The following is a 49,332-nucleotide window of genomic DNA, read 5'->3' as shown; positions in this document are numbered from 1 at the left end:
CAGGACGAGCGCGCAACCACCGTGAACATGTCGAAGCGGGCCTTAGTGCGCGAGCCGAGGAGACGTCCCGGAGGGACCCCGCGACCCCGACCGGCGGTCAAGCCCCCGCCCGGAGGGCACCACCCCAGCCCCGCCGGCGTTTGAGGCGAACCGCACCGGCTCGGGGATCGGGGCCCCGCCCCGGAGGGCACCACCCAGCCCCGCCGGCGTTTGAGGCGCGGGGTCTGGGGCGGAGCCCCGGGAGCGGGACCGGACCGGCGGTCAACCCCGCCCCGGGGAGCGGGGCCCCGCCGGGAGGCCGGGGGCTAGTCGTCCGAGGGGAGTACGTCGGCCGGGTCGAGTGCCGCGTCCAGCGATTTCATCAGGCGGTCCCGCTCGACCTCGTCCAGCGGGACCGGTGTGACGTCCGTGGCGTCGGCCAAGCGCCGGAAGCCACCGCGTCGCTGCAGGCGGCCGCTGACACGGATCGGCAGTCCCGCCAGGTGCGCGTGGACCGCCACCCGGTACGACTCCTCGTCGAGCGCGGCCCGGACGTACGGGACCTCCGCCCCGGCCAGGACGCGGACCCGGACCGTGCCCCCGCCGCCCGCCGCCGAGCGGCGCATCCGGACCACCGCCCCCGCGATGCGGACCGGGACGGCCGGCTCGTCGCGGGTGTAGCGGGCCGCGGCTTCCCGCAGCACCGGGAGGTCGCCCGGCGAGAACTCCACCGGCTCCGGCCGGGCCGCGCACCCCGCCGGGACCCCCGCCGCCGGCGCCCAGGCCAGGGCGATGCTGGCCCCCTCCGAGCCCCGCACCAGCGCGATCAGGGCATCGGCGAGCTCCCGGCTGACGCCGGCCTGCACGGCGGCGTCGAAGGCCTCCATGCCGCCGGTGGCCCGCCGGTAGTCCACGGCCTCGCGGGCGGCGTGCAGCGCCTGGTGCAGCCGCGTCACGATCCCGCGCCCGCCGTTCACCGGCACGAACGCCGTCAGCCGCCGCCCGCCCGGAGCCGGCCCCACCAGCACGCCCTCCAGGGCCCGTTCGGCCTGGGCCCGGTGCCTGGCCCCGTAGTACCCGGCCCTGGCCCGGTCGGCGAGGGCACCGGCCAGCAGCAGCTGCCGGGCGGCCGAGCGCAGCTGTTCCTGCACCGACCAGGCCGCGTCGCCGCGGAGCCCGTGCGGTCCCGGGGGGATCTCCCGTTCCCAGCGGATCTCGTCGCTCGGCACGCTCAGCCCGTAGAGCACCTCCCGCGCGGACGGCAGCGCGCTGCGCGAGAGCGCTGTGAGCGCCTCCTCCAGCAGGTCGGCGCAGTCGGGGAAGCCGCGGCTCTCGGGGACGAGCAGGCTGGTCCCGGCGTGGCTCGGCGGGGTCCAGCGCCCGTACCGCCCGGCGGCGCCGCCGCGCCGGAGCCATCCGTGCCGGCGCAGCAGCGCCCCCAGCACCTGCGGATCGACCTGCGCGGGATCGGGCGTGCCCGGCGCGAACTCCGGGGACGCGAGCGGTTCGAGGTACGGCGGGTGCCAGTTCATCAGGGTGTCCCTCCCGACCCGACCCGGGTCATGATCTCGCACAGCGCGCGGTCGTCGAAGATCCGCGCGGTCGGGATCCGCACGGTGGTCCGGCGCCGGCCGGTCACAGGGGTTCCGGCGAGATTGGTCCAGTAGCAGCAGTGCCGCAGGTCGAGCCGGTCGTGCCCGGCGGCGAGCCACTCGTCGCGCTCCCGCGGGACGAGCATCACGACGAGGATCTTGTGTACGGCGACCGGGGTGCGGGCCAGTTTCACCAGGTGCTCGTTGTCGAGGGTGAAGGCGAAGGTGGGCCCGGCCGGTCTGGGCGGTATCTGGTAGGTCGCCTTCAGCTGCACCTTGATGGTCACCTCGTCGTCGACGACGTGCTCGGGGGCGCCGTGGCTGACGTGCCAGTCGATGCCGTTGTCCGGAAAGGGCTGGGAGAGCGAGCAGCCGGCCGCGGCGGCGACGGCGTGCAGGTATCCCACCTGGAGGGTCTCCATACAGGCGGTGGTGGCGAGTGTGCCGCGCAGCGGTCCGGTCCCCGGATCGGTCCGCCCCTGCAACACCCCGCCCGGTTCGGGCTGCGCGAGCGCCATGGCCGGCTCCCCATGCCTTGCGGGCTCTGCCGTGCGGGTGGTGGGTGGGGTGACGACCGGTCATGCGCACGGCCCCCCAAGGGTGTTGTCTCCGCACCCGGCTCACCGCAAACGGCGTACGGGGCAAACAGCACGGGTATCACCGATGCGGGCAAGGGTGGCACGTTCTGCGGCAGCACTGCCGGGTGCACCCCCAACTGCCGATCGGGGACGAGGAGTTCGCCATGTCACGCTGGTACGAGGGCCCGCTGGCCGCATTCGACACGGAGACCACCGGGGTGGACGTCGAGCAGGACCGGATCGTGTCCGCCGCGCTCATCGTGCAGGAGTGTGCGGGCGGCCGGGTCCGCGCCACCCGCTGGCTGGTCAATCCCGGCATCCCGGTGCCCCCGGGTGCCACGGAGGTGCACGGCCTCACCGACGAGCACCTGCAGCGCAACGGCCGCTGGCCGGCGCCGGTGGTGGAGGAGATAGCCCGGGCGCTCGGCGAGCAGCAGGTGGCGGGCCGGCCGGTGGTGGTGATGAACGCGCCGTTCGATCTGACGCTGCTGGACCGGGAGTTGCGCCGGCACCGGGCGTCGTCGCTGTCGCGGTACCTGGACAACCGGCCGCTGACGGTGCTGGATCCGCGGGTGCTGGACAAGCACCTGGACCGGTACCGCAAGGGCCGCCGCACACTGACCGACTTGTGCGCGCACTACGGGATCGAGCTGGAGGGCGCGCACGACGCGGCGGCGGACGCGCTGGCCTCGCTGGAACTCGTACGGGCGGTGGGGCGCCGGTTCGCGGCGCGGCTGGAGCGGCTGACGCCGGCCGAACTGCACACGCTCCAGCAGGTGTGGCACGCGGCACAGGCGCGCGGGCTCCAGGCGTGGTTCGCCCGCCAGGGGACGCCGGAGCCGGTGGATCCGCACTGGCCGCTGCGCCCGGACCTGTCGGCGGCGGCGTGACACGGACGCCGGGCACACATGCGGAAGGCCGGTCCGTCAGCAGACGGACCGGCCTGTCCCGGTGGGCGATACTGGGATCGAACCAGTGACCCCTTCGGTGTGAACGAAGTGCTCTCCCGCTGAGCTAATCGCCCGGGAACGGACTGAACAATACAGAAGGCTCGGGGCTGGTTCAAACCGCTTCCGGGCCGGCGGCCAGCCGGGCCGCGAGACCGCGCTGCCCGGCCCGCATCATCAGGGTGTGGTTGAGCTTGAACACCGGCCGCCCGAGCAGCGCGAGCCGCCGCAGCAGGGGCCGGCGCACCTCGACCTCCTGCTCGTACAGCGCGCGGGTCCCCATGGCTCCGGTGCCGGGCCGGGGCCGTACGGTCCACCGCGCCCAGCCGTCGACATCGCCGCCGAGGGAGACTTCCAGGATTCCGCGGGCGGGGTCGCGCAGGAGCTCGGCGACGGTGATGTGGAGCGCGTACGGGAGGACCGAGCGGACGGTGGCGGTGCCGCTGCAGTCGCCGGCCGGTGCGACGTGGCGGATCTGGGGCCACCAGTTCGGGTACTCGCCCGGCTGCTCCAGTTCGGCGAAGACGCGGGCGGGCGGGGCGTCGAGGTGCCACAGGCTGCGGAAGCGGTAGCGGCTCCACCGGTCCCATCGGCCGGAGCTGTCCGAGCGGTCCAAGCGGATGCCGTGCATGCCGTCCATGCTTCCAGTCTGGCCCGACTGCGGCCTCCGTACGCCCACTTCCCCCGGACCGGGCGTACTCAGGCCGCATCTGAGTACGCGCGCCCATGTCGCGACTGCGTGACCGCCGCCACACTCCGCAGTATGAACACGCCCCTGCCGCCGGCCGAGGAGCTGGCGCTCATCGACCGCGAGCTGGCCCAACTCGATGCCCGGCGTCTGTACTTGCTGGGCCGCCGCGACTGGTTGCTGCGCCTGCCGACGGCTCCCGTATGGGCGCCTCCCGGGCCCGCCGCTTCCGCCCCGTCCGCGCAGGAGACCTCGCCGCCGGGCGCGCAGAACGTGTTGCTCGCCCTGGGCGCGGTGCTTCTGGCGGTGGCCGCGCTGGCGTTCACCCTGCTGAGCTGGGGTTCCCTGGGGATCGCCGGGCGCTCGGCGGTGCTCGCGGCGGTGACGGCGGCGGCGCTGGCCGTTCCGGCGGTGCTGCTGCGCCGCGGTCTGCGGTCGACGGCGGAGTCGGTGGCGGCGGTCGGGATGCTGCTGACGGTGCTGGACGCGTACGCGCTCCACGCGGTCGGGTTGCCGGGCATCGACGGCCCCTCGTACGCCTCGGGGGCGGCGGCGGTGCTGGCCGCGGTGTGGGCCGCGTACGGCGCCGGACTGCGGAAGCTGCGGATCCCCCTGCCGGCCGCGGTGCTGGCGGCGCAGTTCCCGCTGCCGCTGGCCGCGCTGGCGGCGCAGGCGGGGCCCCTGGAGATCGGCTGGTCGCTGCTGGCCACGGCGGCGCTGGACGCCGCCCTCGCGCTGCGGGTCCGGGCGGCGGCCGTCCCGGCGGCGGTGCTGGGCGCGGGGGCGCTGCTGACCGGCGCGGCCGAGTCCTGGTCGGCGGGTTCCGCGGGCGAAGCGCTCGCCCCGGCCGGGCTGCTGCTGGCGGCCGCGGCCCTCGGTGTCGTGGCGGCCCGGCGGGAGCCGCGCGTCTGGGCGGCCGCGACGGCGGGCGGTCTGGCCGCGGTGGTGGCCCTGGGCGGGGTGGCACGACAGGGCCTGGACCCCGCGTGGACGGTGGTGGTGCACCTGCTGGTGGCGCTGCCGCTGCTCGCGGTCGTACGGGTCCGCGCGCTCTCGGCGCCGGTGCGGCGCGGGCTGGCCGGGGCCGGTGCCGCGGTGGCCGCCCTGGCGGCACTGGCGGGCTGCTCGGCGGCGGCGCCGGCCCTGCTCTCCCGGGTCCGGGTGCTGGGCGAGGTGTGGGCCTCGACGACCCCGGCGGCGGATCCGTACTGGCCGGGAGCGGCCGTCCCGCTGACCTTGCTGATCACGGCCGGAGCCGGCTGGTGGCTGTCGAGGGCGCTGTCGCGGCCGGAGCCGGCGGTGGCGGCGGTGGTCCTGGCCTGGGCGGGGCTGTTCACGGCGCCGGAGCTGCTGGGGTTCCCGGTGGCGGCGGTGTTCGCCGTGCAGTCGGCGGTGACGGCGGCGGTGGGGGTCCTCGCCCTGCGCGCCACGGCGCGCGGGGCCGGTTTCGCGGCGGCCGGGTGCGCGCTGGCGGGGGCCGCGAACGTGTCCCTGGGCGCGCTGGACGGCCGTGCGGCCACCTTCGCGGTGTGGGGGGCGCTGGGCGCGTGCTGTGCGGCTGGGGCGGCGTACGGGCCCGCTGTCCGCGCCGTCCGGGCCGGGGCTGCCGTGTGCGCCGTCGGGTACGCCTCGGTGCTGTCGGCGGCGGGGGCCGCGGCGGAGCTGCCGGTGGCCTGGTGGGCGCTCCCGGTGCTGGTGGTGCCGGCCGCGGTGGCCGCGCTCGGTCCCCGGCTGGGCGAGGTGCGGGTGCCCGCCGAGCTCGCGGCGGTGGCGTCCGGGGTGGCGGCGCTGGCCCTGTCGGCGGGCCGGACGGGGACCCTGGCGTCGGCTCTGGGCCTGGCCGGGGTGATCTGTGCGGGGGCGGCGGTGCGCGAGGACCGGCGCGTGCCGGGAGGCTGGGCGGCGGGCGCCCTGTTCGTGGCGGCGACCTGGGTCCGGCTGGCCGACTCCGGGGTCACGGTCCCGGAGGCGTACACGCTGCCGGTGACGGTGCCCGCCCTCGCGGTGGGCTTCCTGCGGCGGCGCCGGGAGCTCGGTGGGACGCCCGCTGCGACCTCGTCGTGGACGGCGTACGGCCCGGGTCTGTCCGCGACCCTGCTGCCGAGCCTGCTGGCGGTCCTGGGCGGCTCCGCGGCCGGGACCGGGCACTGGCTGCGTCCGCTGCTGCTGGGGCTGGCCGCGCTGCTGGTGACCCTGGCGGGGGCCCGGCATCGGCTGCAGGCGCCGCTCGTGCTGGGCGGGGCGGTGCTGGCCGCGGTGGCACTGCACGAGCTGGCGCCGTACGTGGTCCAGGTCGCGGGGGCGCTGCCGCGCTGGGTGCCGCCGGCGCTGGCGGGCCTGCTGCTGCTGGCGGTGGGGGCGACGTACGAGAAGCGGCTGCGGGACGCCCGGCGCCTGCGGGACGCGCTCGGCCGGCTGCGGTGACCGGCACGAGGCCGTGACGGCCCGGGCGCACGGGGGCGTGAGGGCGCGTGGGTGCGGAAACGCCAGAGGCCCGGAGACGGTGAATGTCTCCGGGCCTCTGGTCCGGGTGGGCGATACTGGGTTCGAACCAGTGACCCCTTCGGTGTGAACGAAGTGCTCTCCCACTGAGCTAATCGCCCGGACGCACCGCAAACATTACCGCATGTCAGCGGTGCTCCGTGACCATCACTGGTCCTTGATGTTCCAGGGCAGGACGAGCCCGTACTTCCAGAGGTAGAAGCCGATCAGCGCGGCCGCCACGGCGAGACCGACGCTGGTCAGGATGATGTTGCGGCGGCGGACCTTCGGGTCGAGCGCCTTCTGCGCGGCCTCGGTGACCTTGCGCTTGGTCCAGCGCAGCGCGAGGTGCGCCCACGCGAACTCGGTCGCCCAGATCGCCAGGCCCGCGAAGATCGCGACCCAGCCGGGACCGGGCAGCACGAGCATGGCGACGCCGGCGCCGATCACGGCCAGGCCGACGATGAAGACGCCGACCTGCCAGCTGAGGTGCAGGCTCCGGCGCGCCTTGATGAAGGCGGGCGCCTTCGACACGTGCAGCGTGTCCTCCGCGGCTTCCTTCGTGGAATCGCCGGTTGCCGGCTCATTGCTCTCGCGGTCACTCCCCGTATTCATGGGCCCGAATCTACCGGAGCCGGAAGCACACGTGAATGGTGGTTTGGATCCGCCGTCCGAGGGACCCAGAGGTCCGCAAAACGGTCAGAGGGGTTTACAACGGCACCGTAGGTGGCATGTCGATTTCGCCGACGTGCGAATCCCCGAGCGCACACTGAGCGAAAGGCCCTGGCGCTTATGAACACCACGGTCAGCTGCGAGCTGCACCTGCGCCTCGTTGTGTCGAGCGAGTCCTCACTGCCTGTTCCCGCGGGCCTGCGGTATGACACGGCCGACCCCTACGCCGTGCACGCCACCTTCCACACCGGCGCCGAGGAGACGGTCGAATGGGTATTCGCCCGCGACCTCCTCGCGGAGGGTCTCCACCGGCCCACCGGTACCGGCGACGTCCGCGTGTGGCCGTCCCGCAGCCACGGTCAGGGCGTCGTCTGCATCGCCCTGAGCTCACCGGAGGGAGAAGCACTGCTCGAAGCACCCGCCCGAGCACTCGAGTCGTTCCTCAAGCGGACGGACGCCGCGGTCCCACCCGGGACCGAGCACCGGCACTTCGACCTCGACAAGGAGCTCTCCCACATCCTGGCCGAAAGCTGAGCCGGATCCGACGACTGTCCGACCGCCCGGCACCGTCCGACTCGGGGCGACGGTGTGGGCTGGACAACCCCATACGGCACGGCCGGCGCTGTTCTCGCGGGAGCCACCCGCGGGGACGGCGCCGGTGTGCGTGGACACACCCCCTTCCGGAGGGACCCGCTAGAGTCGGCCCCCAGCGGCGGCACAGGACCGTCGCCGCAGGCCCGGCCCCTGAGGGAGACCCCGTGCAGATCCCCCACGACACCCGTCGCGCGCTCGACGTCGTCGTCGCGCTGGTGAACACCGCGGCCGAGGCGGACCAGCCCGACGGGCTCTCGGACGTCAGCGCGCTGCGCGGTTTCGTCCAGGAGTACTCGATCAGCGACGTCGGCGAGCTTGGCGCCCGGGACCTGGCCGGGGTCCGTACCGTGCGCGGAAAGTTCGCCCAGGTCTTCGCCGCACCGAACTCCCGTGCGGCGGCCGTACTGATCAACGAGCTGGTGGCGACGGCCGGAACCACTCCGCAGCTGACCGACCACGACGGCTACGACTGGCACGTCCACTACTTCGCGCCCGGCGCCTCGGTCGGCGACCACCTGGCGGCCGACGGCGGCATGGCGCTGGCCTTCATCGTGGTCTCCGGGGAAACGGAACGGCTGCGCCGCTGCGAGGCCCCGGACTGCCGGCGCGCCTTCGTGGACCTCTCCCGGAACCGCTCGCGGCGCTACTGCGACAGCCGGACCTGCGGGAACCGGCTGCACGTGGCGGCGTACCGGGCCCGGCGCAAGTCAGAGCAGGAAGAGGTCGTGCACGGCGGCGAGCAGCAGCAGGGTGCCGATCACCGCTAGGAAGATCATCAGGGGTGGCTGGGAGAGCGCGAAGAGGCAGCCCCTCGGCTCCTCGGGCGCGGGCGTCGGAACGGGCGTCGGGACCGGCGCCGGCGCGGGCACCGGCGGCTCACTCTGCGATGTGTCGAGCATGTCGGGCCGATGATGGCGCAGCGCGCCGCCGTCCGTACCCCAACACGCGAAGATCGGCGCGGTGGTTCGCCCGATCTCGTGGACCGCGCGCCCCCGGCGCGGCTGCGGTCAGATTCCGTGCTTCTTGAGGATGGCCTCGATGTCGGAGAAGTCCTCGCCGTCGGCGGCGGTCTGGGGCTTCCGGCGCGCGGTGGGCTGCGGGCCGGAGCCGGCCCCGGCGCCGAGCGACGGGGCAGACGCGGCCGGGGCGACGGCCCCCTGGGCCGGGCTCCCCTCGACCGCCTTGCGGCGGCCGCGGCGCTCGACGGCCCGGGTGGTGACGAAGAGCAGCCAGGCCAGCGCCAGCAGTCCGAAGCCGATCCAGACGGTCGGCTTGAAGACCATCCCGGACACCCACTCCACGACGCCGGTCATCACGAGGCCGAGGGGAACCAGCGCGTACGCGGCGATCCGCGTGGCGGCCAGGAAGCGCTTGCGGTAGGCGGTCAGCGCGGCGAGGCCCAGGCCCGCCGCGGACACCGCGGAGCAGATGGTCTCGGCGAGCATGCGGTCCTCCTGGAGTGGGCGGTCTGTCCCTGTCCATCCTGCACCGGTCCCCGGCGCGGCGACCAGGTCCGCGGGCCGCCGCACGCCGATCTCCGGGAGATCTCCGGGTCCCCCTCCTCCCCAGGTCCCGGTCGGTCGCGGAGGCGGGGGCTGGGAGACTGTCCGTATGACCGATTCCGTGATCCTCGACGTATGGTGCGAACTGCAGTGCCCGGACTGCCACGCTGCCCTGGACGACGTGCGCGCCCTGCGGGCCCGCTACGGCGACCGGCTGGACATCCGGCTGCGCCATTTCCCCCTGGAGAAGCACAAGCACTCCTTCGCGGCGGCCCAGGCCGCCGAGGAGGCCGTGGAGCAGGGGCAGGGCTGGCCCTACGCGGAGGCCGTGCTGGCACGCACGACGGAGCTGGCCGAGCGCGGGGAGCCGGTACTGCTCGACGTGGCACGTGAACTGGGCCTCGACGTGGAGGAGTTCGACACCGCCCTGGTCGACGGGCGGCACATCCTGATCGTCGACGCCGACCAGGCCGAGGGCAAGGCCATCGGCGTGACCGGCACCCCGACGTACGTGATCGACGGCGAGCGCCTGGACGGCGGCAAGAGCCAGGAGGGACTGCGCGCCCGCATCGAGGAGATCGCCGACCGCCTGCTGGCGGCCCAGGCGTAGGACACCCCCTCGCTAGATCAGCTCTTTTCTGGCGTTCACCGTGAGGTCCCGGTACCCGAGCGACTCGTAGAGCCGCCGGGCCGGGGTGTTGTCCTCGTGGACGTGCAGGCCCAGGAGGCGGGCACCCGCGGCCAGGGCGGCGTGCTCGGCCAGCAGCATGAGGGTCCGTCCGTGTCCCTGCCGCCGGTGCTCGGGGGCCACGGCGACGTCCCACACGTACGGGACGGGGCCGGCGCCGGTCAGGTCGCGCTCCCCCACCCACACGGTGCCCAGGACCGTCCCGTCCGGCGCCTCCAGGACGAGGAGGGCCGTGCCGGGCGTGTCCTGCCCGGCGGGCAGCAGCTTGGCGTGTTCCGCGCGGGAGGCGGCCAGGGCCTGTTCGGCGGTCGTGCCGGGTGCGATGAGACGGCGGCCGTACTCGGCGACGGCCCGCTCCTGCCAGGCGTCGTACTCGGCCCGGGTCATCGGCCGGCCGGTGGCGCCCGCCGGGAGCACCGGCGGCGCGGCGGGCAGCTCCTTGACCTGGACCCGGCCGGTGACCCGGTAGCCGAGGGCCTCGGCCATCCGCAGCGCCGGCGCGGCGTCGGCCGGCACCGACACGGCGACGCCCGTGCAGCGCCAGGAGCGCAGCACCTCCTCGGCGGCGAGCGCGGCGACCGTGCCGCGCCCGCGCCGCCGGTCACGTTCGTCGATCCGCAGTCCCCGGATCACGCCCACCTCGGGCCGGCCTCCGGACCCGGTGGCCAGTTCGAGGGTGCCGACGGGCCGGCTGTTCACCCGGACCTCGTAGGTCCGCGAGCGGGTGCCGTCACTGTGCTGCTGGAGCGGCTGCGTGGGCCGCAGGGTGGTGGTCATCACCTTGAGTTCTACCGGTCGCGCGGCCCCGCGTCACCGGTGTTTCACGGATCGAGGTCCGCGCCGGCCGCCGCGTCGAAGAGCCGCATGGCCTCGGCCGTCACGGGCCCGGGGGCGCCGGCGAGCTCGCGCCCGTCGATGCGTACGACCGCCTGGACGTCGCGCAGCGAGGAGGTCAGGAAGACCTCCTGGGCCTCGGCCAGCGCCTCGAAGGGCAGGTCGGTCTCCTTGGCTCCGGACCACTCGAGGACGAGGGCCCGGGTGATGCCGGCGAGGCAGCCGGAGGCCAGGGGCGGGGTGTGCAGCTCCCCGTCGAGCACGACGAAGACGTTGGAGCCGGTGCCCTCGCAGAGCCGCCCGACGGTGTTGGCGAGGAGCGCCTCGGAGGCCCCGGCCCGGTGGGCGGTGGCGAGGGCGACGACGTTCTCGGCGTACGAGGTGGTCTTCAGGCCCGCCACGGCGGAGCGCTCGTTGCGGACCCAGTCCACCGTGACCACGGCGGTGGTGTCGGGGCGGCGGGGCGTCTCGGCGACGGCGGCGATCAGCGTGGGCCCGGCCTCGCCGCGGTCGGAGCCGAGCGGGGAGACGCCGCCGGTGTAGGTGACGCGCAGCCGGCCGCGCTCCATCGGGTTGGCCTCGAGAACGGCCGCGCAGGCCCTGCGCACCTCGTCGAGGTCGGGGTCCGGCAGGCCGAGGCCGCGGGCCGAGCGGGTCAGCCGCTCCAGGTGGCGGGTGAGGGCGAAGGGCCGGCCGCGCTCCGCCTTGAGCGTCTCGAACACCCCGTCCCCCACGGTCAGCCCGTGGTCGAAGACGGACACCTTCGCTCCGTCGACGTCCCGCAGTGCTCCGTCGAGCCAGATTCTCACCGTACGGTCCCTCCGCTCATCCCGTTCGTCCCCTGGGTGCCGCTCACCTCAGGGGTGGTGCCCGACGCTACCCGCAGCAGGCGGGCGGCCTTCAGCTCGGTCTCCGCCCACTCCCGGTCCGGATCGGAGCCCCAGGTGATCCCGGCACCGGTGCCGAAGAGGAGGCGGGGCCCGCCGGGGGCCTCGCGGTCGATCCAGAAGGTGCGGATGCCGACGGCGAGCTCACCGGTGCCGCGGTCGGCGTCGACCCAGCCGATGCCCCCGCAGTAGGGGCCGCGCGGGGCGGTCTCCAGGGATTCGATGATCCGCAGGGCGGAGGATTTGGGCGCGCCGGTGACGGAGCCGGGCGGGAAGGTGGCGGCGAGCAGCTCGGGCCAGCCGGCGCCGTCGGCGAGCAGCCCGCTCACGGTGGAGACGAGGTGGACCAGTCCCGGGTGTTCCTCGACGGCGCACAGCTCGGGGACGGTCACGGAGCCGGTGGCGCAGACCCGGCCGAGGTCGTTGCGCACGAGGTCCACGATCATCACGTTCTCGGCGTGGTCCTTGGGCAGGAGGTCGGCGGCGGTGCGGCCGGTGCCCTTGATGGGGCCGGAGTCGACGCGGCGGCCGGTGCGGCGCAGGAACAGCTCCGGGGAGGCGGTGGCGATCTCCACACCGTGCGCAGGGAGCCGAATCGTTCCTGCATAGGGTGCCGGGTTGCCGCGGGCGAGCAGTGCGGTCAGGGCGTCGACATCGGCGCCGTCCGGGTCGGGCAGCGGCGCGGACAGCACGCGGCAGAGGTTGGCCTGGTAGACCTCCCCGGCGGCGATGTACTCGCGGACCCGGCGGACGCCGGCGACGTACTGGGCCCGGTCGAGCGAGGAGACCCAGTGGTCGGCGCCGGGGCCGTGCCAGGCGCCGGGAACGGGCGCGGGCACCGGATCGGGGCGTATGTCCCCGAAGCGCGCGCAGACGAGACGGCCTTCGAAGTCGGCGGCCACGGCCCAGAAGCCGGTGGAGTCGAGGGCACCAGGATCGCTGGTGACGTCTCGGAGGTCGGTCGCGAGGAGGCCGCCGAAGCGGGCCATGGGAGGCAGGTCGTGCACGGCTGCGAGTCTATGACCGGTGACGCGGCGGCGCCGGTGGGGTGAGCGCCGGGTGACCGGCGGTGATCGAGTGGCAGCACGCTGCGGAAACGCGTTTTTGAGCTGGCCCGGGAATCCGCTAGAGTTCAACACGTCGCCAGGGAGCGAAGGGGCAAAACCCCGGAGCGAACACGGTGACCTGCGGACGTAGCTCAGTTGGTAGAGCACCACCTTGCCAAGGTGGATGTCGCGAGTTCGAGTCTCGTCGTCCGCTCGAAGTGGGGGATTTCTTCCCGATGACCCCCGCAGCTCCATGGTGGAGTGGCCGAGAGGCGAGGCAACGGCCTGCAAAGCCGTCTACACGGGTTCAAATCCCGTCTCCACCTCCAAGGACGATTAGCTCAGCGGGAGAGCGCTTCCCTGACACGGAAGAGGTCACTGGTTCAATCCCAGTATCGTCCACTGGTCCGCAAGGATCCCCGCGCGATTAGCTCAGCGGGAGAGCGCTTCCCTGACACGGAAGAGGTCACTGGTTCAATCCCAGTATCGCGCACGCAGTACCACGCACCACCTGCTCGACCTGCGGTTCAGTACAGCACCGTAGTCCCGCGCGATTAGCTCAGCGGGAGAGCGCTTCCCTGACACGGAAGAGGTCACTGGTTCAATCCCAGTATCGCGCACCACCCGGAAGCCCCGGCCGTCTCGACGGCCGGGGCTTCCGCCGTTCCGCGGGGCGGGGCTCAGGAGGAGAAGAGCATCCGGCCGAAGCCGCCGCGGTGGTGGCCGTGGTGGCCGTGACCGCCGTGGTGCGGGGCGCCCCACGCGGGGGCCGGGGCCACGTGCTGGGGCGGGTAGGGCGCCGGGGGCGCGGCGGGCGGGGGCACCTGCCCGTACTGGGCCGTGTACTGGGACTCCAGGCGGGTCAGCGCCTCCAGCTCGCCGTAGTCGAGGAAGATGCCGCGGCAGCCGCTGCACTGCTCGATCTGGACACCGTTGCGGTTGTAGGTGTGCATGATGGCGTGACACTTCGGACACTGCATGCGGGTTCAACTCCTCGCCGTCGACGTAGCCACCGGATGCATGCCCGGTGGCGTGGAGCCCACCCTACGACGGGGGTACGGACTCCAAGTCGGCCGGGAGCATGGCCATTCGGGCACAGGCCTCCACCATCAGCCGCTCCACCTCCTCGAGTCGGCGCCCCGCCTCGGCCGCCTTGGCCAGGGCGAGGGCGGCCGTCTGTACGGTGAGCGCGCGGGCGGCGAGGTCGAGTTCCGGCCAGGGGTCGCAGCCGGGCGGGCCGGCGGCCGGGCCGCCGGCGGCGCGGTAGGCGTCGAGGAAGCGCAGCCAGGTGCCGGTGTCGAGCAGCCCGGCGGCATACCAGGCGGCGGGGCGGGCGAGGTCCCAGGCGGGGGCGCCGAGGCCGAGGTCGTCGACGTCGATGAGGAGCCAGGGCCCGGCCGGGGCGGGGTGGCGGACCAGTTGCCCGAGGTGCAGGTCCCCGTGGCACAGCGTCCCGCCGGGCGGCGCCGCGGCCTCGCCGCGTGCCCAGGCGGGGAGGGTCCGGGCGGCGGCGCGCACGGCACGCACCCCGGCGCCGCCCTCGGCCTCGGCGGCTCCCTCAGCGGCTCCCCCGGCGGCTCCCTGGGGCGTGGCACCGGCGGCGGCTTCGGGCCCGGGGGCCGGCAGGGTCCGCGCGAGGCGGCGCAGGGCGCGGGCGACCTTGGCCGGGCCGCGCATCGGCGGGACCGGGTCCGGGAGGGCGTCGAGCGGTGTGCGGTGCAGGGCGGCGAGCAGCCGGGCCGCCTCCTCCCAGGGGGCGTCCTCGGGGCGTTCCGGGTCCACGGGGGTCCCGTACGGCCAGAGGGATACGGGCCTCCCCTGGACGGCTCCGAGCCCTGCCCGCAGTGGCGGCAGCAGGACCCCGGCCAGCGCCCGGTCCGCGGCGATCCGCATCCGTACGGCGAGACCCTCGCGGTCGGCGTCCCCGGCGTGCGCCTTGGCCACGGCCGGCCCGCAGCGCACCACGGTGCCGTCGTCCCGGTCGGCGAGGAGCACGTACGGCTCCCCCGGGCCCGGGCCGCCCGCGGTGGCGTACGCGGCGAGGGCGGCGGGCAGCGGCACGGTCATGGGAACCCCCGGGTCGGACGGGCCGGTCCGGCCCCGGAGCCATGCAAGCACGGGTGTGCCCGCACGAGGAAAACCGGGGCGACAAAAAGGGTGCTGCCCGTACGACTCCCCAGTCGCACGGGCAGCACCCTTCACCTGCCGTCCGTCGTCGCTCCCCCGTCCCCACGGGGTTCGACAGGCCGATGTCCCGGCCCGGGCCGCTCTTCCCGGGCCTGGGGCGCCGCTCAGCGCCCCAGCATCACGCCCACGGACGACGCTTGTGCCGCCACCTGCTCGAAGCCTCCGAAGAGGAAGAGCAGGAGGGCGGCCAGGGGGAGCACCATCGCCGCGGCCACCAGCGGGTGGCGCGTACCGGACTCATGGCCGTTGAACGCGAATGCCTTGCGTCCCTGCCGTGCGATGTCCGCCATGGTCCTCTCCCTGTCGTGTGGCAGCGGCGGGCTCGTGACCTCGGGGGACGAGTGCGCCACCCGCCGCTTGTCTTCAACACTAGGCGCGGGAAAGGCCCCTGGCCTCATGCCTTCGTACCCCTTGCCGGGCCTCCAGGAGGATGACGGCGTCCGCGCCGCGTACTCCCCTGGGTGGAGACCGCTCACCCGTTGTAGGGGTCTTCCCGGAGGGGGTCACCGGAGCGTAGTGACTTCGCTCACTTCCGTCACTCCCTGTTCATGCGTGTCCCGGGGCGGGTTGTCGGCGAGATCGACTCGGGTGCGGGGCGTGCGCGGGCGTACGCGACCGGGGCGGGGACCCGCCGGATGGGCCAATCCCCTTGCGGGGAGCGCGCATTGGCCGCCTCGCGCCCGTCCCTGCCGGCCTCCGCCCACCGTGCTGAGGGTCCCTCAAGTGTGCTGTGCCGCACTGACAATCGAATCTCCCGGCGAGGGCGCGGCCTCTGAGCACGCGTGCCGGATGGTCCGTAAGCTGTGCCACGTCAACAGGACGACCGGTCAGCGGGGTGGACATGGCGATGATGCGGCTCCGGCGCGAGGACCCGCGTGTCGTCGGCTCGTTCAGACTGCACCGACGGCTCGGCGCCGGCGGCATGGGTGTGGTCTACCTGGGATCGGACCGGCGCGGGCAGCGCGTCGCGCTCAAGGTCATCCGGCCGGATCTGGCCGAGGACCAGGAGTTCCGCTCCCGGTTCGCCCGCGAGGTGTCCGCCGCGCGGCGGATCCGGGGCGGGTGCACGGCTCGCCTGGTGGCGGCGGACCTCGAAGCCGAGCGGCCGTGGTTCGCCACGCAGTACGTTCCCGGGCCCTCCCTGCACGACAAGGTGGCCGAGGAAGGCCCCCTGACGGCCGCGCAGATCGCCGCGATCGGTGCCGCGCTCTCCGAGGGCCTCGTCGCCGTGCACGAGGCGGGCGTCGTCCACCGCGACCTCAAGCCCTCGAACATCCTTCTCTCCCCCAAGGGCCCACGGATCATCGACTTCGGGATCGCCTGGGCCACCGGGGCGAGCACCCTCACCCACGTGGGAACGGCCGTCGGCTCCCCCGGGTTCCTGGCACCCGAACAGGTGCGCGGCGCAGCCGTCACCCCCGCCACCGACGTCTTCGCCCTCGGTGCCACCCTCGCCTACGCGGCGACCGCGGACTCGCCCTTCGGGCACGGCAGTTCCGAGGTCATGCTGTACCGGGTGGTCCACGAGGAGCCGCACCTGCAGGGGGTTCCGGACGCGCTGGCTCCCCTCGTACGGGCCTGCCTGGCCAAGGACCCGGAGGAGCGGCCCAGCACGCTGCAGCTGTCGATGCGGCTCAAGGAGATCGCGGCCCGCGAGGCGCAGGGGCTGCCCGAGGGGCGCCCGCCGGCGCAGCGCGCCCGTACCGAGCGGCCGGCGGGCCGGGCGGCCGAGGACTCCACCACGTACCCCGACCAGCGAACCGAGCGCGGTACGCGCGGCGACACCCTTCCCCGGCCGCAGGGCGGGCCGTCCTCCCGGCCCTCGTCCTCCCGCACCCCGCGCCCGGGCGGGCCGTCCTCGCGGCCGACGGCGGGACGTACGGGCGGCCGCCCGGCTCCCCGGACGACGGGGGCGGGACGGCGCCCTTCGCGGCCGGACCCGAAGCTGATGCGGCAGCGGCTGATCGTGTTCGTCGTGGTGACGCTGATCGTGGCGCTGGGCATCGCGGCGGCCCAGAAGCTCTGACGGGCCCGGCAGCCCGGGCCCTGAGCCGCCGTACTAGGCGCTCCCTCGGCCCTGGGCCACCGCGTAGAAGGCGACCGCGGCCGCCGCGCCCACGTTCAGCGAGTCCACGCCGTGCGCCATGGGGATGCGTACCCATTCGTCGGCGGCGACCAGCGCCTGCGTGGACAGTCCGTCCCCCTCGGCGCCGAGCATCAGCGCGACCCGCTCCAGGGACTGGGGAGCGGCCACGTCGATGGGCGAGGCCTTCTCGTGGGGGGTCAGGGCGAGCAGCTTGAAGCCGGCCTCGCGGACCGAGTCCAGGCCCTTGGGCCAGGCGTCCAGGCGGGCGTAGGGGACGGAGAAGACCGCGCCCATCGAGACCTTCACCGAGCGGCGGTAGAGCGGGTCCGCGCAGTCGGGCGACAGCAGCACCGCGTCCATGCCGAGGGCTGCGGCGCTGCGGAAGATGGCCCCGATGTTGGTGTGGTCGTTGACCGCTTCCATGATGACCACGCGGCGGGTGCTGGCGAGGAGTTCCTCGGCCGTCGGCAGCGGCTTGCGCTGCATGGAGGCGAGCGCGCCGCGGTGAACGTGGTAGCCGGTGACGCGCTCGGCGAGCTCGGGGCTGACGGCGTAGACCGGGGCCGGGAGCTCGTCGATGACGTCGCGCATGACGTCGACCCACTTGGCGGAGAGCAGCATCGAACGCATCTCGTACCCGGCGTCCTTGGCGCGTCTGATGACCTTCTCGCCCTCGGCGATGAAGAGGCCTTCCGCGGGCTCGCGCCGGCGCCGGAGTTCGACGTCGGTCAGGCCCGTGTAGTCGCGCAGGCGCGGGTCGTCGGGGTCTTCGACGGTGATGAGATCTGCCACAGGGTGATACTGCCTTGTCCTGGGTGCGGTGCCAACGGCCGTGCCGGGCACGGGTGGTTCAGAGGGACGGGGTTCCGACCCGGACGACGTCGCCGATGACGATGACCGCGGGCGGACGGACGCCCCGCGCAAGGACCGTCTCGCCGACCGTTGCGAGCGTGGCGTCCACGCGGCGCTGGGTGGCGGTGGTGCCCTCCTGGACGACCGCGACGGGGGTGTCGGCGGAGCGGCCGTGGCGCACGAGGGCCTCGGCGATCAGGCCGATCTTGTCGACGCCCATAAGGATCACCAGGGTGCCGGTGAGCTTGGCGAGGGAGGCCCAGTCCACGAGCGAGCGCGGGTCGTCGGGGCCGACGTGGCCGCTGACCACGGTGAACTCGTGGGCCACGCCGCGGTGGGTGACGGGGATGCCGACGGCGCCGGGCACCGAGATGGAACTGGAGATGCCGGGCACGACGGTGCACGGGATGCCGGCCTCGGCGAGGGCCTGGAGCTCCTCCATGCCGCGCCCGAAGACGTACGGGTCCCCGCCCTTGAGCCGGACCACCGCCTTGCCGGCCTTGGCGTGCTCGATCAGCGCGTTGTTGATGGCCTCCTGGGCCATGAACCGGCCGTACGGGATCTTCGCGGCGTCGATGACCTCGACGTGCGGCGGGAGTTCGTCGAGCAGGTCGCGCGGGCCGAGCCGGTCGGCGATGACGACGTCGGCCTCGGCGAGCAGGCGGCGGCCGCGCACGGTGATGAGGTCGGGGTCGCCGGGGCCGCCACCGACGAGGGAGACGCCGGGGGTGTGGGGGCGCGCGGCCGTGAGGGAGCCGTCGCGCAGCCCCTCGACGACCGCGTCCCGGACGGCGGCGGAGCGGCGGGGGTCGTTGCCGCTGAGCACGGCGACGGTGACGCCCTCCACGCGGCCGGTGGCCGGGGTCCAGGCGGTGGCCGCGTCGGCGTCGTCGGCACGCACGCACCAGACCCGCTCGCGCTCGGCCTCGGCGGAGGCTCGGTCGTTGGCCTCGCGGTCCCGGGTGGCGATGAGGGCGTACCAGGCACCGGCCAGGTCGCCGTCCTCGTAGCGGCGGCGCTCCCAGCGGATCTCGCCGGTCTCGGCCATGGCGTCCACGGAGGGGGTGGCGGAGGGCGATACGAGCAGGACCTCGGCGCCGGCCGCGACGAGGGCGGGGAGGCGGCGCTGGGCGACCTGTCCGCCGCCGATGACGACGACGCGGCGGCCGGCGAGTCGGAGTCCTACGGGGTAGGCGGGGGTGTCGGCCATGGCGGTTGCGGCTCCTGTGCGGCGGTGGATCTGCGGGCCGCTGCGGCGTTGGAGCGGCTGGGTGACGAGGGGTTTCCCGGGTGTCCGGGTCCACGATACGACCCGGGGGGTCGGGGGTCCCGGCGGGGGCGGCTCCGCCCGGCCTCCTGGGCTCCGCGGCCCGGCTCCGCCCCGGCCCCCAGCGCCTCAATCGCCGGCGGGGCTGGGTGGTGCCCTCCGGGGCGGGGCCCCGCTCCCCGGGCGGGTGCGGTTCGCCTCAAACGCCGGCGGGGCTGGGTGGTGCCCCCGGGGCGGGGTTTGACCGCCGGTCCGGTCCCGCTCCTGGGGCTCCGCCCCAGACCCCGCGCCTCAAACGCCGGCGAGGCTGGAATGCCCCCGGGGCCCCGATCCCCGGGCCGGTGCGGTTCGCCTCAAACGCCGGCGGGGCTGGGGTGGTGCCCTCCGGGCGGGAGCGACTTTGCCGGTCGGGGTCGCGGGGTCCCTCCGGGACGTCTCCTCGGCTCGCGCACTAAGGCACGGACCAGCCTTTGAGGGTGGTTGCGCGCTCGTCCTGCGGGGACATCCCGGCGTGCCCCCGCTCCACCAGCAGGCAACAGGCCCCGGCCCGGTGCACGGGGGCGTGGATTGCGACCCCCGGCCCGGGTGGGGCCGGAGTGGGGCTTGGGGTGGGGACACGCCGGAGTGTCCCCGCAGGACGAGCGCGCAACCACCTGGAACATGTCGAAGCGGGCCTTCGTGCGCGAGCCGAGGAGACACTCCGGCGGGGCACCGCCCCAAGCCCCGCTCCGGCCCCACCCGGAGGACACCACCCCAGCCCCGCCGGCGATTGAGGCGCGGGGGTGCGGGGGCAGGGCCCCCGGAACGGCGCCGCGCCCGGCGGACTACAGACGCTCGAGGATCGTCACGTTGGCCTGCCCCCCACCCTCGCACATCGTCTGGAGCCCGAACCGCCCCCCAGTCCGCTCCAGTTCATGGAGCAGCGTGGTCATCAGCCTCACCCCGGTCGCACCCAGCGGGTGCCCCAGCGCGATCGCGCCGCCGTTGACGTTCACCCGCTCCGGGTCCGCGCCCGTCTCCTTCAGCCAGGCCAGCACCACCGGCGCGAACGCCTCGTTGATCTCCACCAGGTCGATGTCGGCCAGGGACATGCCGGTCTTCTTCAGGGCGTACGCCGTGGCCGGGATCGGCGCGGACAGCATGCGGATCGGGTCCTCGCCCCGCACCGAGAGGTGGTGGATGCGGGCCCGCGGACGCAGGCCGTGTTCCCGGACCGCCCGCTCGGAGGCGATCAGCATCGCCGCCGCGCCGTCCGAGACCTGGGAGGAGACCGCCGCCGTGATGGTGCCGCCCTCGACGACCGGCGCCAGGGTGGCCATCTTCTCCAGCGAGGTGTCGCGCCGCGGGCCCTCGTCCACCGTCACGTCCCCGTACGCCACCGTCTCGCGCGCGAAGCGGCCCTCGTCGATCGCCCGCACCGCCCGCTGGTGGGAGCGGAGCGCGAACTCCTCCATGTCCCGTCGGGAGATGCCCCACTTCTCCGCGATCAGCTGGGCGCCGTGGAACTGGTTCACTGGGGCGTCCCCGTAGCGGGCCCGCCAGCCCTCCGAGCCGGCGTACGGGCCCTGCGTGAGGCCCAGCGGCTCGGCGGCCTGCCGCGAGGCGAAGGCGATCGGGATCATCGACATGTTCTGGGTGCCGCCCGCGACCACCAGGTCCTGGGTGCCGGAGAGGACCCCCTGCGCGGCAAAGTGGACGGCCTGCTGGGAGGATCCGCACTGGCGGTCCACCGTCACCCCCGGCACCTCCTCCGGCAGCCCCGCCGCCAGCCATGCCGTCCGGGCGATATCCCCGGCCTGCGGCCCCACCGTGTCGAGGCAGCCGAACACCACGTCCTCCACGGCGGCCGGGTCGACCCCGGAGCGCTCGACCAGTGCCTTCAGGACGTGCGCGCCCAGGTCGGCGGGGTGAACGGCCGACAGGCCGCCCTTCCGCCGCCCCACGGGGGTGCGTACCGCTTCGACTATGTAGGCCTCGGGCATCGGGACAACTCCTCGGTCGGTGGGTTGGGTGGGTTACGTACGGAGGGCGATCCCGTCCAGCACCATCGACAGGTACTGGCGGGCGATCTCCTCGGGGCTGTGCTGGCCGCCCGGCCGGTACCAGGACGCCGCCACCCACACCGTGTCGCGCACGAAGCGGTACGTGAGGCGGATGTCGAGGTCGGCGCGGAAGACCTTGGCGGCGACCCCGCGCTCCAGCGTCCCCAGCCAGGCCTTCTCGAACTTCACCTGCGAGTCGGACAGGTAGTGGAAGCGGGGCTGCGCGGAGAGGGTGCGGGATTCCTTCTGGTAGATCGCGACGGCGGCGCGGTGCCGGTCGATCTCCCGGAAGGACTCGGTGACGAGGGCCTCGATGGTCTCCCTGGGGCCGAGGCCGGCGGCGAGGACGGTGTCGTAGCCCTCCCACAGCTCGGTCAGGAAGGCGGAGAGGATCTCGTCGAGCATCGATTCCTTGGAATCGAAGTGGTAGTAGAGGCTGCCGGCGAGCATCCCGGCGGCGTCGGCGATCTTGCGGACGGTGGTGGCGTTGTAGCCCTGCGCGGCGAAGACCTCGGCGGCGGTGTCGAGGAGTTCGCGGCGCCGCTCGGGTGAGGCCGTCACCTGCGGCTTCTTCGGAGCAGGCTTCTTTTCGGCGGTCGGCTTGTTCGTTGGCACGCGTCCATTCTCGGCCAGGGCATCGGCTAGGCGTGCTGGCTGCTGACCGATACGGTCTCGCCGGTCATGTACGAGGAGTAGCCGCTCGCCAGGAAGACGATCACGTTGGCGACCTCCCAGGGTTCGGCGTACCGGCCGAAGGCCTCGCGGGCGGTGAGTTCGGAGAGCAGCTCCTCGCTGGTGACCTTCACCAGGTGCGGGTGCATGGCCAGGCTCGGGGCGACCGCGTTGATCCGTACGCCGAACTCGGCTGCCTCCAGGGCCGCGCAGCGGGTCAGCGCCATCACTCCGGCCTTGGCGGCGGCGTAGTGGGCCTGGCCGGTCTGGGCGCGCCAGCCGACGACGGAGGCGTTGTTGACGAGGACTCCGCCGCCTCCGGACGCCTTCAGCGACCGCAGGGCGGCGCGGGTGCAGCGGAAGGTGCCGCCCAGGGTGACGTCGAGGACCCGGGACCACTGTGCGTCGGTCATGTCGACGAGGGCGGCGGTGCCTCCGAGGCCGGCGTTGTTGACGACGATGTCGAGGCGGCCGTGGGTCTGCTCGGCGCGCTCGAAGAGGGCCTGGACCTGGTCCTCGTCGGTGACGTCGCACGGGAGGGAGGCGATGCGGCCGGCGCCGAACTCGGCGGCGAGCGCGTCCTCGGTCTCCTTCAGGCGGCGCGCGTGGGCGTCGCTGATCAGGATCCGGGCGCCCTCCTCCAGGAAGCGGCGGGCGGTGGCCCCGCCGATGCCGGCGCCGGCGGCCGCGGTGATGACGGCGGTGCGGTCCTTCAGCATGCCGTGGCCGGGGACGTAGTCGGGAACGCGGCCGGGGACGCGGTCGGGGGTGGTCACGCCCGTACCTCCTTGGGAAGGCCGAGGATCCGCTCGGCGATGAGGGTGCGCTGGATCTCGTCCGAGCCCGCGTAGATGGTGTCGGCGCGGGAGAAGAGGAAGAGCCGCTGCCGGTCGTCGAGCTCGTACGGGTCCTCGTGCGCGCCGGCCGCGAGGAGCGAGGCGGCTCCGCTGATGTCCATGGCCAGTTCGCCGAGGTCCCGGTGCCGGCGGGCCCGGTACAGCTTGGCCATGGAGGGGGCGGCCGCCGAGCGCAGGGCGGTGGCGCGCAGGGTCTCCAGGCCGATCCAGGCCCGGACGAGCCGGTCGCGGATCAGCGGGTCGGCGAGTGCGCCGCCCAGGCGGGCGAGTGCGGCGAGGTCTTCGAGTTCGCGTCGGAAGCCCACCTGCTGGCCGAGGGTGGAGACGCCGCGTTCGTAGCCGAGGGTGGCCATGGCGACGGCCCAGCCCTCGCCGGGGGCGCCGACGACGTGGGCGGCGTCGGTGCGGGCGCCGTCGAAGAAGACCTCGTTGAACTCGGAGGTGCCGGTGAGCTGGACGATGGGCCGGACCTCGATGCCGGGCTGGTCCATGGGGACCAGCAGGTAGGACAGGCCCGCGTGGCGGCGCGAGCCGGGTTCGGTGCGGGCGAGGACGAAGCACCACTGGGCCTCGTGGGCGAGGGAGGTCCAGATCTTCTGGCCGTCCACGACCCACTCGCCGCTCTCCGGGTCGAGGGCGGCGCGGGTGCGGACGCCCGCGAGGTCGGAGCCGGCGTCGGGCTCGCTGTAGCCCTGGCACCACAGTTCCTCCACGGCCCGGATGGGCGGGAGGAAGCGGCGTTTCTGCTCTTCGGTGCCGTGGGCGATGAGGGTGGGGCCCAGGAGCTGTTCGCCGATGTGGCCCACGCGGGCGGGGGCGTCGGCGAGGGCGTACTCCTCGTGGAAGGCGATCTGCTCCTCGACGCTCGCGCCGCGGCCTCCGTGCTCGACGGGCCAGCCGAGGCAGGTCCAGCCGTGGGCGGCCATGTGCCGTTCCCAGGCGAGGCGTTCGGCGAAGGCCTCGTGCTCGCGGCCGGGTCCGCCGCGGCCCTTGAGGGCGGCGAACCCGCCGGTGAGGTGGGCCCGTAGCCAGGTCCGAACCTCGGTGCGGAACTCCTCGACGCTGCTCATGGCCGTACGTTAACCTACCAAACACTTGTTAGGGAAGGATCCGCATGCCCGAAGTCCCGGTGGTGCTCTACAAGCGGCGCGGCCCGGTCGCGTACGTGACCATGAACCGCCCCCGTTACCGCAACGCGCAGAACAGCGCCATGACCTACGCCTTGGACGACGCCTTCTACCGCGCCGCCGACGACCCCGCGGTGAAGGTGGTCGTCCTGGCCGGGGCCGGTGAGCACTTCTCCGCGGGCCACGACATCGGCACCCCGGAGCGCGACGCCCACCTCCCCTTCGAACGGCGGGCCGGCCTGTGGTGGGACCACTCGGACCGGCCCGGGGCCGAATCCCGCTTCGCCCGGGAGTCGGAGGTCTACCTCGGGATGTGCCGGCGGTGGCGGGAGCTGCCGAAGCCGGTGATCGCCTCGGTGCACGGGGCGTGCGTGGCCGGCGGGTTGATGCTGGCCTGGGTCTGCGACCTGATCGTGGCGAGCGAGGACGCCTTCTTCGCGGACCCGGTCGTCCGCATGGGCATCCCCGGCGTCGAGTACTTCGCCCACCCGTGGGTGATGCCCCCGCGCATCGCGAAGGAGTTCCTCTACACCGGCGACCGGATGCCCGCCCGGCGCGCGTACGAGGTCGGCATGGTCAACCGGGTCGTGGACCGGGCCCGCTTGGCCGAGGAGAGCGACCGGCTCGCGCTGCGCGTCGCCGGGATGCCCGGCTTCGGGCTGGCCCTGACCAAGCGGGCCGTCAACCAGGCCGAGGACCTCCAGGGCCTGCACACCGGCATGGACTCCGTCTTCGGCCTGCACCACCTGGCGCACGCGCACAACGCGGAGACGGCGGCGGACTCGCTCGGCGGCGTCGGCATCGCCGCCATGAAGGAGGCGAACGGCTGATGGACCTGACCCAGACACCGGACGTAGAGGCGTTCCGGACGGAGGCCCGCGGCTGGCTGGCCGCGCACGTCCCGCCCTCCCCCCTGCCCTCCCTGGAGACGGAGGAGGGGTTCGCGGCCCACCGGGAGTGGGAGGCGCGGCTGCACGCGGACCGCTGGTCGGTGGTGTCCTGGCCCGAGGAGTACGGCGGCCGGGGCGTGGACCTCGTGAAGTGGCTGGTCTTCGAGGAGGAGTACTGGGCGGCGGGCGCGCCCGGCCGGGTCTCCCAGAACGGCATCAACCTGCTCGCCCCGACGCTCTTCGACCACGCGACGCCCGAGCAGCGGGCCCGGGTGCTGCCCTCCATGGCGAGCGGCGAGGTGATCTGGGCCCAGGCCTGGTCGGAGCCGGAGTCGGGCTCCGACCTGGCCTCGCTGAAGTCCCGGGCGGTGCGCACCGAGGGCGGCTGGCTGCTGTCCGGGCAGAAGACCTGGTCCTCGCGGGCCGCCTTCGCGGACCGCGCCTTCGGCATCTTCCGCACCGACCCGGACGCCCCCAAACCGCACCAGGGTCTGACGTACCTGATGTTCGACCTGCGCGCGCCCGGGGTGACGGTGCGGCCCATCGGCCGGCTCGACGGCAAGCCGGCCTTCGCGGAGCTCTTCCTCGACCAGGTCTTCGTACCGGACGAGGACGTGATCGGCGAGCCGGGGCAGGGCTGGCGCATCGCCATGTCGACCACCGGCAACGAACGCGGGCTCACCCTGCGCTCCCCCGGCCGTTTCCTGGCGGCGGCCGACCGGCTGGTCGGACTGTGGCGCTCGCACGGCGACCCGGCCGACACCGCGCTGCGCGACCGGGTGGCGGACGCGGTGGTCGGGGCGCGCGCCTACCAGCTGTTCACCTGGGCGGGCGCGACCCGGTTCGCGGCCGGAGAGACGATCGGCGCCGAGTCCAGCCTGAACAAGGTGTTCTGGTCGCAGTACGACATCGCCCTGCACGAGACGGCGCTGGACCTGCTGGGCGCGGACGCGGAACTGGCGGAGGGCGCGTGGGCCGAGCCGTGGGTCTTCTCCCTGGCCGGTCCGATCTACGCCGGGACGAACGAGATCCAGCGCGACATCATCGCCGAGCGGCTGCTCGGCCTCCCGAAGGGCCGCCGCTGATGCGCTTCCTGCCGACCGACGAGCAGTCGGACTTCGCCCGTATGCTGCGCTCCCTGCTGGGCGCGGCGGACGTCCCCGCGGCGGTACGGGCCTGGGCGGACGGCGGGCACGGGCCGGGGCGGGCGCTCTGGTCCCGGATCGCCGCCACGGGCCTGTTCGCCCTGGCCGCGCCCGAGGCGTACGACGGCATGGGGCTGCTCCCCGTGGAGCTGTCCCTCGGTTTCGTGGAGCTGGGCCGGGCCGGGGTGCCGGGGCCGGTGGTGGAGACGGCGGCCGTCTGCGTACTGCTGTCGGAGCTGGGGGACGAGGGGCTCGCGAAGCGGTTCCTGCCCGGGCTGGTCGCGGGCGAGGCCCCGGCGACGCTGACGCTGCCGGGCGGGTCCCCGTACGCCCTCGACGCGGACGCGGCGGCGTACTGCTTCACGGTGTCGGAGGCGGGCGAGTTCCGGCTGGCGCCGGACGGCGGCGGACCGCTGCTGGCCTCGACGGACCCGGCGCGCCGGCTGACCGTGCCCGCGGCCGGCGGCGAACTGCTGGCCGCGGGCCCGCGGGTGCGGGAGGCGGCGGCGGTGGCGGGGCGCTGGGCCCGGCTGCTGACGGCGGCCCAGTGCCTGGGCGTCGGCGAGGCACTGCTGGCCCGGACGGTCGAGTACGTGAAACAGCGCACGCAGTTCGGGACGCCGGTCGGCTCCTTCCAGGCGGTCAAGCACCGGCTGGCGGACACCCTGCTCGGGCTGGAGTTCGCCCGGCCGCTGGTCTGGGCCGCCGGGCTGTCCCTGGCGCCGGGCGATGTGGCGGCGGCGAAGCTCACCGCGGGCGAGGCGGGGTACGCGGCGGCCCTGTCCGCCCTGCAGCTCCACGGCGCGGTCGGCTACACGGAGGAGCTGGACCTGTCCCTGTGGCTGCGCAAGGCCCGGCCGTTGCGGGACGCGTGGGGCACACCGTCGATGTGCCGGGCGGAGGTGCTTCAGGCGCGGGAGTCCCGAGAGCGGTAGTACGTGACGAGAGCGGTGTTCACGAAAACGATCGCCGCGAACCAGCAGGCCTGGGACCGCAGGCCGAGCCCGACCAGGGCGAGGGCGGCGGCCCCGAACACCACGGCCTTGACGGCGAGCACGGCGGGCAGCGGGACCCGGTAGCGGGCTTTGGGCGCGGCGAAGGCCCCCCACAGCAGAGCGGCGGCGGCCGCGGCCGCCGTACCGAGCAGCACTCCGCCGGCCATCCCGCCACCCTGCCGGTAGCCCCACAGGGCGAGGCCGAGCAGCGCGAAGACCTCCAGGAGGAAGGCGAGGAGGTCGTTGAGCATCCCGAAGGCGCTGCGGCGGCGTGGCGCTGTCATGCGCACAACCTAGTACCGGCTCAGAGGCGGGCGACGGTGAGGCTGACCACGTACGGCTCCTCGACGGACCCGTCGGGGAAGAGGGCCGACAGCCGGTCCCGCTCGGCGTCCGTGAACTCCCGGGTGCGGGCCTCCCCGAGGAGGAGGAAGGCGGAGTGGCTGGCCTGGTTGGCGAGGTGCGCCTCCAGGGGGATCCGCCGCGACCACCGCACCTCCCGCCGGCCGGTGATGTCGAGCCCGTCCGTGGTCTCGCGCGGGGGCAGCCCGATCTCCGCCACGACGGCCCGGATCCGCTCGTCCTGCTCGGCGACCCACGGAACGGAGGTGTCCAGGTCGTTCCACCACAGCGCGAGCGCGCCGCCGGGCCGCACCACGCGGCGGGCCTCGGGGACGGCGCGGGCGGGGTCGGTCCAGTGCCAGGCCTGCGCGTAGGTGAGGAGGTCGAACGCGCCGCTCGCCAGCGGCAGCCGGTCGCCGTCGCCCCGCACGATCGGGATGCCGGGGTGGGCCCGCCGGAACTCGGCGGCCATGCCGTCCCCGGGCTCCACGGCGAGGACCTCGGCCCCGCGGGCGCGCAGCAGCGCGGTGGCGATCCCGGTCCCCGCCCCCACGTCGGCCACCCGCGCCCCGGCGAGCGGCCGCCCGGCGAGCGCTTCGACGGCGTCGAAGAGCTCGGGCGGATAGCCGGGCCGGTACGCCTGGTAGAGCGCGGCAGCGGCGTCGAAGGAGCGGGCGCGGGTGGTCATACGGCCATTCCTCGCCATGTCAGGGGCCGTCCGGACGGGACTCCGGGTGGGACTCCGGGTGGGACTCTGGGTGGGACTCCGGGTGGAACTCGCGCACGACCTCGATCCGGCCGACGATGTGCCGGTTGAACTCGTCCAGTTCCTCGGCAGGCACCCACAGCTCCAGGATGGTCTCGCCGCCGGCCTGTTGGACCGGGTAGCGGGCGAGGAAGGCCGAGTCCACCTCGAAGCGGGTCACGAAGCCCGCTCCGTCGTGCTTCACGTTCCAGTCGCGGGCGATGCGGATCGCGTAGTCCTCGTTGAGGACCGGGTAGAAGATCGGCTGCTCCGGCAGGCGCGGCGGCCAGGCCCGCCAGTCGAGGGCACGGACCAGGTCGAGCTCGGCGGGACCCGTCGGGCGCCAGAGAGTGGTGGTGGGCATGCGGGCGAGCCTACGGAGACCGCCGGGGCATTGACCAGCGGTTTCCCGGCCCCGGCCCGGCGGACCGCGCCCGGGGAATACCGGGTGCGGTCCTCCCCGCAGGTCTCGTAGGATCGCGGCAAGGGCGGGGTCGTAGCACAGAGGCAGTGCGCCTACTCCACTGTAGGAGGACGCCGGTTCGAATCCGGCCGCCCCGCCCCCTTCACTCCGGAGCCGCCACCCACTCCGCCGCCGCGCGCAGCGCAGCGGCCCCGGCCGGCAGGGGAAGGCCCAGGAAGCCGTGGAAGACGCCCGGGTGGAGCTGGACCGTGCAGTCGACTCCCGCTGCCGCGAGCCTGCGCGCGTAGGCGAGGCCCTCGTCCCGCAGCACGTCGCAGTCCGCGAGGACGATCAGGGTGCGCGCGAGCCCGGACAGGTCGGGGGCGCGCAGCGGGGAGACGTGCGGGTGGGCCGGGTCGCCGCCGTATGTGTCCCAGTACCAGGCCATGTGGGCGGCGGTGTGGAAGTAGCCCTCCGCGTAGGCCTCCACGGAGGCGGAGTCCATCGAGGCGTCCAGCGCCGGGTAGAACAGCAGCTGGCCCGCGACGAGTCCGGGTGCCCGCAGTGCGGTGACGGCGGCGAGGTTGCCGCCGCTGGAGTCGCCCGCCACCGTCACCCGCGCCGGGTCGCAGCCCAGCGCCTGCGCCTGCTCGCGCGCCCACAGCAGGACGGCCAGCGCGTCGTCCGTCGCCGCCGGCCAGGGGTGTTCGGGGGCGAGCCGGTAGTCCGCCGAGACCAGGACCGCTCCCGAGGCCGCCGCCAGCGACCGGCACAGGGCGTCGTGGGTGTCCAGCCCGCACATCACCCAGCCGCCGCCGTGGAAGTAGACCGCCAGGGGGCGGCCCTCGGCTCCCGGGTCGGGGTCGTAGACGCGGACCGGGACGCCGGCGGCGTCGGTGTCGTACACCGAGGCCACCTCCGGGCCGCACGGACCCGCGCCGTCCGATCCTCGCGATGCCGCCGCCCGCAGGGCCGCCGGATCGCCGGGGCCGGGGAAACCGGCCGTCATCGCGTCGCACAGCAGCCTGGCCGCCGGTGACAGGAGGTCGCCCGGACGGCTCGGGCCCCCCTCGGCGCCCGTAGTACCCGTATCGCCTGTATCGCCCGTAGCCCCCGCACCGCCCTTGCCGTTCGGACCGCTGGTGCCCGTCGGATCGCTCGGCTCGCTCATGCCGTCGTCATCCCCCCGTCGACCGTGAACTCCGTGCCCGTCACGTACGAGGACGCGTCCGAGCAGAGGAAGAGGACCAGCTCCCCGACCTCCTCCGGCCGCCCCATGCGGCCCAGCGGCACGTGCGACCAGTCCCGGCCGGCGACCGCCTCGGCGACCATCGGGGTGTCGATGGCTCCGGGGTGCACCGAGTTGACCCGGATCCGGTCCCCGGCCAGGTCCAGCGCCGCCGACCTGGTCAGCCCCCGCAGGCCGAACTTCGTGGAGCCGTAGGCCGCGTGGCCCGGTATCCCCACCAGTCCGGCGGTCGAGGAGATGTTGACGACCGAGCCGCCGCCGCCCGCCCGCAGGACCGGCGCCACCGCCCGTATGCCGAGGAACGGCCCCAGCAGGTTGACCCGCAAAAGCGCCTCGAAGCCGTCCAGGGTCTGCTCCTCCACGTGCGCCGTGCGCCACAGCGCCGCGTTGTTGACCAGCGCCGAGACCGTGCCGAAGGCCGCGACCGCCGCCTCCACCACCCCCGCCCAGCTCGCCGCGTCGGCCACGTCGTGCCGTACGTACAGCCCCTGGCCGCCGAGTTCCGCGGCCACCGCCCGGCCCTCGTCCTCCCGTACGTCCGTGACGACGACCCGCGCCCCGGCCGCCGCGCACAGCCGGGCTTCGGCGGCGCCCTGGCCGCGCCCGGCCCCGGTGATGACCACGACCTTCCCGTCGAGGGAGATGCCCATCGTTCAGCCCTCCAGCGCGCGGAAGTGCGGGATGACCTTCTCGCCCCACTGGCGGATGGTCTCCATGCACGCCTCCTGCGGCACGGTGCCCATCTGGATCAGGCACATCACCTCGTCGACGCCGATCTCGCGCAGCTGCTCGACGTACGCGATGGCGGTTTCGGCGCTGCCGTAGGCGTGCTCCGCGTTGTAGGTGCCGGTGTCGACCGGGCGGGCCGGGACGTTCGCCTCGTGCAGCTTGGCGACGAGTTCCTCGCGGCCCTGCGCCAGGGCGGCCACGTGGTCCTCGTCCTCCCCGTGGCCGGTGGGTTCGGGGCCGTTGCCGTACCAGTGCGCGATGGACTCGGCGAAGAAGCGCTGCCCGCGGGTGCCGAGCCGCAGCGCCCGCTCGGCGTCGTCGAGGACGATGGTCGGGCAGAGGGCGGAGAGGTGGTCGTTGACCCGGTCCGACACGAAGCGCTCGCCGTCACGGGTGGCGATGGCCTCGTCGTAGACCTTGCGCATCGCGCGGACGTCGTCGGCGCCCGCGAAGCCCATCACCAGGGCTCCTATGCCGAGTTCGGCGGCGAGCTTGAGGGTGTCGTGTTTGGAGCAGGCCATGAAGAGCGGCGGGTGCGGTTCCTGGACGGGGCGGGGCAGGATCGCGCCGGGGCCGATGTCGAGGGAGCCGTGCCACTCGAACCGCTCCTCCTTCCAGGCGGAGGAGAAGATCCGCAGCGCCTCTTCCATCTGCGGGTAGGTGTCCTCGGGGCGGACCCCGTACATGGACATCTCCTGGCGGGTGGCGCCGCGTCCGGCGCCGATGTCGACACGGCCGCCGGAGAGGACGTCGAGCATGGCGGCGCGCTCGGCGACGCGCACCGGGTGCTGGTAGCCGAAGGGCATGGTGACGACGCCGTGGCCGATCCGGATCCGCTGCGTCCGGGCGGCGACCCAGGTCAGGAAGATCTCGGAGGCGCTCATGTGGGCGTACTGGGTCAGTGAGTGGTGTTCGACGGCCCAGATCCGGTCGAAGCCCATCTCCTCGGCGAGGACGGCCTGTTCCACACAGTCGTGGATGACCTGGCGCTCGCGTGCGGGTGTGGGGTCGGCGAGCTGCGCCTCGAAGATCATCGAGAACTTCACGGTGCGGTCCCTCCATCCAGGAGTTACTTCGAATAGGAATACTTCTAGCAGTCATACCTGCCAGGGGGAAGGGTGCCGCGGGGACCGGTCGTAGACTGCGCTGCGTGGCAGAAGAGACGGCAGACGAGACGACGGACGAAGCGAAGGGGCGCGCACTCCCCGCGACCAGCTGGGCGGTGCTCGGCCTGCTCTCCTTCGGCGAGGAGCTCTCCGGCTACGACCTGAAGAAGTGGTCGGACTGGTCGCTGCGGTTCTTCTACTGGAGCCCGTCCTTCAGCCAGATCTACGGCGAGCTCAAGCGGCTGGAGAAGGCCGGCTACGCCTCCTCACGACTGGTCGCCCCGGAGAGCGGCACCCGCGACAAGCGGGTGTACCGGATCACCGACGAAGGCATGACGGCCGTACGGGAATGGGCGCGCGAGGCGCCGGTCGACCCGCCGGTGCTCAAGCACGGGCCGATGCTGCGGCTGTGGCTGGGCCACCTGCTGGAGCCGGAGCAGATGCGCGAAGTCCTCGTACAGCACCAGGAGTTCGCCGAGAAGATGCGCCGCCGCGCGGTGGCCGACGTGGAGGGCGCCCAGAACGAGGCGGCGTGGGCGTACCCGACGCTCACCCTCAAGTGGGCCGAGCGGTACTACGCCTCCGAGCGCGATCTGGCGGCCGCCATGCTGGCCGACATCGAGGAGCTCGGCAAGCGCCCGTAGGCGCGCCGGAAGTAGAGCAGCGGCGGCTCGCCCGCGCGGTGGACGGCCGGGCCGGTGACGCGGCCGAGCACGATGGCGCGGTCACCGCCGTCGAGGACGCCCTCGAGCGTGCACTCGACGGTCGCGAGGACCCCGTCGAGCAGGGGCGCGCCGTTGCCGCCCGGCCGCCAGGGCACGCCGGCGAACTTGTCTCCCCCGGTCACGGCGAACCGGCGCCACAGCTCCCGCTGATCCTCGGCCAGGATGTTGACGGCGAAGGCTCCGGCGGCCCGGATCCTCGGCCAAGAGCTGGGCCGGGCGCTGAGCCCCGTCCCGTATCTCGGCTCGGCGGTGCTGACCGTAAGGGCGCTGCTCGAGTCGGGCGACCGGGAGGCCTGTGCACGGCACCTGCCGGGGCTGGCGGAGGGCACCGTGGTGGGCGCGCTGGCCTGGGCGGAGGACCCGCCCGCCGGGCCGGGGAGCTGGGAGGCGGGCGACCTGGCCGCCCGGGCGGAGCCGGCGGCGCACGCCGGCCGCGCCGCGCCGCCCGCCGGCTCCGACTGGCTGCTCACGGGGACCAAGCGGTACGTCCTGGCCGGGCCCGCGGAGCCCGCGCTGCTGCTGGCCTTCGCCCGCACCGGGAACGGCGGCGGTGGACTGGGGCTGTTCGAACTCACCGGCCCGCCGGCGGACTTCACCGTACGGTCCACCATGGACCGCACCCGCCCCCTCGCGGAGCTGACCCTGGACCGGACCCCGGCCCGGCTGCTCTCCGCGGACGGCGCCCGGATCCTGGCGCGGGTCCGGGACGCGGCCTGCACGGCACTGGCCGCCGAGCAGACGGGGGAAGCCGGACGGGCCCTGGAGCTGACGGTCCGGTACGCGATGGACCGGATGCAGTTCGGGCGGCCGATCGGCTCCTTCCAGGCGGTGAAACACCGGCTGGCGGACATGTACACGGCGGTGGAGACGGCCCGTTCGCTGGCCCTCGCGGCGGCGGCCGCCGAGGACCGCCCGGAGGCGGCCGCCGCGGCCGCATCGGCCTGCTCGGAGGCGTTCGCGTACGTCGCCGGCGAGATGATCCAGCTGCACGGCGGCATCGGCATCACCTGGGAGCACGAGGCGCACGAGTTCTTCAAGCGGGCCCACGGCTCCGCCCAGCTGTTCGGCACGCCCGCCACACACCGGAAACGGCTGGGGTCCGTACTGGAGTTCCTCTCGGCGGGGTGACGCGGTCGACGTACCCTCGACCCATGACGGGCAGTGCGATCAACCTCCGCAAGGTCGAGGAAACGGCTCCGGCGCTCGTGAGCCTCTACAAGAGCGCCGGGGTCTCCCTGCGCAAGTTCGGCCTGGAGGGCGGACGCGCCGCGGTCTACCTGGTCCTGGACTATTCCGGGTCGATGCGCCCGTACTACCGGGACGGCAGCGTGCAGGCCCTCGCCGACCGGGTGCTGGGGCTGTCGGCGCACCTGGACGACGACGGCCGTGTGCCGGTGGTGTTCTTCTCCACGGAGGTCGACGCGATGGAGGAGATAGCGCTCGCCGGGCACGAGGGCCGGGTCACCGCGATCGCCTCCCGCCTCGGCCACATGGGCAAGACGGCCTACCACGCGGCGATGGACGCGGTGATCGACCACTACCTCGACTCGGGGGCCGGGCAGCCGGCGCTGGTCGTGTTCCAGACGGACGGTGGGCCCATCAACAAGCTCGCGGCGGAGAAGTACCTGTGCAAGGCGGCCCGGCTTCCGCTCTTCTGGCAGTTCGTCGGCTTCGGGAACACCCGCAGTTCGCAGTTCGACTTCCTGCGACGGCTGGACGAACTGCCCGTCCCGGCCCGGCGCGTGGTGGACAACGCCGGCTATTTCCACGCGGGCCTCGACCCGCGCGCCGTCCCGGACTCGGAGCTGTACGACCGCCTGGTCGGCGAGTTCCCGGCGTGGCTGGCGGCGGCGCGCAGCGCGGGCATCGTGCGCGCCTGAGCGGCGGCCGTCGGAGCCGCGCGCTTTGATGGGGGTATGACGACGAACAACTGGGCAGCGTTTGAGAAGGCCGAGCCGGAGTTCGCGGCGGCCGTCCAGGCCCGCTTCGCGCAGTACCCGCACCACGTCCTGGCCACCCTCCGCAAGGACGGCTCCCCGCGGCTGGCCGGGCTGAATGTCGACATCCGCGGCGGGGAGCTGTGGCTGGGCATGATGGCGGGCTCCCTGAAGGCCCGGGACCTCCAGCGCGACCCGCGGTTCGCCCTGCACACCAATCCGGGTGCGGGCGAGGAGATGGCGGACGGGGACGTACGGATCTCCGGGCGCGCGGTGGAACTGGTGGATCCGCCCGAGCTGCACCGGTACGCGGAGGAGACCGAGACCCCGCACCCCTTCCACCTGTTCCACGCCGATCTGACGGAGGTGGTCCGCATCGGCGTGGAGGGGGACGATCTGGTGGTGCGGTCCTGGACCCCGGCGCGCGGCCTGCGCACCATCCGCCGGGGCAATGACGACGAACCGCCGAGGGAGGACCCGCCGGCGTCGGAGGGTTCGGCTAGCTGAGCGGGAAGAGGGCGCCGGTCCCGAGGACGGAGGGGTCGACGTCGACCCAGTTGCGGTCGATGTTGATGGTGACCCCGCCGTAGGAGGCGTCGTGGTCGCCGCGGAACTGGTGGGCGCGGCGCCGGCCGGCCCACTGGGTGGTGCCCGCGGGCAGGCCCATGTCGGCGTCGCCGACGGAGGGCGAGTCGTTCCAGCGGGCGACCCACAGCACGTCCGGCATGGCCTCGGGTGCCTGGTGGTGGTGGGCGCTCAGCGCCTTGGCCCCGGAGCCCGCCGACACGTAGGCGGCGGAGCGGTAGCCCAGCTCGTGCAGGCGGACCGTCCAGGCGGTCAGGTAGGCGACGACCGGGGCGTCCCAGGTGGCACGGTCGGTGTAGCCCTCCACGTCGTTGTAGAGCACGGTGCCCGGGGGCAGGCCCAGCGATTCGGCGGCGGCCGCCGCGCCGTCGGCGGCGGACCGGCCCTGGGCGTCGGCCTCGGAGGGGTCGGTGGACAGGCCGGTGCTGGAGCTGTGCCAGGGCTGGGGGCCGACCCAGATCGGCATGAGGTGCCAGCCCGCGTCGGACTGCCGCCGCACCCAGTCGGCCGTGAGCTGCGGCTGGGCGCAGGCCCGGGCGCGGCCGCCGATGTAGATGCCGATCGCGCCGAAGGGGGAATCGGCCCGCCAGGTGTCCATGGACTGCTGGTTCGGGGCGGTGCAGGCGTCGAAGCCCTCGCCGGTGAAGGGGGGCTGTGCGGTACGGGGCGTGTCGCCTCCGGCGGCCACCGCGGGCTCGGCGGGGGGCTTGGGGCCCGAGGGAGTCACGGCGCGGGCGCGTGCCAGGACCCGGCGCACGGCGTCGGGCGCCTCCCCGTAGGAGACGGTGGCCATGACCCCGGGCCGGGTCAGGGCGTAGCGCAGCTCGTTGCTGTCGGTCTCGGGCGGGTCCTCGGGCGGCACGGTTCCGGAGTCGACGGTGATGGTGGGGATGTCGGCGCGCGGCGGGGCTCCGTCGAGGGGTTCGAGGTGGAGGGTGTCGGCGCGGCCGGCGACGGCCCGGCCGGTGCACCGCCGCTGGGTTCCGGCGCGGCCGAGGTAGAGGGTGGGCAGATCCAGCCGCAGGCAGGCGTCGGGGTCGAGCTCGAGGTCGACGATCCGCCAGTCGGCGGGGACGGCCAGGCGCAGGCCGCCGTAGTCGATGGTCCGCGCGTCGGCGGCGGCGGTCGTCGCGGCGGGGAGTACGGGGACCAGCAGGGCGGCGCCGAGGAGGCCGCTCAGCAGGGTTCGGATGGGGGCCATGATCCGGATAGTTACCAGAGTCACCGTGCGGCGGGGCCCCTCAACTGACCTCAGGAGCCCCGCGGAAGGCCCGTACGGCCTACGGCTCCGGGCTCGCCGGCTGGTCCCGGAAGGCGGGCAGGTCGAAGATCCGCTGCTTGCCGTCCTCGTCCATCAGCTCGACGAGGGGCAGCACCGGCTCCCACAGGTCCTGCTTGTCGACTTCCCGGACCAGTCCGTCCAGTTCGGTGTCGCCGAGCGCGGCGGCGGCGTCCGCGACGACCTTGCGCGCCTCGTCGGGCAGGACGCCGACCAGCGGCAGGAACTCGCCCCACAGCCCGGTCGCCACGACGGCCCGGACCACGCCGGCCAGCACCTGCGGATCCCGCAGCGAGTCCAGCCGTGCGACGGCGAGCCGGTCCTCCGCTCCGAGCAGGGCGACGAGGGGCAGCAGCGTCTCCCACAGCCCCTGATCGTGCGTCACCCGCACGAGTGAGTCCAGCGAGGCCGCGTCGAGGCGGGCCGTGAGCCGGGCGATCCGCAGCCGCTGCTCCCCTCCGACCATGGCGGCCACGGCGAGGGCCTCCTCCCAGAGCCCGGCGGCCGAGGCGGTGCGGACCACCGAGCCGAGCCGTTCGTCACCCATGAGTTCGAGGATGCGGGGCAGCCGCTCGGGCAGGTCGGCGTAGAACCCGGCCCTCAACACATCCGCGTCGTCGACCTGCTCGAGGATCCGCGCGAGCACCTGGTCGCGCATGTGGCCGACGAACCGGCCCATCGTGAGGTGGTCGCGGTTCTCGGCGAGCGCGACGGCGATCCGTACGACGAGCCCCTCGTCGAGCCGGTCCACGATCGCGGCGATCTTCCGCGGGTCCAGGTGGGCGCAGGACTCCGCCGTGAAGGACACGGGCAGCTTCTCGATGATGTCGGCGGCCCGCCCGGCCTCCAGCCGCCCCGCGACGGCGGCCGCCAGGCGGGGGCCGAGCGCCTTCTGCGAGATGGCGGCGGCCACCCCCGCGGGCACCAGCCTGGTCGCGGCGGCGATCCGGTCGAGCATCTCGGGGGCGCCGTCGAACAGCACGGCGGTGGCCCGCTCCCGAAAGGCCCGCACGTCCTCGCCCGGCAGCCCCGCGAGGAACCCGACCTCGGTGGCGTCCAGCCCCAGCAGCCGGCCCGCCTTCTCGACCTCGGCCCGCCCCGCGGCGCTCACCGGAACAACACCTTGCGCACGGCCCCCCGCGCGAGCGCGGGCACCAGCCTGAGCGCCTCCTCGGCGGCCTCGTTCAGCCCCCCGGCCCGCCGCGCCCGCTCGTCCCGCAGCGCGTCGGCGAGCACCGCCACTTCCCCGGCGTCCAGCCCCGCGAACGAGGCGGGAGGCCGAACACCCCCCAACTCCGCCTCCAGACGGCCCATTTCCTCATCGGTACGCACGGGACGACCTCCCCCACCAAAGACGACGACGGCTCGCCCCGAGCGTGGGCGCGCGTTGACTATTAGTCAATACTCGCGGGTAGGCCTGCTCCCGCCCGCCGCGCGCTCCGCGCCATCTCCTTGAGCACGAGCTCCTCTTCAGTGGCCCGTACGCCGAGCAGGCGCTCGGTATCGGAGGAGTCGAGGAGCAGTTCCCGGTCGTACTGGTACGCCATCTCGGGGATCTCGGCCATCACCGCGTCCGCGGCGACGGCCGCGTCCAGTTCCCGCGGGGTCATGGTCCTGAGCCTTGGCTCCGGGGCGCCGGCGATCGCGGCGAGCCGCCCCATCAGGTCCCTGGGGGACAGCTCGGACGTGGACGGCACGTGCCAGGCCCGGCCCCACACGTCCTCCCGCCCGCCGACGGCGACGAGCGTACGGGCGACGTCGTCCACGGCGGACCATGCGTGCCGGTGCTCCAGGCCGACCGGCAGGACCGCCTCGGTGCCGGCGAGCACGGCGGGTACGGCCGCCAGGGGGAACAGGCCCACTGCGGTCGCGCCGATGAAGTCGCCCGCCCGGACCTCGGCGAACCGCACCCGCCCGGCCTCGTGCGCGGCCAGGGCCTCCTCCCAGATGGCGGCGCGGACCCGCCCCTTGTCGGAGTTGGGCCGCATGGGCAGGTCGGGAGTGAGGGGGCCGCGCGGCTCCCCGTAGCCGTACACGTTGCCGACGAGGACGTAGGGGACCCCGCTGCGCTCGGCGGCGGTGAGGAGCGAGGCGGCGAGCGGCGGAAAGGCGGTCCGCCAGTCCTGATAGGCGGGCGCGGCGGCGTTGTAGAGCGTCTTCGCTCCGCGCAGCAGCTCGACCAGACGACCGGTGTCGCCGATGTCGGCGGAGACCCGCTCGACGAGCGGATGCTCGGGGCCGCCGCCCCTTCGCGTGACGATCCGGACCCGCTCCCCGGACTCGGCGAGCAGGCGGGCTGTGGCGGTGCCGATCGCTCCGGCGCCGACGATGACGTGCAGGGCCATGCCCGTACTCCCTTATCAATCAGCAGTGTTGCGTCTGTGAGCGGACCAACTCTCGCGCCGGACGGCCCCGTACAGTAGTGGCCGGAATGCCAAGAATCCGGAGGTTCGAGCCATGACGCCCCCTCGCCCGCACCGCGTCGCGGTCATCGCCCTCCCGCCGGTGACCACCTTCGACCTGTCGATCCCGGACGTGGTCTTCGGCGCGACGCGCGTCGGTGGGCAGCCCGCCTACGAGGTGACGGTCTGTACGGTCACCCCTGGCGTGGTGGAGGCGATGACCGGCATGGCCGTCGTGGTGTCGCACGGGCTGGACGCGATCGACCGGGCCGACACGGTGATGGTGACGGGCACCGGTTCGCGGACCGACGCCGACCCACGCGTGCTGGATGCCCTGCGGGCCGCCGCCTCCCGGGGCCTGCGCATCGCCTCCATCTGCACGGGCGCGTTCGTCCTCGCGCAGGCCGGGCTCCTCGACGGACGGCGCGCGACGACGTTCTGGACGATGTCGGAGGAGTTCCGCCGCCTCTTTCCGGAGGTGGACGTACGACCCGACGTGTTGTTCGTCGAGGACGACGGCGTCCTGACCTCGGCCGGGCTCTCGGCGGGGATCGACCTGTGCCTGCACATGGTCCGCCGCGACTGCGGGGCGGCGGTCGCGAACGCGACGGCCCGCCTGGTGGTGGCGGCCCCGATCCGCCCGGGCGGCCAGCCCCAGTTCATCGAGACCCCGCTCCCGCCCGAGCGCGGCACCTCCCTCGCGCCGACCCGCGCGTGGGCCCTGGCCCGCCTGGACGAACCGACCACCCTCGCCGACCTGGCCGGCCATGCCGGCACGAGCACCCGCACACTGACCCGCCGCTTCCGCGCCGAAACGGGCCTCAGCCCCCTCCAGTGGCTCCTGCACCAGCGCCTGGACCGCGCCCGCGAGATCCTGGAGACCACGACCCTGCCGATGGACCAGGTAGCTGCACGCAGCGGCCTCGGCACGGCCGACTCCCTGCGCGCCCACCTCCTGCGCCAGACGGGCCTCACCCCGTCCGCGTACCGGTCGCTGAAGCACGCCAAGGCACGTGTCGAGACCGCTACTTGACGTGGTCGATGCCGCATACGCCCCCCGAACGCCACAGCGCCCGCCATCCCTGGTCGGGGACATGGCGGGCGCTGCGTCAGGTTTCCGTACGCCTTTGTACGGACCGTATGAGGGGTCTCCCCGGGGGGAGGGGTGACGGGGTTACACCGTCAGTGAACGGTCCGTCGGCTTGACCGGGTACGGGAGGGTGCTGCTGCCGGTCAGGTAGCGGTCCACGCCGCGGGCGGCCGAGCGGCCTTCCGCGATGGCCCAGACGATGAGCGACTGGCCGCGGCCCGCGTCGCCGGCGACGAAGACGCCGTCGACGTTGGTCGCGTAGGAGGCGTCGCGGTCGATGTTGCCGCGGGCGTCCAGCTCCAGGCCGAACTGCTCCACCAGGCCGTTGGACTGGTCGGTGCCGGTGAAGCCCATCGCCAGGGTGACCAGCTGCGCGGGGAGGACGCGCTCGGTTCCGGGCTTCTGCTCCAGCTTGCCGTCCTTGAACTCCACCTCGACGAGGTGCAGCGCCTGGACGTTGCCGTCCTCGTCGCCCTCGAAGTGGGTGGTGGAGACGGAGTAGACCCGCTCGCCGCCCTCCTCGTGCGCCGAGGTGACCTTGTACAGCATGGGGAAGGTCGGCCAGGGCTGGTTCGCGTTCCGCTCCTCGCCCGGCTTCGGCATGATCTCCAGCTGCGTGACCGACAGCGCGCCCTGGCGGTGGGCGGTGCCCACGCAGTCCGCGCCGGTGTCGCCGCCGCCGATGACGACCACGTGCTTGCCCTCGGCCGTGATGGGGGGCGCCATGAAGTCGCCCTCCTGGACCTTGTTCGCGAGCGGCAGGTACTCCATCGCGAAGTGGATGCCCTTGAGGTCACGGCCCGGGACCGGCAGGTCGCGGGAGACCGTCGCACCGGCCGCGATGACGACCGCGTCGAACCGCTTGCGCAGGTCGGTCGCGGTCAGGTCGCGGCCGATCTCGATGCCGGTGCGGAACTTGGTGCCCTCCGCGCGCATCTGCTCGATGCGGCGGTTGATGTGCACCTTCTCCATCTTGAACTCGGGGATGCCGTAGCGGAGCAGACCGCCGATGCGGTCCGCGCGCTCGTACACCACCACGGTGTGACCGGCCCGCGTCAGCTGCTGGGCCGCGGCCAGACCGGCCGGACCGGAGCCGATGACGGCGGCCGTCTTGCCGGACAGGCGCTCGGGCGCCTGCGGGGTGGCGTCGCCGTTGTCCCAGGCCTTGTCGATGATCGAGACTTCGACGTTCTTGATCGTGACGGCCGGCTGGTTGATGCCGAGGACGCACGCCGACTCACACGGGGCCGGGCACAGGCGGCCCGTGAACTCCGGGAAGTTGTTCGTGGCGTGCAGCCGCTCCGACGCCGCCGCCCAGTCCTCGCGGTAGGCGTAGTCGTTCCACTCGGGGATCAGGTTCCCGAGCGGGCAGCCGTTGTGACAGAACGGGATGCCGCAGTCCATGCAGCGGCCGGCCTGCTTGCTGATGATCGGCAGGAGGGAGCCGGGGACGTAGACCTCGTTCCAGTCCTTGAGGCGCTCGGCCACGGGACGGGAACAGGCGGTCTCGCGCGGGGTGGTGAGGAAGCCCTTCGGGTCAGCCATGGGTCGCCGCCTCCATCATCTTCTCCGTGGTCTCGGATTCCGAGAGTCCGGCGAGCTCAGCGGCGTCCTTGGCGGCGAGCACTGCCTTGTACGTGGTCGGGATGATCTTGCTGAAGCGGGCCGCCGCGGCGTCCCAGTCAGCCAGGAGCTTCGCGGCCACGGTCGAGCCGGTCTCCTCCTCGTGGCGGCGCACCACATCGTGCAGCCACTGCTTGTCGGTGTCGGAGAGCTCGGTCTCGACCGCCTCCGCGTTGCCGACGTTGACGTTGTCCGGGTCGAGGTCGATGACGTACGCGACGCCGCCCGACATGCCGGCCGCGAAGTTGCGGCCCGTCTCGCCCAGGACGACCGCCTGGCCGCCGGTCATGTACTCGCAGCCGTGGTCGCCCACGCCCTCCGAGACGACCAGGGCGCCGGAGTTGCGGACGCAGAAGCGCTCGCCCGTGCGGCCGCGCAGGAACATCTCGCCGCCGGTGGCTCCGTAGCCGATGGTGTTGCCGGCGATGGTGGAGTACTCGGCGAGGTGGTCGGCGCCGCGGTCCGGGCGGACCACGATGCGGCCGCCGGAGAGGCCCTTGCCGACGTAGTCGTTGGCGTCGCCCTCCAGGCGCAGCGTGATGCCGCGCGGCAGGAAGGCGCCGAAGGACTGGCCGGCGCTGCCCGTGAAGGTCAGGTCGATGGTGTTGTCGGGCAGGCCCGCGCCACCGAACCTCTTGGTGACCTCGTGGCCGAGCATGGTGCCGACGGTCCGGTTGATGTTCCGGATGGCGACCTGGGCCCGGACGGGCTGGGCGGTCTCGGCGGAGTCGGCGGCCAGCGCGTCGGCCGCGAGCTCGATCAGCTCGTTGTCGAGGGCCTTCTCCAGACCGTGGTCCTGCTCGATCAGGGCGTGGCGGACCGCGCCCTCGGGCAGCTCCGGCACGTAGAAGAGGGGCTCGAGGTCGAGGCCCTGGGCCTTCCAGTGCGTGACGGCCTTCGTCGTGTCGAGCAGCTCGGCGTGGCCGACGGCCTCCTCGATCGTGCGGAAGCCCAGCTCGGCGAGGAGCTCGCGCACCTCCTCCGCGATGAACTCGAAGAAGTTGACGACGAACTCCGGCTTGCCGGAGAAGCGGTCGCGCAGGACCGGGTTCTGCGTGGCGATGCCGACCGGGCAGGTGTCCAGGTGGCAGACGCGCATCATGACGCAGCCGGAGACGACGAGCGGCGCGGTCGCGAAACCGAACTCCTCGGCGCCGAGCAGCGCGGCGATGACCACGTCGCGGCCGGTCTTGAGCTGGCCGTCCGTCTGGACGACGATCCGGTCGCGCAGGCCGTTGAGCAGCAGGGTCTGCTGGGTCTCGGCGAGGCCGAGCTCCCAGGGACCGCCCGCGTGCTTCAGCGAGGTGAGCGGGGAGGCGCCCGTACCGCCGTCGTGGCCGGAGATGAGGACGACGTCCGCGTGCGCCTTGGAGACACCCGCGGCGACGGTGCCGACACCGACCTCCGACACCAGCTTCACGTGGATGCGTGCCGCCGGGTTGGCGTTCTTGAGGTCGTGGATCAGCTGAGCCAGGTCCTCGATGGAGTAGATGTCGTGGTGCGGCGGCGGGGAGATCAGGCCGACGCCCGGGGTGGAGTGCCGGGTCTTGGCGACCCACGGGTAGACCTTGTGGCCGGGCAGCTGGCCGCCCTCGCCGGGCTTGGCACCCTGCGCCATCTTGATCTGGATGTCGTCCGCGTTGACCAGGTATTCGCTGGTCACGCCGAAGCGGCCGGAGGCGACCTGCTTGATGGACGAACGCCGCGCCGGGTCGTACAGGCGCTCCGGGTCCTCGCCGCCCTCACCGGTGTTGGACTTGCCGCCCAGCTGGTTCATGGCGATGGCGAGGGTTTCGTGCGCCTCCTTGGAGATGGAGCCGTACGACATGGCGCCGGTGGAGAAGCGCTTGACGATCTCGGAGACCGGCTCGACCTCGTCGATGGAGATCGACGGGCGGTCGGACTTGAAGCCGAACAGGCCGCGGAGCGTCATCAGGCGCTCGGACTGCTCGTTCACGCGGTCCGTGTACTGCCGGAAGATGTCGTACCGGCGGTTGCGGGTGGAGTGCTGGAGGCGGAAGACCGTCTCCGGGTCGAACAGGTGCGGCTCGCCCTCGCGGCGCCACTGGTACTCGCCGCCGATCTCCAGCGCGCGGTGCGTCGCCGGGACGCCGGAGGCCGGGTACGCCTTGGCGTGGCGGGCGGCCACCTCCTTGGCGACGACCTCCAGGCCGGCGCCGCCGATCTTGGTGGCGGTGCCCGAGAAGTACGTGTTGACGAACTCCTCGTTGAGGCCGACGGCCTCGAACACCTGGGCGCCGCGGTAGGAGGCGACGGTGGAGATGCCCATCTTGGACATGACCTTCAGGACGCCCTTGCCGAGCGCGTAGATCAGGTTCTTGATGGCCTGCTCCGGCTCCAGGCCGGACAGGAAGGTACCGGCGCGCAGCAGGTCCTCGACGGACTCCATGGCGAGGTACGGGTTGACGGCGGCGGCGCCGTAGCCGATGAGCAGCGCGACGTGGTGGACCTCGCGGACGTCACCGGCCTCGACCAGCAGACCCACCTGGGTGCGCTGCTTGGTGGCGATGAGGTGGTGGTGCACGGCGGAGGTGAGCAGCAGCGAGGGGATCGGCGCGTGCTCGGCGTCCGAGTGGCGGTCCGAGAGGACGATCAGGCGGGCGCCGGCCTCGATGGCGGCGTCGGCCTCGGCGCGGATCTCGTCGATCCGGGCGGCCAGCGCCTCGGCTCCGCCGGAGACCCGGTAGAGGCCCGAGAGGGTGGCGGCCTTCATGCCCGGCATGTCGCCGTCGGCGTTGACGTGGATGAGCTTGGCCAGCTCGTCGTTGTCGATCACCGGGAAGGGCAGGGTGACGCTGCGGCAGGACGCGGCGGTCGGCTCCAGCAGGTTGCCCTGCGGGCCCAGCGAGGACAGCAGCGAGGTGACGAGCTCCTCGCGGATGGCGTCCAGCGGCGGGTTGGTGACCTGCGCGAAGAGCTGGGTGAAGTAGTCGAAGAGCAGCCGGGGGCGCTCGGACAGGGCGGCGATCGGCGAGTCCGTGCCCATGGAGCCGAGCGGCTCGCCGCCGGTGCGGGCCATCGGCGCGAGGATGATGCGCAGCTCTTCCTCGGTGTAGCCGAAGGTCTGCTGGCGGCGGGTGACCGAGGCGTGGGTGTGCACGATGTGCTCGCGCTCGGGCAGGTCCGACAGCTCGATCTCGCCGGTCTCCAGCCATTCGGCGTACGGCGCGGCGGAGGCGAGCTCGTTCTTGATCTCGTCGTCCTCGATGATCCGCTTCTGGGCGGTGTCGACGAGGAACATCTTGCCGGGCTGGAGGCGGCCCTTGCGGACGACCTTGGCCGGGTCGATGTCGAGCACGCCGACCTCGGAGCCGAGGACGACGAGGCCGTCGTCGGTGACCCAGTAACGGCCGGGGCGCAGACCGTTGCGGTCGAGGACCGCGCCGACCTGGGTGCCGTCGGTGAAGGTGACGCAGGCCGGGCCGTCCCAGGGCTCCATCATCGTGGAGTGGTACTGGTAGAACGCGCGGCGGGCCGGGTCCATGGAGGTGTGGTTCTCCCACGCCTCCGGGATCATCATCAGCACGCTGTGCGGCAGCGACCGGCCGCCGAGGTGGAGCAGCTCCAGGACCTCGTCGAAGGAGGCCGAGTCGGAGGCGTCCGGGGTGCAGATCGGGAAGATGCGGTCCAGCGCGCCGTCGCCGAAGACGCCGGAGGCCAGCTGGGACTCGCGGGCCTTCATCCAGTTGCGGTTGCCCTTGACCGTGTTGATCTCGCCGTTGTGCGCGACGAAGCGGTACGGGTGGGCGAGCGGCCAGGACGGGAAGGTGTTCGTCGAGAACCGCGAGTGGACCAGGGCGAGCGCCGACGCGAAGCGGCGGTCGGAGAGGTCCGGGAAGAAGGGCTCCAGCTGGCCGGTGGTCAGCATGCCCTTGTAGACGATGGTGCGGGCGGAGAGCGACGGGAAGTAGACCCCGGCCTCGCGCTCGGCGCGCTTGCGCAGCACGAAGGCCTTGCGGTCCAGCTCGATGCCCGTGCTCCCGTTGGAGACGAACAGCTGGGAGAAGGCCGGCATGGTGGCGCGGGCGCCGTTGCCGAGCAGGTCCGGCGTCACCGGAACCTCGCGCCAGCCGAGGACCGTCAGGTTCTCCTCGGCGGCGATGGCCTCGATCTGCTCCACGGCGACGGCCTGTGCGGAGCCGTCGGCGGGGAGGAAGGCGATGCCGACGGCGTACGCGCCGGCCTCGGGAAGGTCGAAACCGGCCACCTCGCGCAGGAACGCGTCGGGCACCTGGGACAGGATTCCGGCGCCGTCGCCCGAGTCCGGCTCGGAGCCGGTCGCGCCGCGGTGCTCGAGGTTCCGCAATACGGTCAGCGCCTGCTCAACGAGCGTGTGGGTCGCCTCGCCGGTGAGGTTCGCCACGAATCCGACGCCACAGGCGTCCTTCTCGTTGCGCGGGTCGTACATGCCCTGCTGGGCGGGGCGACCGTCCATGGGCGACCAGGCAGTGGTGCTGGGGCCGGTCGCGGAGTGCGTGGATGCGGAACGCATCGGCTCTCCCGTCGTCGTCGTGGCATATGTGCATAGCCGAGGGACGACGTTGGCCCTCTGCGAAATTTCGTGCAGGTTACATGATGGCGGCAATCCCGAGAAGCGGATATGCCATTCCAGCATGCGGACAATGCACGAGGCAGAAAAGAAGGGGACCTTCGGCGACGCTGCAGAAAGTTGACGGGGGACGAAGGTCCCGGCGCGTGGCGGGCTTCATTGCCCGGGCGCCCCGATCTGATGCCCGCTGGACACAGGATCGAAACCGCAGGGTAACGGATTACTTATGCGGAGCTCTGCATAGTGTGGCACTCCCTGCTCGATCAGCCTACGGCTCCACCGATCCAGGTGCCCAGGATGTACGTCACACCGGCGGCCGCGCCACCCAGGACCAGCTGCCGCAGTCCGCTGTACCACCAGGACCGGGCGGTGACCCGCGAGACGACCGCGCCGCACGCGAAGAGCCCGGCCAGCGCCAGCAGCACCGCCGGCCACAGGGACGTGGCACCGAGCAGGTACGGCAGTACGGGGAGCAGCGCGCCCAGGGCGAAGGAGCCGAAGGACGAGACCGCGGCGACGAGCGGCGAGGGCAGGTCGTCGGGGTCGATCCCGAGCTCCTCGCGGGCGTGGATCTCCAGCGCCTGCTCGGGGTCACGGGACAGCTGCATGGCGACCTCGCGGGCGAGGGCCGGTTCGACACCGCGCGAGACGTAGAGCTCGGCCAGCTCCTCCATCTCGTCGACGGGGTGCTTGCGCAGCTGCTGGCGCTCGATGTCCAGTTCGGCGAGGACCAGTTCGCGCTGCGAGGCCACGGAGGTGTACTCGCCGGCCGCCATCGAGAAGGCGCCGGCCGCGAGGCCCGCGAGCCCGGTGATCACGATGGTGTGCGGGGCGACGGCGCCGCCCGCCACGCCGGTCATGAGCGCGAGGTTGGAGACCAGTCCGTCCATGGCACCGAAGACGGCCGGGCGCAGCCATCCGCCGTTGACATCGCGGTGGGTGTGGTTGTCCCGGTGCGCGGTGTGCAGCGGTGCTTCGATGTCGATGATGGACATACGGATGTCTCCCCATGTGTGCGAACGGGCGCCGCGAGACACGCCGCTCCCCCTGGACACCTCGAAAGTACGCACGATTTTTGTGGCCCGCCAGCAAGGTAGGCCGTACTTACCTGCGGTTTTGCGGGTCGGCGACCGGGTGACGGGGACGTTCGCGGGGTGTTTCGCGACGAGCGACAAACCACCTGCCATGGCACAAATCCCCCAAGGGCTCACGATGGGTCCCACCAAATGGAGAGGCGCGCCATGGAGCTGATTGCATGCAATCCGCAGGTCCTCCTCGAACGGGCCAGGGGCGCTCTTCTGGGCCTCGCGGTGGGGGACGCGCTGGGCGCCCCCGCCGAGAACATGAAACCGTCGGAGATCCGCGCGAAGTGGGGCCGCATCGAGGGCTTCGTCTCCGACGACCCGGCGGGGACGGACGACACGGAGTACGCGATCTTCTCGGGCCTGCTGCTGGCCCGCCACGGATCGGCGCTCACCGTCGCGCACGTCGAGCGCGCGTGGCACCACTGGATCGCGGACCTGGACGAGGGCCCATTCCGCGGGGCCGGCTTCAGCGAGCGCGGCACCCTCGAAAACCTCCGGCGCGGCCTGGCGGCCCCGATCTCGGCCCAGCACCGGCACGCCTGGTCGGACGGGCTCGCCATGCGGGCAGCCCCCTTCGGGGTGTTCGCGGCGGGCCGCCCGGCGGAGGCGGCCCGGCTGGTCGCCATCGACGGCTCCGTCAGCCACGACGGCGAGGGCATCTACGGGGGCCAGGCGGTGGCGGCGGGCGTCGCCGCGGCCATGGCGGGCGGCAGCCCCGCGTCGGTGGTCTCGGCGGCGCTGTCCGTCATCCCCTCCGACTCGTGGACGGCCCGCTCCCTGCGCCGGGCCGTCACCGCCGCGCCGAGGGGGGAGCGGGCGGTGCGCTCGGCGGTGGTCATCGGGGGCTACCCGTGGACGGACCTGGCCCCCGAGGCCGTGGGCCTGGCCTTCGGCGCCTTCGCGGCATGCCGGGGCGACTTCCCCTCCTCCGTCCTGACCGCGGTGAACATGGGCCGCGACGCCGACACCACGGCGGCGGTCGCGGGCGCGCTGGCGGGCGCCCTCTGCGGCGCGGGCGCCGTCCCCCTCCCCTGGTCCTCGGCCATCGGCCCGGTCCGCGGCAGCTGCCTCCCCTCGATGCGGGGCTACCACGTCCTGGACATCGCGGACCTCCTCACCCCGGAATACGAGGCCCCCAGATGACCCCGGCAGACTCGGCCCCACCCGCCACCGCCACCGCCCCGGAACCGGTGCCCACCACCTCCGCCGTCCCGGAACCGGTGCCCACCACCACCTCCTCCTCCGCCGCCGCCGCCGCCCAGGAACGGGTGCCCACCACCTCCGCCGTCCCGGAACCGGTGCCCCCCACGCCCGGCACCTTCCTCCTGCGCGCCGAGCCCGGCGCCTTGCCCCTCCCGGACCTCCAGCCCGCCACCCCCACACGCCCCGAACCCGGAACCCCTGCGCCCCGGCCGCCGACGGAAACCACCCAGGTCGGCGCGGAGCCCGGAACGGACCCCGGGGCCACAACCACTCAGCTCGGCACGGACGCCAGGACGGACTCGGGGAGTGTCGTCGTCCGCGTCGAGGTGCGGGGCGGCGGCGCCGGGGGGCGGCGGATCGAAGGGCTGCTGCTCGGGCTGGCCGCGGGCGACGCGGCCGGCTGGCCCGCCGCCCGCCACCGCGCCAGCCGCATGCCCGAGTGGACCCGCCGCCTCACCCGCGAGCTCGACACCTTCGCCGAGCAGAACGCCACCACCACCCTCCCTGTCCCCATCGCCCTCAACCAGCCCCCCGAACCCCTCCGCCTCGGACCGAGCGACGACGCCGAGTGGGCCGCCTTCGCCGCCGAGTCCGTCCTCACCGCCGCCGGAGTCCTGCTCAGCGACCTCTCCCGGTCCAGGCGGATGCGCGCCGCCATCGACCTCGCCTGGAACGCCCTCGCCTCCGAGATCGCCGCGGCGGCGGACCGCGCGCCCGAGGTCGAATCCGCCGTCCTCCCCCTCCGCGCCCGCATCTCCGTCCGCGCCGGCCTCGGCAACCTCGCCGCCGGCCTGCGCCCGCCCGCCACCGGCCACGACAACCCGCACTACTTCGACGACGCCGCCTGCATCCGCGCCTGCGTCCTCGCCGTCGTCCACCCCGGCGACCCCCGCGCGGCGGCCGACCTCGCCGAGTTCGACGCCCGCTACACCCAGGACGGCGACGGCGTCCACGGCGCCCGCGCCATGGCCGCCGCCGTCGCCACCGCCCTCGCCACCCCCGACGTGGACGCCGCCGTCGACGCCGCCCTCGAACAGCTCCCCGCATCCACCGAGATCGCCCGCAACGCCCGCCACGCCGTCAAACTCGCCCGCACCCACCGGGCGGACGGTCTCGGCGGCGGCGCCTTCGCCATCGTCCCCACCCTCGAACACGAGATCGTGGACCACGTCTACAGCTACGGGATCGCCGCCGCCGAAACCGTCCCCGTGGCCCTCGCCCTCGCGACCGCCGCCCGCGGCAGGGTGACCGAGGCCGTCCCCGCCGCCGCCTGCCTGTCCCGCGTCGCGGACTCCGCCCCGGCCCTCGCCGGCGCGCTCACCGGCGCCCTCGGCGGCGGCGACTCGATCCCCGCCGCCTGGCGCGAGGCCTGCCGCACCCTCTCCGGCTGCGCCCTCCCCCGCCTCGCCGGAACCGATCTCGTGGAGCTCGCCACGCTCCTCGGTCGCACGGAACTCACCGCACCCAAGGGATGATTCGGACATGACGCTCACGTTGGAGGACCGGGCCTGCGGCGCTCTCGTCGGAGCCGCCGTCGGCGACGCACTCGGCGGCCCGGTGGAGGGCTGGAGCCCGGACCAGATCGTGGAACGGCACGGCGGCCGCGTGCACGGCATCGTCGGCCCGTGGCACGAGGACTGGCGCACCGCCC

At 73.7% G+C, this 49,332-nt stretch carries 49 protein-coding genes and 8 tRNA genes (1 of these 57 only partly in view); 23 read left to right on the top strand and 34 right to left on the bottom strand.

All coding sequences use genetic code 11. From position 1 onward, the window contains the following. Positions 1–305 precede the first annotated feature (305 nt). Both ACIP5M_RS32385 and ACIP5M_RS32380 read right to left on the bottom strand, forming a co-directional pair. Complete coding sequence (locus tag ACIP5M_RS32385) at positions 306–1,511, bottom strand: hypothetical protein (RefSeq protein WP_401203506.1); 1,206 nt, start codon at positions 1,509–1,511, stop codon at positions 306–308. After that, on the bottom strand, positions 1,511–2,089 hold the full coding sequence (locus ACIP5M_RS32380; RefSeq protein ID WP_401203503.1) for a DUF4365 domain-containing protein: 579 nt from the start codon (positions 2,087–2,089) through the stop codon (positions 1,511–1,513). The genes ACIP5M_RS32385 and ACIP5M_RS32380 overlap by 1 nt, the downstream gene beginning before the upstream one ends. Positions 2,090–2,313: 224 nt before the next feature. Here ACIP5M_RS32380 and ACIP5M_RS32375 point away from each other — a divergent pair, with 224 nt between their 5' ends. Further along, entirely contained in the window at positions 2,314–3,039 is a 726-nt protein-coding gene (locus tag ACIP5M_RS32375; protein WP_401203500.1) for a 3'-5' exonuclease, read from the top strand. A 62-nt stretch (positions 3,040–3,101) separates the two neighbouring features. On the opposite strand, the gene ACIP5M_RS32370 is transcribed toward ACIP5M_RS32375, so the two are convergent. Together ACIP5M_RS32370 and ACIP5M_RS32365 are read right to left on the bottom strand one after the other, a co-directional pair. Then, positions 3,102–3,173, bottom strand: a tRNA-Val gene (locus tag ACIP5M_RS32370). A gap of 38 nt (positions 3,174–3,211) precedes the next feature. Beyond that, positions 3,212–3,736, bottom strand: a complete 525-nt coding sequence (locus tag ACIP5M_RS32365) for an SRPBCC family protein (protein ID WP_401203497.1) — start codon at positions 3,734–3,736, stop codon at positions 3,212–3,214. 123 nt (positions 3,737–3,859) lie between these two features. On the opposite strand from ACIP5M_RS32365, the gene ACIP5M_RS32360 reads away from it, so the two are divergent. Beyond that, positions 3,860–6,208 carry an SCO7613 C-terminal domain-containing membrane protein gene (locus ACIP5M_RS32360; protein ID WP_401203495.1) on the top strand — a complete coding sequence of 783 codons (2,349 nt, stop codon included), beginning with the start codon at positions 3,860–3,862 and terminating at the stop codon, positions 6,206–6,208. Positions 6,209–6,315: 107 nt separating this feature from the next. Here the strand turns inward: ACIP5M_RS32360 and ACIP5M_RS32355 are convergent. Both ACIP5M_RS32355 and ACIP5M_RS32350 read right to left on the bottom strand, forming a co-directional pair. Further along, positions 6,316–6,387: transfer RNA gene (locus tag ACIP5M_RS32355), tRNA-Val, on the bottom strand. 46 nt (positions 6,388–6,433) lie between these two features. Further along, a complete protein-coding gene (locus tag ACIP5M_RS32350) occupies positions 6,434–6,880 on the bottom strand; it encodes a TIGR02611 family protein (protein ID WP_401203492.1) in 447 nt (148 codons plus the stop codon). A gap of 177 nt (positions 6,881–7,057) precedes the next feature. Here ACIP5M_RS32350 and ACIP5M_RS32345 point away from each other — a divergent pair, with 177 nt between their 5' ends. Together ACIP5M_RS32345 and ACIP5M_RS32340 are read left to right on the top strand one after the other, a co-directional pair. Beyond that, on the top strand, positions 7,058–7,471 hold the full coding sequence (locus ACIP5M_RS32345) for an SsgA family sporulation/cell division regulator (protein ID WP_030011909.1): 414 nt from the start codon (positions 7,058–7,060) through the stop codon (positions 7,469–7,471). Between the two features lie 224 nt (positions 7,472–7,695). Further along, the gene (locus tag ACIP5M_RS32340) at positions 7,696–8,298 is read left to right on the top strand and encodes a CGNR zinc finger domain-containing protein (protein ID WP_401203490.1); all 603 of its coding nucleotides are present in this window, start codon (positions 7,696–7,698) and stop codon (positions 8,296–8,298) included. Here the strand turns inward: ACIP5M_RS32340 and ACIP5M_RS32335 are convergent. Both ACIP5M_RS32335 and ACIP5M_RS32330 read right to left on the bottom strand, forming a co-directional pair. Beyond that, the gene (locus tag ACIP5M_RS32335) at positions 8,239–8,430 is read right to left on the bottom strand and encodes a hypothetical protein (protein ID WP_401203487.1); all 192 of its coding nucleotides are present in this window, start codon (positions 8,428–8,430) and stop codon (positions 8,239–8,241) included. The two genes, ACIP5M_RS32340 and ACIP5M_RS32335, sit on opposite strands and share 60 nt — an antisense overlap. 108 nt (positions 8,431–8,538) lie before the next feature. Continuing rightward, positions 8,539–8,976 (bottom strand): hypothetical protein, encoded by a 438-nt coding sequence (locus tag ACIP5M_RS32330; protein ID WP_401203484.1) that lies wholly within the window; start codon positions 8,974–8,976, stop codon positions 8,539–8,541. A 166-nt stretch (positions 8,977–9,142) separates the two neighbouring features. On the opposite strand from ACIP5M_RS32330, the gene ACIP5M_RS32325 reads away from it, so the two are divergent. Further along, the gene (locus tag ACIP5M_RS32325; RefSeq protein WP_401203483.1) at positions 9,143–9,643 is read left to right on the top strand and encodes a DsbA family protein; all 501 of its coding nucleotides are present in this window, start codon (positions 9,143–9,145) and stop codon (positions 9,641–9,643) included. A gap of 12 nt (positions 9,644–9,655) precedes the next feature. Here ACIP5M_RS32325 and ACIP5M_RS32320 read toward each other — a convergent pair whose 3' ends face one another. Genes ACIP5M_RS32320 through ACIP5M_RS32310 form a run of 3 tightly spaced genes read right to left on the bottom strand, consistent with a single transcriptional unit; the run spans position 9,656 to position 12,449 of the window. Next, entirely contained in the window at positions 9,656–10,498 is an 843-nt protein-coding gene (locus tag ACIP5M_RS32320; protein ID WP_401203480.1) for a GNAT family N-acetyltransferase, read from the bottom strand. Between the two features lie 44 nt (positions 10,499–10,542). Then, on the bottom strand, positions 10,543–11,364 hold the full coding sequence (locus tag ACIP5M_RS32315; protein ID WP_401203477.1) for an aminotransferase class IV: 822 nt from the start codon (positions 11,362–11,364) through the stop codon (positions 10,543–10,545). Then, the gene (locus ACIP5M_RS32310; protein WP_401203474.1) at positions 11,361–12,449 is read right to left on the bottom strand and encodes a chorismate-binding protein; all 1,089 of its coding nucleotides are present in this window, start codon (positions 12,447–12,449) and stop codon (positions 11,361–11,363) included. The genes ACIP5M_RS32315 and ACIP5M_RS32310 overlap by 4 nt, the downstream gene beginning before the upstream one ends. 180 nt (positions 12,450–12,629) lie before the next feature. On the opposite strand from ACIP5M_RS32310, the gene ACIP5M_RS32305 reads away from it, so the two are divergent. The 5 genes from ACIP5M_RS32305 to ACIP5M_RS32285 all read left to right on the top strand — a co-directional run bounded on the left by ACIP5M_RS32305 (position 12,630) and on the right by ACIP5M_RS32285 (position 13,111). Then, positions 12,630–12,702: transfer RNA gene (locus ACIP5M_RS32305), tRNA-Gly, on the top strand. 41 nt (positions 12,703–12,743) lie between these two features. After that, positions 12,744–12,817 (top strand) — tRNA-Cys (locus tag ACIP5M_RS32300). A gap of 1 nt (position 12,818) precedes the next feature. Next, a tRNA-Val gene (locus ACIP5M_RS32295) sits at positions 12,819–12,890 on the top strand. A gap of 19 nt (positions 12,891–12,909) precedes the next feature. Further along, positions 12,910–12,981, top strand: a tRNA-Val gene (locus ACIP5M_RS32290). Between the two features lie 55 nt (positions 12,982–13,036). Beyond that, positions 13,037–13,111: transfer RNA gene (locus tag ACIP5M_RS32285), tRNA-Val, on the top strand. 57 nt (positions 13,112–13,168) lie between these two features. Here ACIP5M_RS32285 and ACIP5M_RS32280 read toward each other — a convergent pair. From ACIP5M_RS32280 to ACIP5M_RS32270, 3 genes are all read right to left on the bottom strand, one after another. Next, positions 13,169–13,468: a zf-TFIIB domain-containing protein gene (locus ACIP5M_RS32280; protein WP_401203471.1), complete on the bottom strand. Its 300-nt coding sequence runs from the start codon at positions 13,466–13,468 to the stop codon at positions 13,169–13,171. 64 nt (positions 13,469–13,532) lie between these two features. After that, complete coding sequence (locus ACIP5M_RS32275; RefSeq protein ID WP_401203468.1) at positions 13,533–14,555, bottom strand: phosphotransferase family protein; 1,023 nt, start codon at positions 14,553–14,555, stop codon at positions 13,533–13,535. Positions 14,556–14,779: 224 nt separating this feature from the next. Next, positions 14,780–14,965 (bottom strand): hypothetical protein, encoded by a 186-nt coding sequence (locus ACIP5M_RS32270; RefSeq protein WP_125597167.1) that lies wholly within the window; start codon positions 14,963–14,965, stop codon positions 14,780–14,782. Between the two features lie 551 nt (positions 14,966–15,516). Here ACIP5M_RS32270 and ACIP5M_RS32265 point away from each other — a divergent pair. Continuing rightward, complete coding sequence (locus ACIP5M_RS32265) at positions 15,517–16,701, top strand: serine/threonine-protein kinase (protein ID WP_401203465.1); 1,185 nt, start codon at positions 15,517–15,519, stop codon at positions 16,699–16,701. 33 nt (positions 16,702–16,734) lie between these two features. Here ACIP5M_RS32265 and ACIP5M_RS32260 read toward each other — a convergent pair whose 3' ends face one another. The 6 genes from ACIP5M_RS32260 to ACIP5M_RS32235 form a co-directional block, all read right to left on the bottom strand. Beyond that, positions 16,735–17,553: a TrmH family RNA methyltransferase gene (locus ACIP5M_RS32260; protein ID WP_401203462.1), complete on the bottom strand. Its 819-nt coding sequence runs from the start codon at positions 17,551–17,553 to the stop codon at positions 16,735–16,737. 58 nt (positions 17,554–17,611) lie between these two features. Next, positions 17,612–18,823 (bottom strand): uroporphyrinogen-III C-methyltransferase, encoded by a 1,212-nt coding sequence (gene cobA, locus ACIP5M_RS32255; RefSeq protein ID WP_401203459.1) that lies wholly within the window; start codon positions 18,821–18,823, stop codon positions 17,612–17,614. 881 nt (positions 18,824–19,704) lie between these two features. After that, positions 19,705–20,862 carry an acetyl-CoA C-acetyltransferase gene (locus ACIP5M_RS32250; RefSeq protein ID WP_401203456.1) on the bottom strand — a complete coding sequence of 386 codons (1,158 nt, stop codon included), beginning with the start codon at positions 20,860–20,862 and terminating at the stop codon, positions 19,705–19,707. A 33-nt stretch (positions 20,863–20,895) separates the two neighbouring features. Continuing rightward, positions 20,896–21,537: a TetR/AcrR family transcriptional regulator gene (locus tag ACIP5M_RS32245; RefSeq protein ID WP_401203453.1), complete on the bottom strand. Its 642-nt coding sequence runs from the start codon at positions 21,535–21,537 to the stop codon at positions 20,896–20,898. Positions 21,538–21,563: 26 nt separating this feature from the next. After that, complete coding sequence (locus ACIP5M_RS32240) at positions 21,564–22,370, bottom strand: SDR family oxidoreductase (protein WP_401203450.1); 807 nt, start codon at positions 22,368–22,370, stop codon at positions 21,564–21,566. Further along, positions 22,367–23,521 (bottom strand): acyl-CoA dehydrogenase family protein, encoded by a 1,155-nt coding sequence (locus ACIP5M_RS32235; RefSeq protein ID WP_401203447.1) that lies wholly within the window; start codon positions 23,519–23,521, stop codon positions 22,367–22,369. The genes ACIP5M_RS32240 and ACIP5M_RS32235 overlap by 4 nt, the downstream gene beginning before the upstream one ends. A gap of 44 nt (positions 23,522–23,565) precedes the next feature. Between ACIP5M_RS32235 and ACIP5M_RS32230 the strand changes: the two genes are divergently transcribed. Genes ACIP5M_RS32230 through ACIP5M_RS32220 form a run of 3 tightly spaced genes read left to right on the top strand, consistent with a single transcriptional unit; the run spans position 23,566 to position 26,548 of the window. Then, positions 23,566–24,408 carry an enoyl-CoA hydratase gene (locus ACIP5M_RS32230; protein ID WP_401203444.1) on the top strand — a complete coding sequence of 281 codons (843 nt, stop codon included), beginning with the start codon at positions 23,566–23,568 and terminating at the stop codon, positions 24,406–24,408. Then, positions 24,408–25,553: an acyl-CoA dehydrogenase family protein gene (locus ACIP5M_RS32225; RefSeq protein WP_401203441.1), complete on the top strand. Its 1,146-nt coding sequence runs from the start codon at positions 24,408–24,410 to the stop codon at positions 25,551–25,553. The genes ACIP5M_RS32230 and ACIP5M_RS32225 overlap by 1 nt, the downstream gene beginning before the upstream one ends. Next, positions 25,553–26,548, top strand: coding sequence for an acyl-CoA dehydrogenase family protein (locus tag ACIP5M_RS32220; RefSeq protein ID WP_401203438.1), 996 nt, complete (start codon positions 25,553–25,555; stop codon positions 26,546–26,548). Before ACIP5M_RS32225 ends, ACIP5M_RS32220 begins: the two co-directional genes overlap by 1 nt. On the opposite strand, the gene ACIP5M_RS32215 is transcribed toward ACIP5M_RS32220, so the two are convergent. From ACIP5M_RS32215 to ACIP5M_RS32205, 3 genes are read right to left on the bottom strand one after another with little or no spacing between them, the layout of a single operon-like run. Continuing rightward, positions 26,521–26,892, bottom strand: a complete 372-nt coding sequence (locus ACIP5M_RS32215; protein WP_401203435.1) for a YrdB family protein — start codon at positions 26,890–26,892, stop codon at positions 26,521–26,523. The genes ACIP5M_RS32220 and ACIP5M_RS32215 overlap by 28 nt on opposite strands. 20 nt (positions 26,893–26,912) lie before the next feature. Next, positions 26,913–27,638: a class I SAM-dependent methyltransferase gene (locus ACIP5M_RS32210; RefSeq protein ID WP_401203432.1), complete on the bottom strand. Its 726-nt coding sequence runs from the start codon at positions 27,636–27,638 to the stop codon at positions 26,913–26,915. Positions 27,639–27,657: 19 nt separating this feature from the next. Next, positions 27,658–28,059, bottom strand: coding sequence for a hypothetical protein (locus ACIP5M_RS32205; RefSeq protein ID WP_401203429.1), 402 nt, complete (start codon positions 28,057–28,059; stop codon positions 27,658–27,660). Between the two features lie 124 nt (positions 28,060–28,183). Between ACIP5M_RS32205 and ACIP5M_RS32200 the strand changes: the two genes are divergently transcribed. Then, positions 28,184–28,257: transfer RNA gene (locus ACIP5M_RS32200), tRNA-Trp, on the top strand. Positions 28,258–28,261: 4 nt separating this feature from the next. Here ACIP5M_RS32200 and ACIP5M_RS32195 read toward each other — a convergent pair. From ACIP5M_RS32195 to ACIP5M_RS32185, 3 genes are read right to left on the bottom strand one after another with little or no spacing between them, the layout of a single operon-like run. Continuing rightward, positions 28,262–29,269: an alpha/beta hydrolase gene (locus tag ACIP5M_RS32195; protein ID WP_401203426.1), complete on the bottom strand. Its 1,008-nt coding sequence runs from the start codon at positions 29,267–29,269 to the stop codon at positions 28,262–28,264. Continuing rightward, a complete protein-coding gene (locus ACIP5M_RS32190) occupies positions 29,266–29,997 on the bottom strand; it encodes an SDR family NAD(P)-dependent oxidoreductase (protein WP_401203423.1) in 732 nt (243 codons plus the stop codon). The genes ACIP5M_RS32195 and ACIP5M_RS32190 overlap by 4 nt, the downstream gene beginning before the upstream one ends. Positions 29,998–30,000: 3 nt before the next feature. Continuing rightward, positions 30,001–31,122, bottom strand: coding sequence for an LLM class flavin-dependent oxidoreductase (locus ACIP5M_RS32185; protein ID WP_401203420.1), 1,122 nt, complete (start codon positions 31,120–31,122; stop codon positions 30,001–30,003). Between the two features lie 104 nt (positions 31,123–31,226). Here ACIP5M_RS32185 and ACIP5M_RS32180 point away from each other — a divergent pair, with 104 nt between their 5' ends. Beyond that, complete coding sequence (locus ACIP5M_RS32180) at positions 31,227–31,826, top strand: PadR family transcriptional regulator (RefSeq protein ID WP_401203417.1); 600 nt, start codon at positions 31,227–31,229, stop codon at positions 31,824–31,826. On the opposite strand, the gene ACIP5M_RS32175 is transcribed toward ACIP5M_RS32180, so the two are convergent. Beyond that, positions 31,757–32,236 carry a flavin reductase family protein gene (locus ACIP5M_RS32175; protein WP_401203415.1) on the bottom strand — a complete coding sequence of 160 codons (480 nt, stop codon included), beginning with the start codon at positions 32,234–32,236 and terminating at the stop codon, positions 31,757–31,759. The genes ACIP5M_RS32180 and ACIP5M_RS32175 overlap by 70 nt on opposite strands. Here ACIP5M_RS32175 and ACIP5M_RS32170 point away from each other — a divergent pair. From ACIP5M_RS32170 to ACIP5M_RS32160, 3 genes are read left to right on the top strand one after another with little or no spacing between them, the layout of a single operon-like run. Next, entirely contained in the window at positions 32,127–33,035 is a 909-nt protein-coding gene (locus ACIP5M_RS32170; RefSeq protein ID WP_401203536.1) for an acyl-CoA dehydrogenase family protein, read from the top strand. The two genes, ACIP5M_RS32175 and ACIP5M_RS32170, sit on opposite strands and share 110 nt — an antisense overlap. Before the next feature lie 23 nt (positions 33,036–33,058). Continuing rightward, the gene (locus ACIP5M_RS32165; RefSeq protein ID WP_401203412.1) at positions 33,059–33,787 is read left to right on the top strand and encodes a VWA domain-containing protein; all 729 of its coding nucleotides are present in this window, start codon (positions 33,059–33,061) and stop codon (positions 33,785–33,787) included. A 36-nt stretch (positions 33,788–33,823) separates the two neighbouring features. Continuing rightward, entirely contained in the window at positions 33,824–34,351 is a 528-nt protein-coding gene (locus ACIP5M_RS32160) for a pyridoxamine 5'-phosphate oxidase family protein (RefSeq protein ID WP_401203409.1), read from the top strand. Here ACIP5M_RS32160 and ACIP5M_RS32155 read toward each other — a convergent pair. The 4 genes from ACIP5M_RS32155 to ACIP5M_RS32140 form a co-directional block, all read right to left on the bottom strand. Then, the gene (locus tag ACIP5M_RS32155) at positions 34,344–35,630 is read right to left on the bottom strand and encodes a DUF1906 domain-containing protein (protein WP_401203406.1); all 1,287 of its coding nucleotides are present in this window, start codon (positions 35,628–35,630) and stop codon (positions 34,344–34,346) included. The two genes, ACIP5M_RS32160 and ACIP5M_RS32155, sit on opposite strands and share 8 nt — an antisense overlap. 79 nt (positions 35,631–35,709) lie before the next feature. After that, positions 35,710–36,819, bottom strand: coding sequence for a hypothetical protein (locus ACIP5M_RS32150; RefSeq protein ID WP_401203403.1), 1,110 nt, complete (start codon positions 36,817–36,819; stop codon positions 35,710–35,712). Further along, complete coding sequence (locus ACIP5M_RS32145) at positions 36,816–37,040, bottom strand: hypothetical protein (RefSeq protein ID WP_401203400.1); 225 nt, start codon at positions 37,038–37,040, stop codon at positions 36,816–36,818. Before ACIP5M_RS32145 ends, ACIP5M_RS32150 begins: the two co-directional genes overlap by 4 nt. A gap of 62 nt (positions 37,041–37,102) precedes the next feature. Beyond that, positions 37,103–38,053, bottom strand: a complete 951-nt coding sequence (locus ACIP5M_RS32140) for an NAD-dependent epimerase/dehydratase family protein (protein ID WP_401203398.1) — start codon at positions 38,051–38,053, stop codon at positions 37,103–37,105. 112 nt (positions 38,054–38,165) lie between these two features. On the opposite strand from ACIP5M_RS32140, the gene ACIP5M_RS32135 reads away from it, so the two are divergent. After that, positions 38,166–39,143 (top strand): GlxA family transcriptional regulator, encoded by a 978-nt coding sequence (locus ACIP5M_RS32135; protein WP_401203395.1) that lies wholly within the window; start codon positions 38,166–38,168, stop codon positions 39,141–39,143. A gap of 141 nt (positions 39,144–39,284) precedes the next feature. Here the strand turns inward: ACIP5M_RS32135 and ACIP5M_RS32130 are convergent, their stop codons facing one another. From ACIP5M_RS32130 to ACIP5M_RS32120, 3 genes are all read right to left on the bottom strand, one after another. Then, complete coding sequence (locus ACIP5M_RS32130) at positions 39,285–40,745, bottom strand: glutamate synthase subunit beta (protein WP_401203392.1); 1,461 nt, start codon at positions 40,743–40,745, stop codon at positions 39,285–39,287. Next, positions 40,738–45,336 (bottom strand): glutamate synthase large subunit, encoded by a 4,599-nt coding sequence (gltB, locus tag ACIP5M_RS32125; protein WP_401203389.1) that lies wholly within the window; start codon positions 45,334–45,336, stop codon positions 40,738–40,740. The genes ACIP5M_RS32130 and gltB overlap by 8 nt, the downstream gene beginning before the upstream one ends. Positions 45,337–45,656: 320 nt before the next feature. Continuing rightward, entirely contained in the window at positions 45,657–46,388 is a 732-nt protein-coding gene (locus ACIP5M_RS32120; RefSeq protein WP_401203386.1) for a VIT1/CCC1 transporter family protein, read from the bottom strand. Positions 46,389–46,634: 246 nt separating this feature from the next. Here ACIP5M_RS32120 and ACIP5M_RS32115 point away from each other — a divergent pair, with 246 nt between their 5' ends. The 3 genes in view from ACIP5M_RS32115 to ACIP5M_RS32105 are tightly spaced (at most 7 nt apart) and all read left to right on the top strand, a layout consistent with a single transcriptional unit that may run on beyond the window. Then, entirely contained in the window at positions 46,635–47,621 is a 987-nt protein-coding gene (locus ACIP5M_RS32115) for an ADP-ribosylglycohydrolase family protein (protein WP_401203384.1), read from the top strand. Beyond that, entirely contained in the window at positions 47,618–49,156 is a 1,539-nt protein-coding gene (locus tag ACIP5M_RS32110; RefSeq protein WP_401203381.1) for an ADP-ribosylglycohydrolase family protein, read from the top strand. Before ACIP5M_RS32115 ends, ACIP5M_RS32110 begins: the two co-directional genes overlap by 4 nt. A 7-nt stretch (positions 49,157–49,163) precedes the next feature. Beyond that, positions 49,164–49,332 carry the 5' end (the start) of an ADP-ribosylglycohydrolase family protein gene (locus ACIP5M_RS32105; protein WP_401203378.1) on the top strand. Its footprint extends 977 nt past the window's final position, so only the first 169 of its 1,146 coding nucleotides appear in the window; its start codon is at positions 49,164–49,166; the stop codon falls past the right edge of the window.

This window comes from Streptomyces sp. NPDC088762, from assembly GCF_044750905.1.
Lineage (GTDB): Bacteria > Actinomycetota > Actinomycetes > Streptomycetales > Streptomycetaceae > Streptomyces.
This window is presented reverse-complemented; position numbering and strand designations above follow the sequence as displayed.

Bases quoted from the DNA above. Each gene is read 5' to 3' on its own strand.
- ACIP5M_RS32225 (WP_401203441.1), top strand. From the start codon at position 24,408: ATGGACCTGACCCAGACACCGGACGTAGAGGCGTTCCGGACGGAGGCC.
- ACIP5M_RS32195 (WP_401203426.1), bottom strand. From the start codon at position 29,269: ATGAGCGAGCCGAGCGATCCGACGGGCACCAGCGGTCCGAACGGCAAG.
- gltB (WP_401203389.1), bottom strand. From the start codon at position 45,336: ATGCGTTCCGCATCCACGCACTCCGCGACCGGCCCCAGCACCACTGCC.
- ACIP5M_RS32235 (WP_401203447.1), bottom strand. From the start codon at position 23,521: ATGAGCAGCGTCGAGGAGTTCCGCACCGAGGTTCGGACCTGGCTACGG.
- ACIP5M_RS32360 (WP_401203495.1), top strand. From the start codon at position 3,860: ATGAACACGCCCCTGCCGCCGGCCGAGGAGCTGGCGCTCATCGACCGC.
- ACIP5M_RS32335 (WP_401203487.1), bottom strand. From the start codon at position 8,430: ATGCTCGACACATCGCAGAGTGAGCCGCCGGTGCCCGCGCCGGCGCCG.
- ACIP5M_RS32135 (WP_401203395.1), top strand. From the start codon at position 38,166: ATGACGCCCCCTCGCCCGCACCGCGTCGCGGTCATCGCCCTCCCGCCG.
- ACIP5M_RS32130 (WP_401203392.1), bottom strand. From the start codon at position 40,745: ATGGCTGACCCGAAGGGCTTCCTCACCACCCCGCGCGAGACCGCCTGT.
- ACIP5M_RS32210 (WP_401203432.1), bottom strand. From the start codon at position 27,638: ATGACCACCCGCGCCCGCTCCTTCGACGCCGCTGCCGCGCTCTACCAG.
- ACIP5M_RS32215 (WP_401203435.1), bottom strand. From the start codon at position 26,892: ATGACAGCGCCACGCCGCCGCAGCGCCTTCGGGATGCTCAACGACCTC.
- ACIP5M_RS32190 (WP_401203423.1), bottom strand. From the start codon at position 29,997: ATGGGCATCTCCCTCGACGGGAAGGTCGTGGTCATCACCGGGGCCGGG.
- ACIP5M_RS32380 (WP_401203503.1), bottom strand. From the start codon at position 2,089: ATGGCGCTCGCGCAGCCCGAACCGGGCGGGGTGTTGCAGGGGCGGACC.
- ACIP5M_RS32220 (WP_401203438.1), top strand. From the start codon at position 25,553: ATGCGCTTCCTGCCGACCGACGAGCAGTCGGACTTCGCCCGTATGCTG.
- ACIP5M_RS32110 (WP_401203381.1), top strand. From the start codon at position 47,618: ATGACCCCGGCAGACTCGGCCCCACCCGCCACCGCCACCGCCCCGGAA.
- ACIP5M_RS32230 (WP_401203444.1), top strand. From the start codon at position 23,566: ATGCCCGAAGTCCCGGTGGTGCTCTACAAGCGGCGCGGCCCGGTCGCG.
- ACIP5M_RS32375 (WP_401203500.1), top strand. From the start codon at position 2,314: ATGTCACGCTGGTACGAGGGCCCGCTGGCCGCATTCGACACGGAGACC.
- ACIP5M_RS32365 (WP_401203497.1), bottom strand. From the start codon at position 3,736: ATGGACGGCATGCACGGCATCCGCTTGGACCGCTCGGACAGCTCCGGC.
- ACIP5M_RS32120 (WP_401203386.1), bottom strand. From the start codon at position 46,388: ATGTCCATCATCGACATCGAAGCACCGCTGCACACCGCGCACCGGGAC.
- ACIP5M_RS32270 (WP_125597167.1), bottom strand. From the start codon at position 14,965: ATGGCGGACATCGCACGGCAGGGACGCAAGGCATTCGCGTTCAACGGC.
- ACIP5M_RS32280 (WP_401203471.1), bottom strand. From the start codon at position 13,468: ATGCAGTGTCCGAAGTGTCACGCCATCATGCACACCTACAACCGCAAC.
- ACIP5M_RS32265 (WP_401203465.1), top strand. From the start codon at position 15,517: ATGGCGATGATGCGGCTCCGGCGCGAGGACCCGCGTGTCGTCGGCTCG.
- ACIP5M_RS32385 (WP_401203506.1), bottom strand. From the start codon at position 1,511: ATGAACTGGCACCCGCCGTACCTCGAACCGCTCGCGTCCCCGGAGTTC.
- ACIP5M_RS32155 (WP_401203406.1), bottom strand. From the start codon at position 35,630: ATGGCCCCCATCCGAACCCTGCTGAGCGGCCTCCTCGGCGCCGCCCTG.
- ACIP5M_RS32330 (WP_401203484.1), bottom strand. From the start codon at position 8,976: ATGCTCGCCGAGACCATCTGCTCCGCGGTGTCCGCGGCGGGCCTGGGC.
- cobA (WP_401203459.1), bottom strand. From the start codon at position 18,823: ATGGCCGACACCCCCGCCTACCCCGTAGGACTCCGACTCGCCGGCCGC.
- ACIP5M_RS32165 (WP_401203412.1), top strand. From the start codon at position 33,059: ATGACGGGCAGTGCGATCAACCTCCGCAAGGTCGAGGAAACGGCTCCG.
- ACIP5M_RS32205 (WP_401203429.1), bottom strand. From the start codon at position 28,059: ATGCCCACCACCACTCTCTGGCGCCCGACGGGTCCCGCCGAGCTCGAC.
- ACIP5M_RS32350 (WP_401203492.1), bottom strand. From the start codon at position 6,880: ATGAATACGGGGAGTGACCGCGAGAGCAATGAGCCGGCAACCGGCGAT.
- ACIP5M_RS32115 (WP_401203384.1), top strand. From the start codon at position 46,635: ATGGAGCTGATTGCATGCAATCCGCAGGTCCTCCTCGAACGGGCCAGG.
- ACIP5M_RS32320 (WP_401203480.1), bottom strand. From the start codon at position 10,498: ATGACCACCACCCTGCGGCCCACGCAGCCGCTCCAGCAGCACAGTGAC.
- ACIP5M_RS32250 (WP_401203456.1), bottom strand. From the start codon at position 20,862: ATGCCCGAGGCCTACATAGTCGAAGCGGTACGCACCCCCGTGGGGCGG.
- ACIP5M_RS32345 (WP_030011909.1), top strand. From the start codon at position 7,058: ATGAACACCACGGTCAGCTGCGAGCTGCACCTGCGCCTCGTTGTGTCG.
- ACIP5M_RS32140 (WP_401203398.1), bottom strand. From the start codon at position 38,053: ATGGCCCTGCACGTCATCGTCGGCGCCGGAGCGATCGGCACCGCCACA.
- ACIP5M_RS32275 (WP_401203468.1), bottom strand. From the start codon at position 14,555: ATGACCGTGCCGCTGCCCGCCGCCCTCGCCGCGTACGCCACCGCGGGC.
- ACIP5M_RS32160 (WP_401203409.1), top strand. From the start codon at position 33,824: ATGACGACGAACAACTGGGCAGCGTTTGAGAAGGCCGAGCCGGAGTTC.
- ACIP5M_RS32325 (WP_401203483.1), top strand. From the start codon at position 9,143: ATGACCGATTCCGTGATCCTCGACGTATGGTGCGAACTGCAGTGCCCG.